Source organism: Serratia sp. Je.1.23.a, from assembly GCF_051129805.1.
Taxonomy (GTDB): Bacteria; Pseudomonadota; Gammaproteobacteria; order Enterobacterales; family Enterobacteriaceae; genus Serratia; species Serratia liquefaciens.
The window spans coordinates 1-56295 of sequence record NZ_JBCPSR010000011.1 but is presented as its reverse complement, the minus strand read 5'-3'; the positions used below and the strand labels follow the sequence as shown (position 1 = coordinate 56295).

Below are 56295 nucleotides of genomic sequence, written 5' to 3'. Positions count from 1 at the left end.
TTTTATCCGTCTGGATGGGGCGTTTGACAAGCTGGAGAAAATTCGTGAAACGCCGGTTGTGGTGCAGGGAAGGACGCTGAAGCTTTCCGATGTGGCAACGGTCGATCGCGGCTACGAAGATCCGGCGACCTTTATGGTGCGTAATCAGGGCGAACCTGCACTTCTGCTGGGTATCGTGATGCGTGAGGGCTGGAACGGTCTGGAGCTGGGTAAAGCGCTGGATAAGGAAGCCGCCAGTATCAATGCGGGCATGCCACTCGGCATGACATTCGCGAAAGTCACCGATCAGTCAGTTAACATCAGCTCCGCCGTAGACGAGTTCATGATCAAGTTTTTTGTGGCGCTGCTGGTCGTGATGGTGGTCTGCTTTCTCAGTATGGGCTGGCGCGTCGGTGTCGTGGTTGCCGCTGCGGTACCTTTAACATTGGCTGCCGTTTTTGTGGTGATGGAAGCCACGGGCAAGAATTTTGACCGAATAACCCTGGGATCGCTCATCCTGGCGCTGGGGCTACTGGTGGATGATGCCATCATTGCCATCGAAATGATGGTGGTGAAAATGGAGGAGGGATACGACCGAATAAAAGCCTCGGCGTATGCCTGGAGCCACACCGCTGCGCCTATGCTGGCCGGTACGCTGGTCACGGCCGTCGGCTTTATGCCCAACGGTTTTGCGCAATCCACAGCGGGTGAATATACCAGCAACATGTTCTGGATTGTGGGAATTGCCTTAATCGCCTCCTGGGTGGTGGCGGTGGTGTTTACGCCGTATCTCGGGGTGAAAATGCTGCCAGACATCAAAACGGTTGAAGGGGGGCACGATGCTATCTACAACACCCGCCGCTACAACCGTTTTCGTCAGTTGCTGACGCGGGTCATCGCGCGAAAATGGCTGGTCGCAGGTTCTGTCATCGCGGTATTTACCGTTGCCATTCTCGGCATGTCGCTGGTGAAAAAACAGTTTTTCCCGACGTCTGACCGGCCTGAGGTCCTCGTGGAAGTGCAGATGCCGTATGGCACTTCCATCGAACAAACCAGCGCCGCCGTGACGAAAATTGAGGACTGGCTGAAGCGCCAGAAAGAAGCAAAAATCGTGACCTCGTATATCGGACAAGGGTCACCCCGCTTTTATCTCGCCATGGCGCCGGAACTGCCCGATCCCTCTTTTGCGAAAATTGTTATCCTGACGGACAGTCAGGAATCCCGTGAAGCGCTCAAATTCCGTCTTCGCCAGGCTGCGGCTGACGAGCTGGCACCGGAGGCACGTGTTCGCGTGACCCAGCTGGTATTTGGCCCGTATTCACCCTATCCGGTTGCTTTTCGTGTGACAGGGCCGGATCCGACGGTATTACGGGACATTGCAGATAATGTGAAAACGCTGATGCAGGCCAGTCCGCTGATGAGAACGGTCAATACGGACTGGGGCTCACGCGTGCCGACACTGCATTTCACCCTGAATCAGGACCGCCTGCAGGCGGTGGGGCTGACGTCAAATGCAGTAGCCCAACAGCTTCAGTTTCTGCTTTCGGGCGTTCCGATCACCGCGGTGCGCGAAGATATCCGTTCGGTACAGGTCATGGGACGCGCTGCCGGCGATATCAGGCTTGATCCGGCGAAAATAGGGGATTTCACCCTGGTCGGCTCCGCAGGGCAGCGTATTCCGCTATCGCAGGTTGGCGAGGTCGAAGTACGTATGGAAGACCCGGTCCTGCGACGTCGTGACCGTACGCCAACCATTACCGTGCGGGGCGATATCGCCGAGTCCATGCAGCCGCCGGATGTCTCCACTGCGATTATGAAGCAGCTGCAGCCCATCATCACAACGCTTCCGGATGGATACCGTATTGAGGAGGCTGGCTCGATTGAGGAGTCGGGGAAAGCGACCCAAGCGATGATACCGTTATTCCCTATCATGATAGCCATTACACTGCTGATCATTATCCTTCAGGTGCGTTCAATGGCAGCGATGGTAATGGTGTTTATGACTGCACCTCTGGGACTGGTAGGCGTGGTGCCAACCTTGCTGCTCTTCAACCAGCCCTTTGGCATCAATGCGTTGGTTGGTCTGATTGCCCTGTCAGGGATTTTGATGCGTAACACGCTGATACTCATCGGGCAGATCCATCATAACGAGCAGGAAGGGCTTGAACCCTTTCATGCGGTCATTGAGGCAACGGTACAACGCTCCAGGCCTGTACTGCTCACGGCGATGGCCGCCATTCTGGCCTTTATCCCGTTAACACATTCGGTGTTCTGGGGAACCCTTGCCTACACCCTGATAGGCGGGACACTGGGGGGGACCATCATTACGCTGGTATTCCTGCCTGCCATGTATGCCATCTGGTTCCGGATAAAGAGCCCGGATTCAACCTCGTCAACGGAAAACCATTCCACTTCTGAAGGATTAAAAAATGTCTGAACATAAAGTCGTTCTGATTACCGGCGTTTCATCAGGCATTGGCAGGGCGGTAGCCCAGGCCTTTGAAGCCAGAGGTTGTCAGGTATTTGGTACCGCCAGGGATATCAACGCAGCTTCTCCATTGGTGCGGTGGAGGAACCCGAATGATGCGCGTGCACTGCTCCAGGCGCAGCAGAGTTCGGCGGAAGCCCTGGAAATCAAACGGCATGCCGATCCGCTGGTCGATTTTTGTGGCTATCTGACGGTGCTGGGCACCCCGGAAGGGATGATGATCGGTAATGCCAACATCACCCCGCCGAACCCACCCCGCTACCTGTACCACGCCTACCTGTCGTTTATGGCGGCACGGGGCTATCAGCATGTGATGAACCTGACGGCGTTCGGCCAGGCGGTGCCGCAAACGCTGAAAGAGTATGAGCACACGCTGCTGAAACGCCGCACCAAGCAGGGAATACAAACCAACCTGATATTGAGTGAAGAGTGCGAAGCGGACTGGCTGCCGAAGCGCGGGGCGGTGTGACGATAAACGGGTCGATCGGCCGGGCCGATCAATAGGCCTTTATTGATCTGCCGAACCCATTGGACGCTCAATCGCCACGCCGCCTATAGTGGCAGTGACCCGAATACACGCAGCAACACCAGGGCATCCTATCGGCCGCTGAACGGCCAATATCATAACGACAAGCGCTCCCCAAACCGGCTCAGGCCGGTTTTTTTGTGCCTGCGGTTCAGGCTGTTCACCCTGTTGGTGAACAGGGGTGTACACCGAGAAGGTAGCTATACACCCATCAATACATTGAAATAAAAGGATTAATTTAAAAGGTGTATAGGGTGAACAGTTTTCCTATAAATCTTTTTTTCTGAGCAAAATGGCAGATTGGCTCTATCATGTGGCAGAGCCAAAAAAGACTCTTTGATGGGATAACCGTTAAGATGGAAACGACCAAGAAAATAATTTTAGAAGGTTTAGGACGGCATGATTTAAGCGAACTACCCGGCCGTCCTTATGATTGTTCCTTCGAGTTGTTAGCAGCTAAACCAACAAGAAAGCGTTTAATCATGGTCGGGTTCAACGGCTCATCAGCAGATGGCGGTTTTACAAATGCTGAAGCAGTGATAAACGGTTTTAATTCACCTTGTTTCTCTAATGTTCAGGCAGGTACTGAAGGTGAATGGGGTATCAAACATTTGGCAAACCGCCTGCAATCCGTCCCTGAACAGCTAGGCTTTAGATGGCAAGATACTGTCTACACCAATGCGCTACTCATGTGTTCTAAGGATGCCCTGTCGCTCAAAAAAAGTGCTCAAGAGAGCGCAATTGGCAGCTTGGATCGGCTGATTGAAAAATCGATGGGTTTCTTTGAAAACATTACCGTCCCCCTATGTAAACCTGAACTAATTATTGCTTATAGTAACGGAATGAACTCTCACTCAGCAGCTCGCTTGTTATTAAAAACATTCGGCGATGTCGATGAACCCGAGTACATAAGCCGAAACAGCTACTACTCCACATTCGGCTTTACGGCACGGTTTAAGCAATTCGATGTGCCTGTGGTAGGTATCCGCCACATGTCGCGCTTCAAACCTGATGTGCAGCTCATCAAACAAGCATGGGAAAAAATGCGCTAACTGCTGATGCCGAATTCTAAAATCGCCCTCTAAATCGGTATCACTTTTCTGCATTGGTATACGCTTAGGTATATCCTACAAGCTTGAATTCGATTTTTATCAATGATTACAATAAATTAATCAAATCATTCAGACTCCCCCAGCCCCAAATAGGTCACCGGTGACCCCAGATAGATCCGGTGGCAATAACGAAAAAGCCCGCAATTCACGTTGCGGGCTTTTTTGTGTCTGTAGCGCACACTGGTCGTTAGTGATCCAGATAGAGATAATGCAGCCAGCTGGTCATGCGCAGCAGGACTTTGCGCATGATGGAAAGATGCTCAAAGTGCTCGGTGTAGACCGCAGCCTGTGCGGTAACGCCATCGGGCAATTTGTCCAGCGCGGGAACAGGGTCTAAATCGATCATCACGTAAACACCTTCCTGCTGAGCGCCAACGTTTAGCCCTTGCATAACACCACTGGCCTGATAGCTGCCGTCGGGGACTATCGGCAGCACCCGCGTGACCGAGCCGCCATAGATTTTCCCCGGCAAGCCGTTAAATACCACCTCGGCTTTATCGCCCTGGGTTAAACGCAGGATCGAGTTTTGACGGAATACCGCCACCACCTGCCGTTTTTGCTGCGGAATAAAAATCATCACCGGCTTGAACGGCAAGCGCACTGCGGTGGTGCCAGGCCGAGCCAGCACCTGGGTAACATAACCCTCGCTGGGTGCTCGAATGGTCGTTTGTTCCAAATTGTAGGTCGCTTCCGCAATCTGTGATTTCAGGCTGGCAATGCGGGCGTCCTCACCGTTGTAGTGGCCCGAAAGCCGCTCCTGCGCCTGCTGATGCTGAGCTTTGGCAGCCTGCAGCGCTGCAGATTGCGCTTGATACTGCTGCCGTGCATGACTGATGTCTTGTTCCGAGAAAGGGTTAACTGCCATTGCCGCGCCTTTGGCGTAACGCTGATAATCCTGGCGCGTGCGTTCATACTCGGCATAAACCCGCTGCACATTGGCCGAGGACTCATTTAGCGTAGCCTGTCGTGTTCTGACATCCGCCTGCGCGCTGGCAAGATCTGCCTGCAGCTTGTTCAGCCGGGCACGGTAGCGGGTATCATCCAGGCGAAACAGCACATCGCCCTTATGCAATAGCACATTGGTCTTATCCGTAACCTCGACAATCACTCCCGATACCTGGGGAACAATGGGCACCGAAACAGCGATTTTCTGCGCCCGGTAGGTATAAGGATGGTTGTAATTCATCCCCAGAATCAAAGCTCCTACGATAAAAATGCCGCCCAATACTGCGGTCGGCACGGTCCATTTATTGATGGGGATACGGAACAGTTTGAAAACGCCGTAGCTCAGCGCTACGTAGCTGAGAATAATTAAGAGATCCATACCCTTTCAACACCCTTTATTGGACGACGAGCTTTCATCTGCAACGGGCATCTGCATTCGCTGTAACTCGCTTTGTAACTGATGAATTCGCGCTTGCAGCACTTCAGGGTGTTCGGCCTTCTCGCTCATGCCCCATCCCCGCTCTGGCCGATATAACGTCGCCCAAATCCACAGCAGTGGCCAAATAGCATGCAGGGTAAACAGGCTGACCCAGCCTGCAACGTGAATGGCATCCTGATGGGGATGTTGCCGTTTTTTGGCCAGCAAATAAGGAATGTCGTGAATAATTATCACGCCGTAAAATAAAATCAAAAACACGGCGATCAATACGCCTAAAGCAAAATAATCTAGAAACATGCTACACCCTGGCTGGTCACGCTAAATAACGCATCGAGGCTTATGTTGTCTTATACTCTTTGATATCTTTGGCAATGATATCAATGGCATTTTTAACATCGTCTACGGTGAGTTTTGCCTTTTCATTATTCAAATTATTTCCGGACGCTTTGCGCACCACTTTGATAACCGGCTGATTAGTCGAAGCATCGATAAACTCGCCTTCCATATACACAGAGCTCTCCATGGTGCGGTGACCGGTTACGCTCTGTGTTGCCGCCACCAGCAGCGTGATTGGCAATACCTCATACACCTGAAGCCCTTTTTTATGGGTATCGATAGCCGTTATAGCCCCTCGGAAAATAAGCGTATTTTCACGTGGCACATCCTCCAAGATAAAATGGGATGCCATGGACTGCTTAAACTGCTGGTTAGTGTAGTTCAGGATATTATCAAGTGCGCGCTGGCTTACCATCTCAGTGGGTTTCGGACGCGGGAAATAGATCATCGGCTGATAAACCAAATATTTATATTTAGAATAGTCAACGTTAGTTTGCTTCCAATATAAAACGTCCTTACCGGAGGCCGATTTCCCCTGGGTAATATCATTGTAATTATTCAGGAACGTAGAATACTTTTCTTTTTCGGTGACCTTGGATGAACAAGCGGCCAGAATGAATACCAAGGGAAAAATGGCCGCACGTTTTTTTCTCATCATAACTTCCAATATTAATTTAATAAGCAATAAATAATTAATCGAAATAGTACCCGCTAGTGACTGATAAGTCATATGACAATACAGGCAAAAATGTATATCATTTTTGATATACAAAATCAGACTGGCGCGTAGAGTGAAATCAAAAGACTTCAAGATCGACGAACTCAGGATCGTTCGCTGCATTGCCGAAACGGCCAGCGTCAGCAAGGCCGCTCAGCGGCTAGACATGCCACAGTCAAATGTGTCGCGCACCCTGACGGCGCTGGAGCGCCGGCTTGGCCTGGAGATCTTCTTACGCACCCCGCGCAGCTTGTCGCTAACCGAGTTTGGCGAACAATTTTTACGCCGAGCCACTCAGCTTTTAGATGAGCATAACGATCTGCTCGATATATCAGGTACCTATAAACGCAGTCTGAATGGCATGGTGACGCTGGGCGCACCTATTGGTATCCATTCATTCCTGACCCGTTATCTGCTGCCGCCGCTGTTACGCGAATCGCCGGAGCTGATCGTCGATTTGGTTACCCGCAATCCGGATGAACGCGAGAAGAAGTACGGTGCGGTATTCGACAGTGACTGCGATCTGTTGATCAGTTTCTTCGAACCACAAAATGAAAGCCTGATCGCCAGGCCCTTGACCCGTTTTCGCGTCGGATTATTTGCCTCACCGGACTATATCGCGAACGCCCCTCTTGTCGAGCCAGAGGAGCTGACTGCGCATCGCTGCATTACCTTGCGGGTGCTGGGAGGGAGCCACAATACCTGGAGCTGTTATAGTTCTCAGGGCCAATTGATGCAGGTAGCAGTCACCGGCAGCAGCATATGCGACAATATTCTGCCGGCCATCGAGCTGGCAAAACAGGGGCTTGGCATCGTCTATGCCCCTTATTACTCCGTCGCTTCTGCGCTGGAATCGGGGTCACTGATGCCTTGCATTGAACGTGAGCGCTGTATCGATATGCAAGCCTTTCTTATTTATCGCCAGCGTGGGGTGTTACCCCACAGGGTTCAGGTGATGATGGAAAGCATCATGCATAATATGAAATTGCATGAGCAGCGCCTGATTTAGCGATAACGGCCACAAACACTAAAAGCAAAACCCCGCCGAAGCGAGGTGATGCTGTTCGTCTTTCCGAACCGTCGACAGTTACTCGTTTACCGGTCTTTCCCGATCGTCACTTCGCTCGCAACCTGGTCGCGTCGCCAGAGCAGACAGGCACGCATGCCCTGAAGGCGGCACAGGCTTACGAACATGTAGCTTAAAATCGGTATCCACCGCCCAGTAAAGCCTGGCTGGAGATATCTTTATCCACCATTGGGCTATCGGTGATTTCACCGCTCAGCTGCACGGCACGCACTGATGCCAAGGCATACCAATGTTCGTTAAACTGGTAGTTGGCGCTCAGCTCCACATAAGGGCTCCAGCTCTCTCCGGCCGAATACGTTGAGAAACCGCTGCTTTTTGCCTCCGCATGGCCAATGCCATAGTAGTAATCGTTCTGGTTACCGTTGTTGTAGACCGCGCCAATACCGGGAACAAGGCGTAGCTTGCCCGCCTTGATGGGATACAAAAAGGCCACGTCCCCTACCACACCGTTACTGTTATCAAGGGTATCACCAGCCAGCGAGGCGCGAATAACCCCCCATTTTTCTTTATGGGTGAAGGCCATCCCGGCCATTAATGTGCCATCGCGCTTATCCAGCTTTTTCATTTGGCTGTTATTGCTATCATCCGGATCAAAACCAAGGGGGGAATAATAGGTGATGATCGAAATCTGATCCTTTGGCATATTCAGCAGATAATATCCCGCCGCCAAAGAGTGAATATAAAAGTTCCCTTTCTCATAGTTTAACGTGGGCAACCCCTGGGTTTTAGCATCGGTATCAACATAACCATAATCATTCACCATCGCAGCTGCCCCTAAGGACCAGCTCGCTGCAACTGAAAAAGGCGAATAAATAAGGTAAGCAAAAATTAGCGAAAGAGAAATACTAAACTTACTCCACCTAATGCGAGGAGTTAGAAAATCTGAGCACGGTTTCATTATTATCATCCATAGTGGGAGCATCAAACGCCGTGCATACTACTCCACCAGGGTAATTGTCTGATAGCGGCTTAAGTGTCCAAAAATGCACACCAGGCAACAAATTGATTTTTAATCATATTCACCCTATTTTACCATTCACTGCCCGCCACCACCCACCAGACAGAGCCGCATAATTGCATAGCTACAAGGCATAATATAGTATGCGGAAAAATTCGACCCTGGCTTCACCGTAATAAATTTACGCCACTGGAACATGACATTATGGAAACAGACGTTCCCTTCACTCTTGGGAAAAGAAACTCAGCCACTTTATTTAATAAAGATGATAAGCCGATAGAGCATATATTGGCGATTAAGCATGCCTTAATGCCCTATGGTAAAAAATGTTCTTTTCCAGCGGGCAAAAAAATTCGCTTATTTCACAATGGCATTCGGCATTGGTTCTTGCTCCAGTCCGGTGAAATGTCCGCATGCCGCGACAGTGATGGTTTGAAAATAGCCAATTTTAGAGAACCCTCGCTCGCCGGTATCGCGGAAACCTTCTTCCCTAAAGAGTTGATCTTTTTCCTGGCCGAATCACCGGTTGAACTGGTGATGTACCAGGAAAGTGATGTACTGGAAACGCTGGCACGGGAAAACCTTTGGCAAAACTTAGTGCATATACAAGCCTATGTCATCCAAGTTCTGAGCATCCGCGACAGGTTATTGTCAGGCAACGATGCCTACGAGGTTGTCTGCAATCACTTGCTGATGCTAATGAATGAAAAAGAAGCCTTTCGCTTATCCACCACGGTTCCGCGCTATATTCAGCAACGAACGCAGCTCTCGCGCAGTGGCATCATGAAAATATTATCTGACCTGCGCAAGGGAGATTATATTACCGTCGAAAAAGGTATTTTGCTGGCGGTTAACCGGCTGCCAAAGCGTTATTAACTGGCTATCAGAGCCAGTTAATCCTCTTACAGATCCCGTGTATACACTCGCGAAGCCTCGCCCCAGGGATGGTAACCCAACCCATTAAAGGCAAACCCCTGTTTCTCGTAGTAGCCTTCCAGATCGGTACACAAATGCAACCGTGGGAAACCCAGCTGGCGAGCCTCATCCGCTACATGGTTAATCAACAACGTGCCGTAACCGCGGTTACGGTGGGCCTCTTCCACATACAGCGCGCACAGCCATGGATAGAGTTCACCGCGGCTAATGAAATCATTGGTGATTAATCCTGCGCACCCCAGGATCTGACTGTTATCCACCAGCAAATACCACTGCGGCAATGGATTAGCAGCACCGATGCAACGAGTGATGGCATCCTCATACATCATCAGCGTTTCTTCCGAAGCCCATTGCTGTTGGAAATAACCGATCGCTTGCTGTTTAAACTCGGGGGACTGACGCACCGAAATAATCTTCATATCTTTTCCTGAGGTGATTTTTCATTCTTTTTCTGGCGTAAAATTATGCGGTAACCCGTGGAGGTTAGCACGACCTTTATCATGGAAATCAGCAGGGTGGGCAGATAATATGGCAACGCTGCCCCTTAACCGGCAGCGATTTCACCAAAACAGGAGTCATTATGACGCAAAATATTTATGACAATCAGGCCTTCTTCGACGGCTATGCCCAGCTCAGCCGCTCGGTGAACGGGCTGGACGGCGCACCGGAATGGCCGACTATCCGCAGCATACTGCCGGATTTGCACGGCAAGCGCGTAGTCGATCTCGGGTGCGGCTACGGGTGGTTCTGCCGCAGCGCTCGTGAACAAGGTGCCGTAAGCGTACTGGGGTTGGACGTCTCAGAAAAAATGCTGGGTAAAGCGCAATCGATGACCCAGGATGCCGGCATTGAATACCGCCAGCAGGATCTGGAACAGCTTCAGTTGCCGCAGGCGTCTTTTGATATCGCCTACAGCTCACTGACGCTGCACTACATCGAAGATCTGGCGCGGTTGTTCGCCACGGTTTATCAGGCGCTGGCGGCTGGCGGGCAGTTTATCTTCACCGCTGAGCACCCCATTTATACCGCACCGCAGCATCAGGGATGGTGGGTCGATCAAAACGGGCAGAAGTCGTGGCCGGTTAACGGCTATCAGCAGGAAGGTCAGCGGATTTCAAATTGGTTGGCAGATGGGGTCATCAAGCAGCACCGCACGCTTGGCAGCTACGTAAACTTGCTGATCCGGCAAGGCTTCGTCATTAGCTATCTGAACGAATGGGGTCCTTCGGCTCAACAAATCGCAGAAAACCCGGCGCTGGACGAAGAAAAAGAGCGCCCAATGATATTTATTCTCGCCGCTCATAAACCTGCTTAATGCTTCTTTTCCGCAATAAATCCTGAACACATCCAATATTGGGGAGGCTGCCTCCCCCCAATGGCTTAGGGCGCGGTTGCAGGCATCGGCGCCGCTATCACGTTCTACTCGCCGATCGGCAAATAACCCTGCCACAGCGGTTGCGCCGCTTTACCCTGCGCATTGGCCTGCAAATGTACATGGTATCCCTGCAGTGACTGCAACAGCAGGCAATCGTCCACCTCAGCCAGATCATCCTTATGCTGCTTGAAGCTGCCGGTCAGTAGCGTCTGCTTGGCTTTTTCTTTGGCTTCATCCGCACTGTGCGCGACAAACAGGCCAAACTCGTGCAGCTCAGCCAACTCGTCACTGCGGTAACCGCCCACGTTAACGAAGAACAGCTTCTCCGGCCCGACGAACGGCTCAGTCTTCAGCGCCACGTCATAGCCATCCGCCCATTCAATACGCGCATAGCCATCAACATGCACCTTGTTCTTATCGCCAAACCATTTCTCGCGCAGCAAGGGATAAGCCTGTTCTGGCCGCTCCGCTGCAACGAATTGTACGTCGTGCAATTCGATATTGGCACCCGGTGCGGTGCCGCCCACATAGAACATCAATAATCCCGGCATTAGATTGCTATCCCCCTGTTTTAATAGTCGTTATGCAATATATTATATAGCGATTATTATGCAACCAGCGCTGCCACAAAGAGCGAGTTCGCTATTGGGGGGAAAGCTTATCAGCATGGATTACGCGCAAAGACCGCAGGTTCCGGCCAACGCAGTGATAGCAACTTTGGCATGTGCTGAGCAGCGGGACGTGGTTACGCCCCGCTAGATTTCAGGCGCGTATATCCTGATATTCTGGCGTGGTGTCGAATTCGTGTTTGGCGAACGGGCATAACGGAATGATTTTGCGGTTTTCCGCGCGCATTTTGGCGACCACCAGCGCCACCAACTTTTTACCTACCCCCTGGCCTTTTAGCACTTCGTCAACCCAGGTGTGATCAATGATGGTTAATTTATCGCCGCTGGGCACAAAAGATATCTCGGCAATCATCTTCCCCTGCTGATCGTTTATATAGAAACGCTTTTCATCTTCCAAAAATTTAAGATCCATAGAATTTATTCCTATAAAAAAGTGCGTAACTCTCGGTTGTCGCTACAACAAAGCCAATATTAGTCTACTCTTTAATCAGTAACACAACATAATTGTGACAGTGGCTGAGGAGTTCAAAATGGGTGAAAGCTCAAAAGACGGCGTTATTCTGCTATCCCGAATATTGTTGATGATCCTGTTTATCATATTTGGCTGGATGAAGCTGGTTGGCTTTGGTGCAACCGTCACGGCAATGGAAGGGTATGGTACGCCCATGCCTTATTTAGCGGCGATTATCGCCGTGGTGGTGGAGTTCTTTTTCGGCATTGCGCTTATTCTTGGGTTATTTACCCGCCCTATCGCGGTTATTTTTGCCCTTTACGTACTCGGCACCGCGTTTATCGGCCACCCATTCTGGAAAATGACCGGCATGGAAATGATGGGCAATGAAATAAACTTCTTCAAAAACATCAGCATTATTGGCGGGCTGTTGCTGCTGGCGGTCACCGGCGCCGGACGTTATTCGCTGGATTATAAATTCTTCAATAAATAACCCCCACCAGCCGGTGGCCCCGCTACCGGCTGGCCTTCTGTTGCCCGTTTATCGACTACGTTTGGCGTGACGTTCGAAGTTATCGGCTTTCGCCTGTGCAGATTTGCGCAACGTCACGTAACAGGCACCTTCACCACCATCGCGCGGCAATGCCCGACAAAAAGCCTGCACCTGCTCAAACTGGGCCAGCCACTTGGCGACATAGCTGCGGATCACGTTGGCGTGGCTTTCATCATCTCGCCCACGGCCGTGAACGATCAGCAGCGAACGCAGACTTTGCTTTTCCGCCTGCACAATAAAGCGGAACAGAGCTTGCCGACAGGCCTCCACCGGCTGTTTCAACAGGTTCAGACTGGCCTGTGGCGGGTAGCGGCCATGGCTCAGCTTGTCGAGCACGCCCTGTTGAATGCCCTCGCCTTTATATTCCAACGGTTGCTCACAGGGGATCAGTTCGAGAAAGCCGGTACTGAGAAAGTTTTCCTGCTGCAGCGCCTGCGCTTCACGGCGCGCGCGCTTATCCATGGTCTCCTGCGGCTTCAAGTACAACGTCTCGGGGCCGCGGGATAACGGAATGACATCCGCCATCGCCTGTTCAAAAAAATCTTTGTCTTGGTTGCTCATCTCAAAGCCACTCTTGGACACTAGGCCTTTCATGCCGGAATAAGCCTGATTGTAAGACCCACAGCTCCGGTTGCAAGCCGGGAATTTTCCGCAATCGTCGTCAACGGGTGAGGTTCTGTGCAGTTTTCGTTATACTGCAAAACCATTATTGAGTGCCGCAAAGGATCGATCCCATGAAAATGCGCGAGCTGGAAACCCAGTTTCAAAATGCCATGAGTGAGTTGCAGGCCAGCTTCGAAAAGCAGCACCGTGAATGGCAGCACAGCTATCAGGCCCTGCAGCAGTTGCTGGAAGAGGCTAAACAGCGCGAAGTCGCACTGCGTATGCAGAACGAACAGTTGGTACGCAAGCTGAGCACCGCCAGTTCAGTGCCGGAGCAGCACGCATTGGTGAAGCAAATTAAAATGCTGGGCGCCCATCTGGACGCACTGGCCAAAGATGCCGCCAGCTTCAACCACCACCTGCGCAATCAGCAGCGGGCAGCCGACAATTTCAGCGGCGAACAGCGTTGACACCGGGCGCTGTCCTGCAGCGCCTCCTGCCAAATACTGGCGTTCCGAGAGTGTAATAAATCATAAATGACCTGGATCATCATCGCTGCCCTGATCGTTGTATTTATTATTGGTTACCGCATTCTGACTTCCGATACCCGCAAAGCCATTGACTCTCTGGCCCACCTGTTGAAAGTGAAACCTATGCTGATTGAATCGATGATTCAGGAGATGGGTGGCCGCAACAGCCAGACCTTTATCCGCATGCTGAATAATGGTTACACCGAAGAGATGCACCAGGCGGCCTATTTGCTGTTTATCTATCTGACCTTTATCAAACAGGCAGACGACCACCAGATTGCCCTGTGGCGGGAAACCCTGCTGCGTGCCGGTCTGTCGCCAGAGTTACATGCCGAGCACACCGAAGCCGCGCTGTTTTATTTTGCCGATCTGGATATCGATGCTTTCGAGCTGGCACAGTTCCGCCGCGCCTACAACGAGCGTTTTAACCAGGAAGCCATTGCCAATTGGTGAAGATGTCCCCCGCAGGCGGGGGAGGCATTACAGAAACATGCTGTAGATATAGCGCGAAAGCGCGTCACGCGAGCTGAAACCGTGGGGAATGCCATAACGCGCACTCGGGGTATCGCTGCTTAAATCCAGGGGAAACTCAAGGTACTGATCGCTGGTGCGTATCGGCGAGGTCGGCGTGGCGAAATGCACGCTTTTCTCTTTCAGCGCCGGGTGGATCACCAACGCGGTTCTGCCCATCCGCGCTTCACGATTCACATACACGTAGTGCTCACCCTTGCGGTAACCATAGGCTTGATCGGTGACATAATCACGCTCAAACCCCGTATTCTCCAACACTCTAGCCACTTCATCCGGCCGTAAATACATCGATTTCTCCTCTCGTTCTGGACCGCTGAGCGACCTTACCGTAATCATGAGATGAAACAATAAATTTTTCGGTATGGATGTGGGTTTAGGAATATTCCTTAACTAGGTATTTTGCCGTTTTTGCAACAACAGGCGCAGCGTCAACATCACGCCCGGAAACACCCTCAGTACCGCAAAATTAAGAGATTGACGGCACGCCCGTACGGCTCATCAACAGCATTTAGCATAGCTCCGATCCAAACCCGGCAAGGGATAACAAAGTATTATTTAAAGCCGCTGTTGTTGCCTGCGCCATTCACTTGGGCTCACACCCTGAATGCGCAAGAATTCGCGGTTAAAATTCGATTTGGTAGTGAATCCGGCCTTTTGCATAATATCAGTCACCGGCTCATCACCGGCGAGCAACCACTGCGCCGCCTGACGAATACGCAGTTGATTCACATATTGCGACACATTCATTCCCGTATGCCGATTGATAGCCTGCGAAACCCGTCGCGCCGGCAAGCCCACCTTGCGCGCCAGCCGGGCCAGGTTCAGCTCAGGCTCCAGGTAGAAGTCATCTTGCCGCAGCCGTTGTTGCACCCGCTCAAACCACTCGGCCAGTTGATCCTCATCTTCCCCCCCGCTATCCGCCGTTTCCGATATGACCTCAACCGGGCTTTCCGCAGGTCGGCTGCGCGACAGCACCAGGCATAGGCTCAACGCCACCAACAGATTATCGATCGTTGCCAGCCAACCGGCGTGCCGCCCGTCAAACAGGGAAAAGTCGAGCGCAATCACCCCTTCGGCTACCGCCACCATGATCAGCAAGCCCCCCAAACCGCGCCACAGTCGATAGCTCAGCCAACTTTCCGCCAGCGCCACCTGCGGCAAAGCGTTTTCACCGCGCCGCAACGCATACAGCAATGCGGCTCCATACCCCAGATAACCCCCGACAATCATGGCATCCAGCAAAAAGGGCGCCGTCAGGCTGGCCAACAGCGTCAGGCACAGTGGCATCAGATGCCACAGTTCGCGCCGCCGCAAACGGCCCTGGGTACTCACCAAAAACGCGACATAAGCCAGTGAAGGGATCGCCATCGCGCCGAACGGTTGCAGCCCATTGAATTGCGTTATGCCGTAGCCATAACGGATACCCACCAGCAGGCTTTGCCACGCGCACAGCAACAACAATAGCTGAAAGACCCAGCGCCGCGCCGTTGGACGACCGAGGCGATACAGCAGCCCCAGGCACAGCATACCGAACAGAAATGTGAGAGGAATAAGCGGCATCATCAAGGTCTTGTTGTTTGCACACGGAATCAACAGTGTACTGTTAAAACAATCATTTAACGACCCGGATCGCGATCGAGGTCGCCGGATGGCGCCGCCAATGCCACCCTCTCAATCTCGATACCTTGAGGAGTGAAAATGAAAAGAACCTTGTTGTTGTTGATGCTGTGGTGCGGTGCTGCGAGCGCGTCCCCCTATCAGGTCGCCACCCACGATGAAACCTTTCAGGCCGGCTCGCGTTCGTTAGTCAGCCGAATTTACTACCCCACCACCGAAACGGCTAAACCGCAGCTCATCGGTGCAAACCCGGTCTTTACCGGCATTGAGAGTCAGCCGGACGCGCCGGCAGCAAGTGGGCATTTTCCGCTGATCGTGATCAGCCACGGCAGCGGCGGCAATAACGCCAGCCAGGCCTGGCTGGCGGCAGCGCTGACCCAACAAGGCGCGATCGTGGTGGCGGCCAACCACCCAGGCAGCACTACCGGTAACTCGGTTCCGGCTTTATCTGCCGAGCTGTGGTTACAAACCAGCGATATTTCCGCCTTGATTAGCGCCGTCACCACCGACCCTCGCTGGAAGCCGATGCTCAACCCTCAGGCGATTGGCGTTATCGGCCACTCCAAGGGCGGTTACAGCACCATTGCAGCTATCGGCGGTAAAATCCGGCTGAGCGATTTCATCGATGGCTGCCGACAAGCACCGCAGTCGCCCAACTGTCAGTTTTATACACAAGCCAACGTCGCACTGACCAAGCTTTCCGCCAGGGCATTTGACGCCGACTACACCGACCCGCGCATTCGCTTTGCGGTGGCTCTAGATCCCGGCATGGTGCCCTACCTGCTGCCGACCAGCCTGCGTCGGCTCAGCGCACCGTTACTGATCGTCGAGCCACAGCACTTTTTGCCCGACGGCCAGGAACCCGGGCTTGGCGGTGCCACGCTGGCGGCGGATAACGGAAAGCAACCTATTCATGCACTGAGGCTATCCAGCGGCAATCATTTCGATTTCCTGCCGGTTTGTCAGCCCAAAGGCCGGCAAATCCTGGCGAGTGAAGAAGATGATGGGGCGGTGCTTTGCGCCTCTTCCAGCGAACAACGCGAAGCCGTACACCGGCAAACGCTGGCCGCCATCATGGCATTTATTCATCCGTGGCTACCCGCGCCCGCAGGAAATTGATAAACGCCCTCACCTTTTCCGGTACGTGGCGGGTGTTGGGGTATAGCGCATAAATACTCTGCGCAGGAAACTGATGGTCCGTGAGTAGCGGACACAGCTTGCCCTCGGCGAGGGCAGGCCGCACCAGCCATTCGGGCAGCAGCGCCACCCCGGCGCCGTGCAAAGCAAACGCCAACAGCGCCGCGGCACTGTCGCCCATCAACGTGGCGGCATCTTCCACCTTGAACAGCACCGCCTGGCGCTCAGGGGTAATGACCTGCCAACTCAGCGGCGAACTGAGGCGACTGTGAGCAATCCACTGTGCCTGTGCCAGTTGGGCCAGAGACGCAATGGGATGGCGGGCCAGGTAGGCTGGCGAGGCGACCGGCACAATAGCAAAGCTGTCGAGCAATGCTGCCCGCAGGCTGGAATCCGCCAGTTGTCCCAGCCGGATGGCCACGTCGAAACGCTCTGAAATCAAATCGGCATGATAGGAAGAGGAAACGTGCTGAATGCGCAGGCGCGGATGCAATTGGGAAAATGCCGCCAGCGCCGGTACCACCACCTGAGCGCCGTATTCCGGCGTTGTCGTGATGCGCAATACGCCGCTCAGTCCATGGTGATCCCGACGTACGTCATCCAAGAGGTTTTCCGCATCCTGCAACAACCGCAGACAACGTTGATAAAAACGTTCGCCGGCGTCGGTCAGTGCCAGCCGTCGGGTGCTGCGCACCAGCAGCGACACCCCCAGTTCGCCCTCCAGCTGTTTGACATTGAAGCTGACCACCGCCTTGGTTTGCCCCAACGCCACCGCAGCAGCGGTGAAACTGCCGGCGTCCACCACGGCCACGAAGATAGCCAAACGCTGCAGGTTAAGCATGTTGTCGCCCCTTATTGTCAAAATAATTTTGACAGTGTAATCGCTCATAGCCGATTTATCCGCACTTTCCCGCCCGTTACACTGCTGGCCTTCAACCGGAGGCACCATGCCCTATCGCATCAAAGTCGCAATCGTCTACCTGCTCGGATTTTTTGTCGATCTGATCAACATGTTTATCGCCAACGTCGCTTACCCCTCAATCGGCCATGCGCTGCAGGCTTCGGTCGGTGAATTGGCCTGGGTCAGTAACGGCTACATTCTCGGCCTGACGCTGGTGATCCCGCTCAGCGCCTGGTTAGCGCAGCGCATTGGCGGACGGCGGGTGTTTTTGCTGTCGTTAACCTTGTTTATGCTGGCAACGGCGGCGGCAGGCTATGCCGATTCCATCGGCGAACTGGTTGGCTGGAGAGTGCTGCAGGGTATGGGCGGCGGGTTGCTGATCCCGATCGGCCAAACGCTGACCTACCAACTGTACCGTAGCCATGAGCGCGCGGGGCTTTCCGCCGCCATTATGCTGGTAGGCCTGCTGGCCCCGGCACTGTCACCGGCATTGGGGGGGCTTATTGTCGACCGGCTCGACTGGCGCTGGGTGTTCTTTGCCAACCTGCCGCTCGCCGCGCTGGCGCTGCTGTTGGCGGCACTCTGGCTGCGTCCTCAGGTACCCGATCCGCAACCTCGACCGCTCGAGATCAAGGGGTTGCTTAGCGCCTGTACGGCCCTGACGCTGATCTTACTGGGCCTCACCCGACTGGGGGAAAACGGGGGCCTTGCGCAAGGCGCGTTACTGTTGGCCGCAGGAGCGATCGCCTTGACCTATTTCCTGCGCCGTAGCCTGCGCATTACCCACCCTTTGCTGAACCTGCGCCTGGTTCAGGATCCGCTGTTGCGCACGTCGATGATGATTTATCAGTGCATCCCCGGCCTGTTTATCGGCGTCAGCCTGATCGCCATGCTGTATTTGCAAAATCAGTTGGGCATGCGTGCCGCGCAGGTCGGTAGCCTGATGCTGCCCTGGTCGCTGGCCTCGTTCCTGGCCATCACGTTGACCGGCAGAAAATTTAACCATTTTGGCCCGAAACCGCTGTTTATCTTCGGCTGTCTGCTGCAAGGGTTGGGCATTTTGGCGCTGTCGCAGATTGCGCACGCTGGGGATTACGGATTGCAGGTTGCGGCCTTCGCCCTGATGGGCTTTGGCGGCAGCCTGTGCAGCAGCACCGCGCAGAGCAGCGCATTTTTGCATATTGCCGATGAGCAATTGGCCGACGCCAGTGCGCTGTGGAATATCAACCGACAGCTCAGCTTCTGCCTGGGTGTCGCCCTGCTCAGCTTGTTACTCAACCTGCTGCTGGAACATTTTACCCCCGCCGTCGCCTACAAAAGTTGTTTTTACCTGGCCGCCGCCAGCACGCTGATCCCCATGCTGCTGTGCCTGCGCATCGTAAACCGCGCCATAGTGCGCGGTCTCAATACTCAACAGGAACACCAATGAACCAATATTTTACCGAAGTGATCGACGCACACGTCGCCATTGAAAACTGGCTGGAAAAAGGGGCCGGAGATGAACAGGGGCTGTTGGCGCGTTTTGATCCCGCCTTCAGCATGATCGCGCTGAACGGCAGCCGACTCGATTTTGCCGCACTGAGCGCGTTTTTCCGTGCGAATCGGGCCGCCAAACCGGGGTTGGCAATCAGCATAGAAGAGATGACGTTGGTGGCCGAATGGCCGACGGGGGCAGTGGTCAGCTATCGCGAGAAACAGAGGCTGCCTGGACAGGCGGCGACGCTGCGCAACTCCACCGTGGTGTTTGAACAAACCGAAACCGGGCTGGGCTGGCGGCACCTGCATGAAACGCCCATCGCGCAGTAATCAGAGAAAACCGTCGGCCAGAAACAGTTCCCAGGCCACGATCAGCCCACACAGGGTGACGGCGCTGAAAATCACTTCGAACAGATAGCGATTGATCATCATGAGCTAGCCCTCAAAAGAAGACACCCGGCCAAGCCGGGTGTCTCAATAACGTCGGGATGATGCGGCCCCCTCAGGCACCGCATTCCTCACTCAATTAAGCGGCTGGAGTTGCTGCTTTTTTGGTGGCTTTGTGGTGTTTTTTAGCGGCCTGAGCTTTCTGCACTGGCGCTTTTTTGTGGTGTTTTTTAGCAGCCTGGGCTTTTTGAGCTGGCGCTTTTTTGCTTACTTTGTGGTGAGTTTTAGCAGCCTGAGCTTTCTGTGCTGGGGCTTTTTTGCTTACTTTTTGGTGCTTTTTAGCGGCCTGAGCTTTTTGAGCTGGGGCTTTCTTGGTGGCTTTGTGGTGCTTTTTAGCCGCCTGGGCTTTCTGAGCTGGGGCTTTCTTGGTCGCTTTGTGGTGCGCTTTCTTATGATGAGTGGCTTTAGCAGGAGCCTTCTCAGCAGCAGCTGGCGCAGCGGTAGTGGTGGTTGCAGCCGGAGCAGCCGTTGCCGGAGCTGCAGCAGTATCAGCAGCGAAAGCAACAGAAGACAGACCCATGGTGGCAGCAACGATCAGGGCTAATACTTTTTTCATCTTTAATTCCTCAGAGTGTTTTTTCAGTAAGCCCCGTTGGGCCGTTGAAGCAGATACTAGAGGAATCGATGAGCCGCTTCCGTGAGTGATTGGTTTCGCCGAGTAACCAAATGTACAACACAGACAGGCATCGCCGGTGACGTTATCCCACCAGGTATTTTACCGTGATCGCCGGCACATTTTGAGAAATGGTCTACACTTAAGAGACATGTGTCAAAAACGGAGAGTCGAATGTTTAAGAAATCAGAAAAAGTAGAACGCGACATTGATCAGGACGTCACTCTTTTGGCTGATACATTGGATGAGGTGCTACGTGCATCCGGTGACAAAACCAAAGAGGAACTGAAAGAGCTGCACAGCAAAGCCAAAGGCGTGTTACGCGACGCCCGTGCTCGCTTCAATGGTTCCAGCAATCTGACACAGCACGCCCGCGATGCCGTCGAACAAGCCGACAGCTACGTGCGCGACAAACCTTGGCAGGGCGTAGGGATCGGGGCCGCGGTTGGCATCGTCCTCGGCGTTCTGCTGGCCCGGCGTTAACACCCCTTGCAGTCATAAAGATAAAACAACAGATGTGCGTCTGGCCCGTGGGAAACCGCGGGCCGTTTAATTTGTGGCTTCAAACAACTCGGCTAGCCTGGCCACTGCCCGCTCAGCCTCGCTCTGCTGGGTAAAGTTGGCAAACCCCATCAGCAGGCCATCTCCCGCCGCACTGGCTATGTGCCAATCCGAAAGTGCCTGTATCGACAACCCGCGTTGCCAGGCCTCTTGCGCGATCCTCCGATCCAAGCCTTTTGCCGTCAATCGTGCCAGTAATTGAATGCCCCCGGCCTGCGACGATACCGTCAAATACTCCCCCAGCTGTCGTGCAAGCGCCTGCGCCAGCCATTCACGGCGCTGGCGATAGAGGGGCCGCATACGTTTCAGATGGCGATAGAAATGCCCCTGATGGATAAAATCAGCCACGCTGGCCTGCATCAGTGGCGGGCAGCCGCAACCGCGTAACCGGCTGCTGCGTCCAAAAGCGTCCACCTGTTCAAGCGGCACGACCAAATAAGCCATACGCAGTGCCGGAAACAAGGTTTTACTGAAAGTCCCGGCGTACAGCACCCTGCCCTGACGATCGAGACTTTTCAACGGCGGCAGCGGCCGACCATGATAACGAACCTCGCTGTCGTAATCGTCTTCAAGGATCCATGCCCCCTGCTGCTGTGCCCACTCCAGTAAGGCCATGCGCCGCGCCAGGCTAAGCGAGACGCCCAGGGGACTCTGGTGGGTCGGCGTCAGCACCGCCATGCGTGCTCGACGTGCAGCGGCAACACCGACGGCGATATTCATCCCCTGCTCATCAACCGGCACGGCCACCGGCTGCATGCCGGCGGCGCGAAATAGCGGTAGGGTCACCGGATAGCCGGGGTCTTCCAGCCACACCTCGTCACCGGTCTTGAGTAAAGTGCCGATCACCAAATCCAGCAATGCCTGATAGCCGGCACAAATAAAAACCTGTTCCGGTCGACAATTGATACCACGCGAAAGCTGCAAATAATTCACGATCGCCGCGCGCAGCTCTGGCAACCCTTGAGTTGACGGATGAGCCATGGCCGCCAAAGGAGCAGTACGCAATTGGCGACCGACAATCCTCTGCCATAGTGCGCGCGGGAAAGCATCCAGCGCCGGCAGCCCCAATTGAAAAGGCTGCGTTGCCCCACTCGGATGCAATGGATTCGCCGCCACCGCCGGCAACACTTCCGTCGTCAATGCTGCGCGTACCGGCAGATTCTGCAGCTGCGACGAAACATAAGTGCCAGCCTGTCCCCGGCTTTGCAGAAAACCTTCGGCGATAAGTTGGCCGTAAGCGCTTTCCACCGTGGCCCGCGCCACGCCCAGATCGCTCGCCAGCCCACGCACCGAAGGCAGCCGACTGCCCGCCAGCAGGCTTCCTTGCGCAATGGCGTCTTTAATCCGCAGATAAATCTGCCGGTACAAAGGATCTGCGAGCTGAGCATCCAGCCGCAAAGAGGAGAGAAACTGACGCATCATGGCCTGGTTAAATAATCATTTTATGGCTCTATAGCATAGTCCATATCGCCATTAAAGTAGCCTCATTATTCTGCTGTTCGCTAACTGAGGTTGACCATGATTAAGCAACGTTTGAAATATTCCGAACTCTCTCCCGCCCCTTACAAAGGCATGGTGACCGCCCTGATGGCACTGGAGAAAGGCGCGCTGGACAAGGCGACAATTGAGCTGATGTTTATGCGCGTATCGCAGATTAACGGCTGTGCCTACTGCCTGGATATGCATGGTAAAGCACTGAGAGAAAGTGGCGTTGACAACGCCAAGCTGGATCAACTTGCGGGCTGGCGCGTGAGTCATGCGTTCAGCGACCGCGAGCGCGCGGCGCTTGAGTGGGCAGACTCCGTGACCCTGATCGCCGCAACTGGCGCACCGGACAGCGCGTTTGAAGCGCTGCAGACGCACTTTAGCGATGCGGAAATTGCCGATTTAACCTTCGCTATCAGCATCATGAACGCCTTTAACCGCCTGGCCATCAGCATGCGTCAATGACGAAACCGCACTTATCCCCCTCTCGCCCGAGAGGGGTTTCCCGCCAACAACCGCCAAAAAAATTTTTCCCTCTGCTTTTCCAGCCCTGATGCGGCCTCAACGTGAATCCTGCCAAAACACCATATATAGCGTGGTTGATAAATTAAATATCCACATATAGTATTTAACCCATCAACCGCAGGGAACATGTAGCGGTTGGTAACGCCGTCAGAAACGCCGTTCAATGCTCCGTTATCTGACCTGTCCGCCTTTCCTTCAGCCCAAAAGGTAAATGCGAATCATGAGTATTATTATTTACAGCAAACCGGACTGTGTCCAGTGCAACGCCACCTATCGCGCATTCGATAAACAAGGGATTGGTTATCAGGTGATCGACCTCACCCAGGATCAGCAGGCGCTGAACCATGTTAAATCCCTTGGCTATCAGCAAGTTCCGGTGATTATCGCCGGTGAAGATCACTGGTCTGGCTTCCGGCCGGACAAAATCGGCGCGCTGGCCCACGCCCTGGCGTCCTGAGGTTGCCCATGAACCCGCTGGTCTATTTCTCCAGCAGTTCGGAGAACACCCACAGGTTCGTTGAAAAACTGGGATTGCCAGCGGTACGTATCCCTATCGCCGGCGCCCGCAGCAAACTGCTGATGGATAAACCCTATATTTTGATCGTGCCCAGCTATGGCGGCGGTAGCGCCGTAGGAGCCGTGCCGATCCAGGTGATCCGCTTTCTCAACGATCCACAAAATCGCGCTTTCCTGCGCGGCGTTATCGCCGCCGGGAATACCAATTTCGGCGCAGCGTACGGCATTGCCGGCGACATCATCGCCAAAAAATGTCAGGTGCCTTTTCTTTACCGCTTTGAGCTGCTCGGCACCACACAAGACGTTGCAAACGTTCGACAGGGAGTAACCGCATTTTGGCAACGACAGAACTGACCCGGCCCGCCGCAAGCGCGCTGGATTACCATTCGCTCAACGCGATGCTCAATCTTTATGATGCCGAAGGCCGTATCCAGTTCGACAAGGATCGGTTAGCAGCGCGGCACTACTTCCTGCAGCACGTGAACCAAAACACCGTATTCTTCCATAACCTGGAGGAGAAGCTGCGCTATCTGGTGGAGGAAGGTTATTATGAACAGAGCGTGTTGGCGCAGTACGAGTTCGCCTTTATCAAACAGCTGTTCCAACAGGCCTATGCGAAAAAATTCCGCTTCGAGACCTTCCTCGGCGCCTTTAAGTATTACACCAGCTACACGCTGAAAACCTTCGACGGTAAGCGCTACCTGGAACGCTACGAAGACCGGGTATGCATGGTCGCCTTAACGCTGGCGGCAGGTGATACCGCGTTGGCACAAGATTTGGTGGAGGAGATGATCTCGGGCCGCTTCCAGCCGGCGACGCCCACTTTCCTCAACTGCGGTAAACAACAGCGCGGCGAACCGGTGTCCTGTTTTCTGTTACGCATCGAAGACAATATGGAGTCAATCGGTCGGGCGGTGAACTCTGCGCTGCAACTGTCAAAACGCGGCGGCGGCGTGGCGTTCTTACTGACCAATATTCGCGAGGTCGGTGCCCCGATCAAACGCATAGAGAACCAGTCTTCAGGGGTGATCCCTATCATGAAGATGCTTGAAGATGCCTTCTCTTATGCCAACCAACTGGGCGCGCGTCAGGGCGCCGGTGCGGTCTATCTCAACGCTCATCACCCGGATATTCTGCGTTTCCTCGACACCAAGCGTGAAAATGCCGACGAGAAAATCCGCATCAAGACGCTGTCGCTGGGGGTGGTGATCCCGGATATCACTTTCGAACTGGCGAAGAATAACGAAGAGATGTACCTGTTCTCGCCCTATGACGTCGAGCAAGTGTATGGCGTGCCGTTCTCGGAAATCAGCGTCAGCGAGAAGTACCGCGAAATGGTGGATGACAAGCGCATCCGCAAATCACGCATCAATGCGCGTGAATTCTTCCAGGTACTGGCGGAGATCCAGTTTGAATCCGGTTATCCGTACATGATGTTTGAAGATACGGTCAATCGTGAAAACCCGATCGCCGGGCGCATCAACATGAGCAACCTGTGCTCCGAGATTTTGCAGGTTAACCGCGCCAGCACCTATCACGATGACTTGAGCTACGACCAGGTAGGCAAGGATATTTCCTGCAACCTCGGTTCGCTCAACATCGCCAAAACCATGGATGCCCCCGACTTTGGCAAAGCGGTCGACACCGCGATCCGTGCGCTGACGGCGGTGGCGGACATGAGCGACATTCGCTCGGTGCCGTCGATTGCCGAAGGCAACCGCAGTTCGCATGCCATTGGCCTCGGCCAGATGAACCTGCACGGCTACCTGGCTCGCGAACGCATCTTCTACGGCTCAGAAGAAGGGATTGATTTCACCAACATCTATTTCTATACCGTCGCTTACCACGCCATTCGCGCCTCTAACCAGTTGGCCATCGAGCGCGGTAGCGCATTCGGCGGCTTCGAAGAGTCGACCTATGCTTCAGGTGAATACTTCAGCAAATACACCGAACGGGAATGGCAGCCGCAAACCGAACGGGTTCGCGCGCTGTTCGCCGACGCCAATATCGCCATCCCTGGCCGCGAAGAGTGGCTGGCGCTGCGCCAGTCGGTGATGATGCACGGCTTGTACAACCAGAACCTGCAGGCGGTACCACCCACCGGTTCCATCTCCTACATCAATAACTCGACCTCCAGCATCCATCCGATCGTGTCACGCATCGAGATCCGCAAAGAGGGAAAAATTGGTCGCGTCTATTATCCGGCGCCCTATATGACCAACGACAACCTGGAGTACTACCAGGATGCCTACGACATAGGGCCGGAAAAAATTATCGATACCTATGCCGCCGCCACTCAGCACGTCGATCAGGGGCTGTCGCTGACGCTGTTTTTCCGCGATACCGCCAGCACCCGCGACATCAACCGCGCGCAGATTTATGCCTGGCGTAAAGGCATCAAAACCATCTATTACATCCGCCTGCGCCAGATGGCGTTGGAAGGCACCGAGGTGCAGGGCTGCGTGTCCTGCGCACTGTGAGGCAATCTATGAATACCACTAAACCGGCGCAGTTGGTGCGCGCGATCAACTGGAACATCATCGAAGACGACAAGGATCTGGAGGTGTGGAACCGCCTGACCTCCAACTTCTGGCTGCCGGAGAAGGTGCCGCTGTCGAACGACATTCCGTCGTGGGCAACGTTGACGCCAAAAGAACAGCAGTTGACCATTCGGGTGTTCACCGGCCTGACGCTGCTGGACACTATTCAAAATACCGTGGGCGCACCGGCGCTGATCGAAGATGCGATTACGCCGCATGAGGAGGCGGTGTACTCCAACATCAGCTTTATGGAAGCGGTGCATGCTCGTTCGTACAGCTCAATTTTCTCTACGCTGTGCCAGACACCGGACGTCGACGATGCCTACCGCTGGAGCGAGGAAAACCGCGCGCTGCAGAAAAAAGCCAGCATCATTCTGGCCCACTACCGCAGCGACGATCCGCTGATGAAGAAGGTCGCCAGCGTATTCCTGGAGTCGTTCCTGTTCTATTCGGGCTTTTATCTACCGATGTACTGGTCGAGCCGCGCCAAGTTGACCAACACCGCCGATTTGATCCGTCTGATCATCCGCGATGAGGCGGTGCACGGTTATTACATCGGTTATAAATTCCAAAAAGGATTGGAGAAGGTCGACGCGGCGCGCCGCCAACAGGTGAAAAATTTCGCCTTCGATCTGATGCAGGATTTGTACGATAACGAGGTGCGTTACACCGAAGAGCTGTACGACGGTGTAGGCTGGACTGAGGACGTGAAAACCTTCCTGCACTATAACGCCAACAAGGCGTTGATGAATCTGGGATACGAAGCGCTGTTCCCGCCGTCGATGGCGCAGGTCAATCCGGCCATTCTGTCGGCGCTGTCGCCAAACGCCGACGAGAACCACGACTTCTTCTCCGGCTCAGGCTCGTCTTACGTGATTGGTAAAGCGGTCAACACTGAAGATGACGACTGGGATTTCTGAGTGAAATCGCGGGGCGAATCACTTTGCTCTAAATCATAACCGCTGAACGGGCGCAGGCTACCGCGCCCCTACAGTTTAGATATTTCCGGTACGCTGTCGGATGCGCTGCCAAATGGCCCGCTTTTCCTCGTCATCGGCACTCGACCAGGCGGCGATTTCCTCCAGCGTGCGCCAACAGCCCCGACACCACGCGTTTTCGGTGTCGATCTGGCAAACATTATTGCAGGGTGAACGCACGCCATCGTCAATCTGACTGCCGGTTTTTCTTCTTCTGCTGCGGCCTACCATAAGGCGCTTCCTCCGGTGGATTTCTCGCGACAGGATACCCGATCCTGCCGCGAGAGAAACCGCCCCGGTAAAATCAGATAATGCCGCCGTTGGCCCGCAGGGTTTGGCCGTTGATCCAGGCACCGTCTGCACCGGCCAGGAATGACACCGCCGCGGCGATATCCTGCGGCTGACCCAGACGCTCCAATGGAGCCATTTTCGCCAGCCGGTCGATCAGCTCCGGCGTTTTACCGTCCAGGAACAGCCCGGTGGCGGTCGGGCCCGGCGCGATAGCGTTGACGGTAATATTGCGCCCCCGCAGCTCTTTCGCCAGCACGCTGGTCAGCGCTTCGACGGCGGCCTTGCTGGCGGCATACATGCCGTAGCTCGGCTGCAGCAGCCCGACCACGCTAGATGAAAAGTTGATGATGCGCCCGTTGTCGCGCAGGCGTTTCGCCGCCTCTCGCAGCGTGTTGAAGGTCCCCTTCAGATTAATGTCGATCAGCCGATCGACATCGGCATCGCTCATTTCTGCGACCGGAGCCAGCGCAATCACCCCGGCGTTATTCACCAGGATATCCACGCCGCCGAAAGCCTGCTCGGCCCGGTCAAACAGCTGGGCAACGGCGGCGGCGTCGCTGACGTCCGCCCTGGCGCTCAGCGCCCGCCCCCCGCTTTGTTCAATTTTGCGCACCAGCTCATCGGCCAATGCCTGATTGCCTGAATAGTTGACGATCACGGTAAAACCGTCGGCAGCCAGGCGTTCGGCAATGGCCGCGCCTATACCGCGCGATGCGCCGGTGACAATGGCAACTTGCTGAGTCTTGGTGTTCATGCTCTCTATCCTCGTCGGCTATGCGCCGGCGACTTACCGGCGTGACAACATCATGCACCTTTCGCCCCGGCGAATAATCCCCTACTCTTCGTTATCACTATCCGAATTTAGCGAACAATAACCATGGACAGAATCGATGCCATGCGCTTGTTTACCCGCGTGGTGGAACAACGCAGCTTTACCCAGGCCGCACAGGATCTGAACCTGCCGCGATCGACGGTGACCGATGCCATCAAGCAACTGGAAGCCCGGCTGCAGGTGCGGTTGTTGCAACGCACTACCCGCCACGTCAGCCCAACGCTGGATGGCGAAGCTTACTATCAACGCTGCCTGACTATTCTGGCGGATATCGAAGATGCCGAGATGGCGTTTGCCGGTGCCAAACCGCGTGGGCTGCTGCGCATCGACGTGCACGGCACGTTGGCACGTCACTTTTTAATGCCGGAACTTCCCGAATTTTTGACGCAATATCCGGATATCGAACTTTTTATGAGCGAGGGCGATCGGCTGGTAGATCCGGTGCGGGAAGGTATCGACTGCGTGGTGCGGGTCGGCAAACTGAAAGACAGCGATATGGTGGCGCGTCGGTTAGGCGAGCTTGAAGAGGTCACCTGCGCCGCCTCGGACTACCTGCAACGTTTTGGCACACCCCATTCCATCAGCGAACTTGAAGGCCACCGCATGGTGGGCTTCCGTTCCTCGGCCAGCGGCACCCTGATGCCGCTGGAATTTACTGTGGCTGGCCAGACGCGGCAAGTGACATTGCCTTGCACGGTGTCGGTCAGCGCGGCGGAAAGCCTGGTTGCTGCGGCGCGCATGGGGCTGGGGATCATTCAGGTGCCGCGTTATCACCTGCGCGACAGCCTGGACAACGGCAGCTTGCTGCCCCTGCTGCCGCAATTCCCCTCCACTCCGATGCCGGTCTCCTTGCTCTACCCGCGCAACCGCCAACTTTCACCGCGGGTTCGGGTCTTCATCGACTGGTTCAGCAAAGTGTTCGCCACCCGTAACCGATAAACGCCTTACATGGCGCCATATTCTAGCGGCACCCAGTCATAACCTTCCCCCTGTTTATTCAGGTAACCCAGCCCGGGGAATGACAGATGCGGTCCGCCCACCAGCACACTGCGTTGAGCGCTATCACTAAACACCCGCAGCCGCTGGGCTACTGCCGCTTTGGCATCTTTATCAAAGCTTATCGCGACACGCGGATGGGCGAACTGCACCGCCGCCACGTGGATCAAATCCCCCAGCAGCAACAATTTTTTGCCCTGGCTTTCCACCAGATAAATGCTGTGGCCTGGCGTATGCCCATGGGCGGCAAACGCACTGATCCCCGGCGACAGCTCACCATCATTACTGAACGTTTTAAAATGTCCGGCGGCCTGATAAGGCTTGAGCGCGGCGATAACATTCTCGAACGAGACTTTCTCCTTCGGCGGCGCCTGTTTCAACCGACTCTCGCTAAGCCAAAAATCCGCATCCTGCTGCCCGGCACGCACCACTGCATTTGGAAAAGCAGCTTTACCGTTTTGCGTCAAACCGCCGAGATGATCCGGGTGCATATGCGTCAGGTAAATTTCATCCACCTGCTGTGGCTGATAACCGGCAGCCTTGAGGTTTACGACCAGTTTGCCCAACCCGTCCCCCAGCAGCGAACCCGCACCGGTATCAACCAGGATCAGCTTGCTGCCGGTATTGATCAGGTAGGCATTAACAGAGGTGACGACCGGCAGGCCCTGATGGTGCTCAGCCAGAGCGGTCTCTATCTGCTTTGGCGAACTGTTAAGCAGCAGTCTGTCAACCGGCAAGCGGAGTACGCCATCAGACAAGGCTGTGACTTCATAGCTGCCCAGCATGATGCGATAAAAACCCGGCGCGGGGGTTTTCACCTGCGGTGCGGCGGCCAGGGTTTGCAGCGACATAACGGCCAGCGCCGCCCCCAGCAGGTAACGTTTCCAGAACATGGTGACTCCTTGTTGTCGTTTGAGCGCTAAGTATTAACCCAAAGCGGAAATGACGCCTGCCGGAGGCAAAAAATGAATAAAAAAATCCCCGCGGGGGCGGGGAAAGGCAAAGAAACACTAAGGATTTTTTTGAGTTATACGAAGAATTTGGCCAGTACCAGCAAAGAGAGCGAGACATTGATCGCGCCGCCGATACGGGTAGCTATCTGCGCAAAAGGCATCAGCGACATACGGTTGCCGGCGGTGAGAATGGCAACATCGCCAGTGCCACCCTGCCCACTCTGGCAGCAGGAGACAATCGCCACATCGATCGGGTGCATGCCAATTTTCTTGCCGACGAAGAAGCCAGTCGCCACCAGTGCAGACACGGTGCTGACGATCACCACCAGATTTTGGAAGGTGAAGGCGTTAACCAGTTCCTGCCACGGAGTGATCGCTACGCCGACGGCGAACAGAATCGGGTAGGTGACCGCAGTACGGAAGAATTTATAGACCACCTGCGAACCTTCCTGAATGCGTGGGGACACGCCATGTGCCAGCTTCACCGCCACCGCGGCGAACAGCATGCCAACCGGTGCCGGCAGGCCAATCATGCGGTGCAGCAACATCCCTACCATGTACAGCAGGATGGCCAGCAGCGCACCGCAGGCAATGGTGCTGACATCCACCTTACCGCTGATTTTTTCCACCGCGCTCATCTCGCTTTCGCCCTGCTTGCTCGGCATCAGGCTGCCTTCGCCGGTCAGGTGCGGGTAACGTTTACCCAGTTGGTTAAGCAAGCCGGCCAGAACAATGGCGGTCAGGCTGCCAAGCATGACGATAGGCAGAATGCGCCCCAAGGCTACCCCCTGCTCCATATGCAGAATCGCCGCATACCCCATCGACAGCGGGATCGCGCCTTCACCGACGCCACCGGCCATGATCGGCAAAATCAGGAAGAAGAAGATTTGGAACGGCTCCAGCCCCAACGCCATGCCCACCGCCATTCCTACCAGCATGCCGACAACCTCACCGCACAGCATCGGCGCGAAAATGCGCAGAAAGCCCTGGATCAGCACCTGACGGTTCATGCTCATAATGCTGCCAACGATAATGCAGCAGATGTAGAGGTACAGAATATTGGTCGATTTATAGAATTTGGTGGTCGATTCCACCACCACGTCCGGCAGCAAGCCGTAATGCACCAACGCAGAAGGAATAAAGGTGGCACAGATCGCCGCGGCCCCCATTTTGCCGATCAGCGGCAGGCGTTTGCCAAACTCGCCGCAGGCAAAACCAAAGAACGCCAATGTGGCAACCATGACCACGATATCGCTCGGTAATTTCCCTTCCAGACAATCCAATAAAATAAGTACGCCGGCCAGAACAAAGAACGGCAACGGAATAATTCCTACTTTGTAATTGTCCAGTATATGCCACCATTTTTCCCGCAGCGGTATTTCAGCGGTTTTGTCTTTGGCGGCGAGGAAAGAATCATCTGTTGTGCTCATAATCTGGCCTCTTATTAGTTTGTTCAGCCATCATAGAGAAACGCACGGATTATCTGCTGTGATTTTGTTCAAAGTTAAAAAGGGTTTTTAATGGTGGTTATGGTTTCTATGGTGTTAATTAGGATTATGTGAAATCTGCCGTGGTTTTAATGGTGTTAACGTTATTTTTACTTTAAGAATTATCAGTTTTATTGCAGCTGCTGCATTAACCACCCCGACAAGAATAATCCCGTGGCTGCGATCACAAGTTGATCCGGCGCAATATTACATTAACGGCCACTCATGATAGGGTAAGCCTTCAGGATTTATCAGGGCGAACCCCGGTCATGCGTATAAAACTCTCGTTTCAAATCAAGCTATTCCTGTGCCTGGTTGCCTTCTCCTGCCTGCTGTTGACGTTTATTGGTGCTTACACCTACTACCAGCTCGATGCGCAACTGCACCGCGACCTCGGTGCACGAGCGCAGGTGCAGGCCCGAGAGATTGCCCTGATCCCTTCCCTGATCACCGCAGTGGAAAAAAAAGACCCGGTTAAAATTGCAGCGCTAATGAAGAAAATTCGCGCCAGCAGCGATGCCAGCTATATCGTTATCGGCGATAAGCAAACCCGGCATCTTTATCACTCTGAATATGCCAACCGTATCGGCACGCCGATGGTCGGCGGCGATAATAAAGAGGTTCTCGAAGGCAAAAGCATTATTTCCATTCGCAAAGGTGGCATCGGCATTTCATTGCGCAGTAAAGCGCCCATTTTGGACGAAAATAATAACGTCATCGGCATTGTTTCGGTGGGTTATCTCAAATCACATATCGACAATTTAAACTCCAGAACTCTGACGCAAATTCTTGGGTCGATAGTGCTTTTATTAATCGCGCTGTTCGTATTTTCGTGGCTGTTATCGAAGAATTTAAAACGCCAAATGTTCTGGCTGGAACCGAAAGAAATTGCCCTGTTGGTACGCCAACAGAAAGCGTTGCTGGAAGCTATCTATGAAGGGGTGATTGCCGTCGATCCTCAGTTGCGGATCATCACCATTAACCACGCGGCCCGCGAACTGCTGGATTTGCGTCAGCCCGCCGCCGCCCTGATGGGCAGAGAAATCGGTGAGGTGATCCAATCCCAGCCGGATTTCTTCGGCGCCTCACAGTTAGGGCATGACACCCATGACGAGGTCTGTCGCTTCAACCATGTCCGGGTTATCGCCAGCCGGGTACGCATCATGCAGGAAGAAGAGCTGCAGGGCTGGGTGATCAGCTTCCGCGACAAAAACGACATCAACACCCTGAGCAGCCAGCTTAGCCAGGTGAAGCGCTATGCCGACAACCTGCGCATCATGCGCCACGAACAGCTGAACTGGACCGCCACCCTCGCCGGCCTGCTGCATATGCAACGCTACGACGAGGCCATCCGCTATGTGGAGGCGCAATCGGAAGGTGCTCAGGAGATCCTCGACTTTATCTCACAGCGTTTCAGTTCGGCGGCATTATGCGGCCTGCTGCTGGGCAAATACTCCAGTGCGAAGGAAAAAGGCGTGGAGCTTCGCTTCGACCCGGCCTGCCAGCTGCGGCAGATCCCGGCGGCATTGAATGAAACCGAATTGATGTCGATCATCGGCAATTTGCTGGATAATGCGGTAGACGCTACGCTGCATTACGGCGCGCCCTATGAGGCGGTAGAACTTTATATCAGCGACAGCAGCAATGAACTGGTGATTGAAGTGGCCGATCGCGGCACCGGTATTGCCCCTGAGGTGCGCGATACGCTGTTCGAACAGGGCGTCACCACCAAAGATGACAAGGGTGACCACGGCATCGGCCTGCACCTGGTTGCCAGCCACGTGGCGCAGGCGCACGGCAGCATAGAAGTGTCGGACAACGATCCGCACGGCGCTATTTTTTCTTTGTTTATCCCTAAACAATCTTGAGCACCCGAATGATGCAACCAGAAGCACTGGACGTTTTGATCGTGGAAGATGAGCCACAGCTGGCGACGCTGCACGCGGAATTTATTGAGCAGAACTTTGCTCTGCGGGTGGTGGCTTATGCCGCCACGCTGGCCGAGGCCAGAGTCAAAGTCAATGCCCACCAGCCACGGCTGATCCTGCTGGACAATTTTTTGCCTGACGGCCAGGGCATTGAACTGATGGAAGAAGCGGCGGTGAAAAACCCCGGCTGTTCAGTGATTTTTATTACCGCCGCCAGCGACATGAATACCTGCAGCCAGGCGATCCGCAATGGCGCCTTCGATTACATCATTAAACCGGTCTCCTACAAGCGGCTGCGCAACTCACTGGAGCGCTTTATGCAGTTTGTGCAAACCCAGCGCACCTTCAAGGTAATCGACCAAAGCAACGTCGACGCGCTGTATAACCTGCAATCCAAGCAGTTCTCCAGCGAACCCAGCGCCAAAGGCATAGAAACCAACACGCTGGAGCTGGTGCAGGCGCTGTTTATCAAGCAACCGGAAGCCGCGCATGCGGTAGAAGACGTGGTCGAACAGGTCGGGATCAGCAAAACCACGGCCCGACGTTATCTGGAATACTGCGTCGCCACCCAGTTTGTGCGCGTCGAAATGATGTACGGCAATATTGGTCATCCGCGGCGTCTGTATCGCAAGGCATAAACTGCCATCTGGCTGTCATATTTAAGGGGTAATATAACTTCGGCGATATCCCCTCGATATCGGCACCTGTCGTTGAAAATTGATGAAATACTGATGACTTTTACCCGGCCTCTGGTCGGGTTTTTTATTGTCCGAAAACAGGCTTGGGCAGGCAAATAACAGCAATAATCAGAACGGATTATTCTTACTTAAAACCAACCGTTTATCGGAAATATCAGCCACTGATAATTGAGCACTCACCTCATTACCATAACTAATCGAAAACTTGATGTAAATCGTCAATATCCCATTCATAGGACATTGAGGGTTGTCTCAGATATTCACTGTGTTAGGGTATAGGGGACTATTATTTTCTATTGGGAAATTTTTATCGTTTGATAATTCATCAGAGGAAACAGCAAATTGCATGGCAATTAAACTCGAAGTAAAGAACCTGTATAAGATATTTGGCGAACATCCGGATCGCGCTTTCAAACTGATTGAAAAAGGCCTGACAAAAGACCAATTGCTTGAAAAAACCGGATTATCACTGGGCGTAAAAGACGCCTCTCTGGCCATTGAAGAAGGCGAGATATTTGTCATCATGGGGCTTTCCGGTTCTGGAAAATCTACCCTGGTACGCCTTCTCAATCGTCTGATAGAACCCACCCGCGGTCAGGTGCTGATTGATGGCGAGGATATATCTAAAATATCCGACAGCGCACTGCGCGCCGTACGCCGTAATAAGATCAGCATGGTGTTTCAATCATTCGCTTTAATGCCGCATATGAATGTATTGAATAACACCGCGTTCGGTATGGAATTGGCCGGCATTCCACCGCAGGAGCGCCAGGGAAAAGCCCTGGAAGCATTACGTCAGGTCGGGCTGGAGAATTATGCCTATTCTTATCCCGATGAACTTTCCGGCGGGATGCGTCAGCGCGTGGGATTAGCCCGTGCCATGGCGAATAATCCGGACATATTATTGATGGATGAAGCCTTCTCGGCGCTGGATCCATTAATCCGTACCGAGATGCAAGATGAACTGGTCAAATTACAGGCCCAGCATCAGCGCACCATCGTCTTTATTTCCCATGATTTGGATGAGGCAATGCGTATTGGCGATCGTATTGCCATTATGCAAGGCGGAGAGGTTATTCAGGTCGGTACGCCGGAGGAAATATTAAATAATCCGGCCAACGATTATGTCCGCACCTTCTTCCGTGGCGTCGATATCAGCCACGTTTTCAGCGCCAAGGATATAGCCCAGCGTCGTCCTGTCGCCCTTATTCGCAAAACCCCCGGTTTTGGTCCGCGTTCAGCACTGCAGCTGCTGCGCGATGAAGACCGCGATTATGGTTATGTTATTGAACGCGGGAAGAAATTTATCGGCGTGGTGTCGGTAGATTCACTCAAGCAGGCGCTGGCGGCCAACCAGACGTTGGATGACGCCCTGCTGGAAGCCCCTGCCCCGGTCCCGGCCGACATGCCGCTGAGCGAACTGATTTCATTGGTTGCCCTGGCGCCCTGTGCGGTCCCCGTGGTCTGCGAAGAAAATAACTATATCGGAATTATTTCCAAGGCCATGCTGTTGCAGGCCTTAGATAAAGAGGGCCCAGCGAATGAGTGACACTACACAGGATCCATGGGCGACTGCGCCTGCCGACCCCAGCGCCGCACCGGCGACTGACGCCGCAACCTCGTCAGCGCCCGCCGGCGATGCCTGGTCCAGCGCACCGCCACCGGAAACCCATGACGCCGCCAATCAGGCCGCTCAGGGTGCCGACTGGCTTAACAGCGCACCGGTCCAACAGGAACATTTCAGCCTGCTGGATCCGTTCCACAAAACCTGGGTGCCGTTTGACTCCTGGGTGACCCACGGTATCGACTGGCTGGTGTTGCACTTTCGCCCGCTGTTTCAGGGCATTCGCGTACCGGTCGATTTTATTCTCAGCGGCTTTCAGCAGCTGCTGCTCGGCATGCCTGCCCCGATCGCCATTCTGCTGTTCTCGCTGATTGCCTGGCAGCTCTCCAGCCTTGGTATGGGTGCTGCGACGCTGGTCTCGCTGATTGCCATTGGCGCGATTGGCGCCTGGTCGCAAGCCATGGTGACCCTGGCGCTGGTCCTGACCGCCCTGTTCTTCTGTATCGTCATCGGTCTGCCGCTCGGCATTTGGCTGGCGCGCAGCAAACATGCCGGCAAGGTGATCCGGCCACTGCTCGACGCCATGCAGACCACGCCGGCCTTCGTCTATCTGGTGCCGATCGTCATGCTGTTCGGTATCGGTAACGTGCCGGGGGTGGTGGTAACCATTATCTTTGCGCTGCCGCCGATCGTGCGACTGACCATTCTGGGCATTAACCAAGTGCCTGAGGATCTGATCGAAGCCGCCGAATCCTTTGGTGCCAGCCCGCGCCAACTGCTGTTTAAAGTGCAACTGCCACTGGCAATGCCAACCATTATGGCCGGCGTAAACCAAACGCTGATGTTGGCGCTGTCGATGGTGGTTATCGCCTCGATGATCGCCGTTGGCGGCCTGGGCCAGATGGTATTGCGCGGTATCGGTCGTCTGGATATGGGGCTGGCCGCCGTTGGCGGGGTCGGTATCGTGATCCTGGCGATTATTCTCGACCGCCTCACCCAATCGCTGGGGCGCGATCGCCGCAGCAAAGGCATCGGCCGTTGGTATGCTCACGGACCGATCGGGTTAGTCACCCGGCCCTTCATCAAAAAGCCTTAATCGCCCTGCCCCCGGCCAAACGTCGGGGGTACCGACAGCATTTATAAAAACGAAGGAACCACTATGCGCTCGACAGGAATTTGGGCTCTGGCCCTGACTTCATTGCTAAGCACACAGGCGTTCGCCGTCGAATTACCCGGCAAAGGCGTCACGGTAAAACCGTTGCAAAGCACCCTCGCCGAAGAAAGCTTCCAGACCGAATTGGTCAACCGCGCCCTGGTCAAGCTGGGCTATGACGTCCAGCCTACCGACGAGGTGGAATACAATATCGCCTACACCTCTATCGCTTCCGGCGACGCCACCTACATGGCGGTGAACTGGGATCCGCTGCAAACCGACATGTACCAAAGCGCCGGCGGCGACAAGAAATTCTATCGTCAGGGGGCCTATATCACCAATGCGGCCCAGGGTTATTTGATCGACAAGAAAACCGCCGATCAATACCACATCAGCGATATCTCCCAGTTAAAAGATCCCAAGCTGGCGAAGTTGTTCGATGCCGACGGCGACGGCAAGGCCGATCTGGCCGGCTGCGAACCGGGCTGGGTGTGCGGCAACGTCATTAACACCCATATCAAAGCCTATGGCCTGAGCGACACCGTCACTCAAAACCAGGGCAATTACTCCGCCATCATCGCCGACACCCTGACTCGCTACAAACAGGGTAAACCGGTGCTGTATTTCACCTGGACGCCGTACTGGGTGAGCGACGAACTGGCGCCGGGTCGTGATGTGGTTTGGTTAACCGTGCCGTTCTCCGCCAGCCCAGGTTCGTTGAAAGATAACGATACCGCCTTGCCGAACGGCAAAAATTACGGCTTTTCCGTCAACAACGAACATATCGTCGCCAACAAGCAATGGGCCGAGGCTAACCCGGCCGCCGCCAAACTGTTCGCCATCATGAAACTGCCGTTGGCGGACGTGAACGCGCAGAACCTGCGCATGCACAAAGGCGAGAACAGCGCCGCCGACATACAACGTCACGTAGACGGCTGGATCAAAGCGCATCAGGCCACTTTTGACGGCTGGATCACTACGGCTGCGGCAGCAGCGAAATAATCCCAGGGTGCCGGAAATCCCGGCTTCATAACATAAAAAGGTATTTCACTATGCGCACTACAGGAATCTGGGCGGTTGCCCTTACCACACTGATTAGCTCACAGGCGGTTTCCGCCGCCGACTTGCCCGGTAAAGGCGTCACCGTTCAACCGGTGCAAAGCACCATTTCAGAAGAGACCTTCCAGACGCTGCTGGTCAGCAAGGCGCTGGAAAAGCTGGGCTATGACGTTAAAGACACCCGGGAAGTGGACTACAACGTTGCCTACACCTCCATCGCCTCCGGCGACGCGACCTTCCTGGCGGTAAACTGGGATCCGCTGCATGCCGATCAATACAAGGCCGCAGGCGGTGACGCCAAATTTTACCGTGAAGGGGTTTACGTCAACGGGGCGGCACAGGGGTATCTGATCGACAAGAAAACCGCCGATAAATACCACATCACCAACGTTGAACAGTTGAAAGATCCCAATATTGCCAAGCTGTTCGATACCAATGGCGACGGCAAGGCCGACCTGACCGGCTGTACGCCAGGCTGGGGCTGCGAGGCGGCCATTAACCATCACATCAAAGCCTACGGCCTGGAGAAAACCGTCGAGCACAACCAGGGCAACTACGCGGCGATGATTGCCGATACCATTACTCGCTACAAAGAAGGTAAGCCGGTGCTGTACTACACCTGGACGCCGTACTGGGTGAGTGACGTGCTGGTGCCGGGCCGCGACGTTGTTTGGTTGCAGGTGCCGTTCTCCGCCATGCCGGGCGAGCAGAAAAACCTCGATACCAAGCTGCCTAACGGCGCCAACTATGGTTTCCCGGTCAACACCATGCGCATCGCCGCCAACAAGCAGTGGGCCGAAGCCAACCCGGCGGCCGCCAAGCTGTTTGCCATCATGAAGCTGCCGATTGCCGACGTGAATGCGCAGAACCTGCGGATGCATGAAGGCCAGGCCTCCGAAGCCGATATCCAAAACCATGTAAATGGCTGGATCAAGGCGCATCAGGCCACCTTCGACGGCTGGGTGAAAACCGCCGCGGAAGCCGCGAAGAAATAATTACCCTGGGCGCGGCAGCCTGTCGCGCCCTATTCGCTGATTTCAATCCCGCTAAACTGTAAAAAACGCTCGGCGGTCCGTGGCAGCGGCTGCGGCCAAACACAGTACACCTGACGCCGTGGACCATCTTCTATCGGAATCGACACCAGCGTGCTCAAGCGCTGCGCCGTCGAAATCGGCACAATGCCCGTCGCCAACCCACGGCGTACCAAATTCTCCAGCCATTCGATATGGTCAATCTCAAAACTGACGTGACGTTTGATGCCTGCCGCCTGAAACGCGCGGTCGGTCTGGCGCCGGGCACCGGTCCCGCTGTAAAAGTCCACCAGCGGCACTTCCGACAAGGTTTGCAAATTCACGCGTTCCCGACTGGCTAACGGGTGTTGTGGTGACACCAACGCCACCAGTGGCTCGTCGGTCAGTTGCCGATGGGACACCGGCAGCATATCGATATCCCCCGGCCAGAGGCCGACAAACGCCACATCGGTCTTTTGCTGACGAACGTCTTCCAACAACTCTTCACTCATGCCCACGTACAGCCGGATATTCACTGCGGGATAATGGCGGTGAAAGTTACCCAATTTTTCGGTCAGATCAATCGCGTTTATGGTGGAAATTGTGCCGATGGTCAGGGTACCGGAAACCGTGCCGCTGGCGGCGACAACCTCTTCCACCAGCATCTGTTTTGCCGCCAGCAGTCGCTGCGCCGGTTGAATAAATGCCTGCCCGGCGGTGGTCAACCTGACCCGGCGCGAAGTACGCTCAAACAATGCACAGCCCAGCTCCTCTTCCAATTTGGCGATCTGGTGGCTGAGCGCCGATTGCACCGTATGACAGCGCTGCGCCGCCCGGGTAAAACTCTGCTCTTCGGCAACCGCCAGCGCAAAACGAATCTGTTTCAGGTTCATTCATTTATCTCTAAATGAGATTAATCAGATGAAAATTATACATTGGTTTAACCCGCTGTCCTGCCCGATACTTGCACCACTTTTTCTTGTGATTGAAACCAATGAGCCAACAAAATTCACCTCCAGGTCTCAGCCCGGCACTGATTGTGCTGATCGCCATCGCCACCGGTTTGGCCGTCGCCAGTAACTACTACGCGCAGCCACTGCTGGAAACCATCGCCCAAAACTTTGGGCTATCGGTCAATCAGGCCGGTTTTATCGTCACCGCCGCCCAAATGGGCTACGCCGTAGGCCTGCTGCTGCTGGTGCCGCTCGGCGATATGTTTGAACGTCGTGGGCTGATCGTGTTTATGACGCTGCTGGCCGCCGGAGGCATGCTGATCACCGCCAGCTCCACCACGCTGCCGATGATGATCCTGGGGACGGCCCTCACCGGGTTGTTCTCGGTAGTGGCGCAAATTTTGGTGCCGTTGGCCGCTACGTTGGCACACCCGGAAAAACGCGGGAAAACCGTTGGCATCATTATGAGCGGCCTGCTGCTGGGCATTCTGTTGGCACGTACCGTAGCGGGTGCACTGGCTTCAATCGGCGGTTGGCGCACCATTTACTGGGTGGCCAGCGTGCTGATGATCCTGATGGCGTTGATCTTGTGGCGCGCGCTGCCACGTTACAAACAGCACTCCGGACTGAATTACCCTCAGTTGCTGAAGTCTATTTTCACCCTGTTTTGCGGTTCACCGCTGCTGCGAACCCGTGCAGTGCTCGGTGCGCTGTCTTTTGCCAACTTCAGCGTGCTCTGGACCTCAATGGCCTTCCTGTTGGCGGCCCCGCCTTTTGGTTATTCCGAAGGGGTCATCGGCCTGTTCGGGCTGGTAGGGGCCGCCGGAGCGTTGGCCGCCTCCCGTGCCGGGCATTTGGCGGATCAGGGCAAGGCGGGATTAACCACTACGGTAGGCCTGGTACTGCTGCTGCTGTCGTGGATACCTATCGCTTTCGCTAAACAATCGCTGTGGGCCCTGATCGTCGGCATTCTGATCCTCGATCTGGCCGTGCAGGCCGTACACGTTACCAACCAGAGCGTGATTTATCGCATTATGCCGGAAGCGCGCAATCGCCTGACGGCCGGCTACATGACCAGCTATTTTATCGGCGGCGCTCTGGGTTCGCTGCTGTCTGCCTCAGCCTATCAGCACGCGGGGTGGACAGGGGTCGCTGCAGCAGGGGGCATTTTGTGCCTGTTTAACCTGCTCACCTGGTGGTTGGGCAAGCGTCATGATCCCCAGGGACCGGCGGCCATCTGATTAGCAAGCGAATAGTCATAGCGGAAATTTATTAGCGGCGCAGGGTATAAACATTACTTACTCTCTGGTAATGTTCTGGGGATAAACTATTGGTTCCCTATATACCCTGCGATTCAAATACATTATGCAAAGCCAAGCTGCAGAAAGTATCAATCCCCCAGCCGTCAGTTCCACCTTCACCCACGGCATTGTCGACAGTTTACCGATCGTTATCGGCTATGTGCCGGTGGCTTTTGCGTTTGGCCTTAGCGCCGTTAAGCTGGGGTTCTCCCCGCTAGAGAGCATTTTCTTCTCCTGCATCATCTATGCGGGCGCCAGCCAGTTCGTGATCACCGCCTTGTTAAGCGCCGGTATGTCACTGTGGGTTTCCGCGCTGACCGTGATGGCAATGGATATACGGCACCTGTTGTATGGTCCTGCTTTGCGCCACCGCATCGTCTCGCGCATGTCGGCTGGCAAAACTGCGCTCTGGGCCTTTGGCCTGACTGATGAAGTGTTCGCCGCGGCCACCGCTAAATTGATGCGCAATAATCGCAGTTGGAGCGAGAACTGGATGATCGGCATCTCGCTATGCTCCTGGCTGTCTTGGGTCGCAGGCACCGCGCTGGGTGCCGTGTTCGGCAATGGGCCACTAGAGCAGTTCCCGGTGATTGAAGCCTCATTATCCTTTATGTTGCCGGCGCTGTTCCTCAGCTTCCTGCTGGCGGCATTCAAACGTCCGCAAAGCCTGACCATTGCCGCCGCGCTGGCCGGTGCGCTGCTTGGCGTAGTGCTGTTCTCTATCCCAGTGGCCATTTTGGCCGGCATCAGCGCCGGTTGTATCGCAGCCCTGTTCCAACCCACAGCAACGGAGTCCATTGATGAACACTGATGTGCTGGTGATCGGCCTGGTGGTCGGCTGTGCTAATTATCTGTTCCGCTACTTACCCTTGCGTTTGGCGCCTGCGCGGGCACAACCGGGAATCAAACGCGGTAAAACCGCACTGTTACTCGACAGCATCGGCATCGCCTCAATCTGCGCGTTGCTGGTGGTTTCTAGCACCCCGGTAGTGATGCGTGAACCGGACAAGCTGTGGCCCACTCTGGTCGGTTTCGCCGCGCTGGGCCTGTGTTTTTACCGAACCAAAAGCATCATTTTGTCGACGCTGATTGGCGCGGCATCCTTTGGCATTACATTAAAGTTATTTATGATTTTCAGTCAGGGTAACCTTTAATCTTAGGCAGCACGTCGCATTAACCCTTTTGCTTAAAGTGGGTTTATTGACAATCCGCTGACAAATGACACGAATTGCTAAATTAATCACCCTGCTGAACATTTACATTATTAATCACTATCGTTACTATCTCGGACGAAACTAATGAGGCCCAAAATTATGGAAAGCTCGTTTGCTCCCATTGAACAAATGCTTAATTTCCGCGCCAAGCGTCAGAAAGATTTCCCTTATCAGGAAATCCTGCTGACCCGCCTGTGCATGCACATGCAAAGCAAGCTGCTGGAAAATCGCAATAAAATGCTGAAAGCACAAGGGATTAACGAAACATTGTTTATGGCGCTGATTACCCTGGATGCGCAGGAAAGCCACAGCATTCAGCCTTCTGAGCTAAGCTCTGCCCTGGGCTCGTCACGGACCAATGCCACGCGCATTGCCGACGAACTTGAGAAACGCGGTTGGATTGAACGCCGTGAAAGCGACAACGATCGTCGCTGCCTGCACCTGCACATGACGCCGCAGGGAGAAGAGTTTCTCAATCAATTGCTGCCACCGCAGCACAAGTGTCTGCATTTCCTGTGGTCCACGCTGAACGATGATGAACAGCAACAGCTTGAAAAGCTGACGCGTAAGCTGTTGACGCGCCTGGACCAGATGGAAGTTACAGAACAGTTATCCCAATAATTTCTGTTCAGGTACATACATACTATGCGATCCCCATTTAACTGGAGATTCACCCCACTGTTCGCCGTATTACTGCTGGCCGGGTGTGCGTCTACCGATAATATTGCCCCGCAATCCACCCTGATGGATCCGCAGGCTCTGCAGCTTGCGCAGCCGAAGGTCAGCTCGTTGAACGTCAGCCCGCAGTGGTGGCGCGCGCTTAACGACCAGCAACTTGACGCGCTGATGACCCAGACGCTGCAAAGCTCCCCTTCGCTGCGACAGGCAGCGGCACGCGTACGCGAAGCACAAAGCGTAATGGGGGAAGCCAGCGCCGCCAACGGGCCGAATCTGGATCTCAACGCCAGCAGCAACCGCCAGAAAGTGCCGCAAAACGTGAACCTGGGGCTGGGGTATCCTCATCAACCGATCTACGAAACCTCCAACTCGCTGGGACTGAACCTGGCCTATGAATTCGACTGGTGGGGCAAATACCGCAACCAGGTCAACGCCGCCAAGGCACAGGTCGATGCGGCCCGCGCCGAGCAGGAACAGGCCGCGTTGACGCTGACCAGTTCGGTAGCCTCCGCCTATTACCAGTTACAAAGCAATTTCGCGCTGGAAAAGCTGTTGCAGCAGGAAGTGGACAACAACCAACGCCTGGCGGACTTGCGCCAACAGCAATACAAAGCCGGCATCACCGGCGTTGATATTCCGCAACAAACCCAGGCGCAAGCCGACGGCGCCAAGCAACAGATCCTGCAACTGCAATCGCAGATTGAACAGCTCAGACACCAACTGGCCGCATTGGCAGGCCAGGGCCCGAACGCCATGCAGCACCTGCGCCCGGTGGCCCTTCCCGCCAGCAATTTAATGGCGCCAAAAGGTGAACTGACCGCCGATCTGCTCGGTAAACGTCCGGATATCGCCGCACAGCGCCAGTTGGTGGAGTCCTATAACCAGCGCGTCAGCGCCGCCCGTAAAGAATTTTACCCCAGCCTGACCATTTCAGCCTTTGCCGGCCTGACCACCACCAACACCAGTGGGACCAGCCCGAATCTGTTTGAAGCGGCCAGCCAGGCCTGGAACGTGATGCCGGCAATTTCATTGCCGATCTTCCACGCCGGTGCGCTGCGCAGCAAGCTGGGTGAGGAGTCCGCGCTGTATGACCAAGCGGTGGAGTCCTATAACCAAACCATCCTGAATGCCGTGCAGGAAACCGCCGATGCCATCACCGTCCAACAAAGCACTGCGCAACAGCAGCTGCAGGCGGCATCTGCGTCCGAATCGATGCAACAGGTGTACCGCGTCGCTAACGCTCGATACCAGGCAGGGATTATCGGGCGCGACCAGTTGTTGACCAGCCAAACGCAGCTTTTGCAGCAGCAGCAGGCGGAACTGAATGCCAGCAGCAATTTGCTGCAGGCGAAGATAGGACTGATCCGTGCGCTGGGCGGTGGCTATCAGGCCCCGGCCGCTACGGGTTCAAAAGCATAATAAAATAGAGAGCTTGGAGAACACCATGAGCGCAAGCGCGGAGACTCAAAACCCGCAGCAACCGGCAGGTAAAAAGAAGCAGCGTAAATTTTGGCTGCTGCTGCTGACGGTTATTTTCATCGTTATTGGGGTGGCATATTTAGTCTATTGGTTCCTGGTGTTACGTCATCATCAGGAAACCGACGACGCCTATGTTTCCGGTAACCAGGTCCAGATCATGGCCCAGGTGAACGGCAGCGTTAACCGCGTCAACTTCGACAATACCGACTATGTGAAACAGGGTGACGTGTTAATTACCCTTGATCCGACCGATGCCGAACAGGCGCTGGAACGCGCCAAAACCGGCCTGGCCAATAGCGTGCGTCAGACCCACCAGCTGATCATCAACAGCAAGCAGTATCAGGCCAATATTGCCCTGCGCAAGTCTGACCTGAGCAAGGCTGAAAACGATCTGAAACGCCGCGTCGTGCTCGGCAGCGTTGACGCTATCGGCCGTGAAGAGCTGCAACATGCTCGCGATGCAGTCGACAGCGCCAAGGCGGCGTTGGAAGTGGCGGTGCAGCAATACAACGCTAACCAGGCGATGGTATTGAATACCCCGCTGGAGCAGCAGCCAGCCATTCAACAGGCCGCAGCGCAAATGCGTGACGCCTGGCTGGCATTGCAACGGACCAAAATCATCAGCCCGATCACCGGTTATGTCTCACGCCGCAGCGTACAGGTTGGCGCGCAAATCGCCGCCGGTTCCCCGCTGATGGCAGTGGTGCCAGCCGATCACATCTGGGTTGATGCCAACTTCAAAGAAACCCAAATCGCCAATATGCGTATCGGCCAGTCGGCTACCGTAGTCAGTGACATTTACGGTGATGACGTGGTGTACAACGGTAAAGTGGTCGGTATCGATATGGGTACCGGCAGCGCCTTCTCACTGCTGCCTGCGCAGAACGCCACCGGTAACTGGATCAAAGTGGTTCAGCGTCTGCCGGTACGTATAGAACTGGACGCCAAGCAAATCGCCGATCATCCGCTGCGTATCGGTCTGTCGACCCTGGTTAAAGTTGACACCACCAATCTGGACGGCCGCGTGCTGTCTGACGTGGTGCGCGACAAACCGCTGTACCAAAGCGACGCCCTGGCGTTGAACCTGGCACCGGTTAACCAAATGATCGCCGACGTGATCCATGCGAATGCCGGTTAAGCGCGCGGGAGGCTACCTTGGCACAGAAACCGCTTGAAGGCGCTCAGCTCGCCTGGATGACGGTCGCGCTTGCCCTGGCGACCTTTATGCAGGTGCTGGACTCCACCATTGCCAACGTGGCGATCCCAACGATTGCGGGTAACCTCGGGTCTTCCAACTCGCAGGGAACCTGGGTGATCACCTCGTTTGGCGTGGCGAACGCCATTTCCATCCCGATCACCGGCTGGTTGGCAAAGCGCATCGGTGAAGTGCGGTTGTTCCTTTGGTCCACCGCGCTGTTCGTACTCGCCTCCTGGCTGTGCGGCATTTCCAACAGTCTGGGCATGCTGATCTTCTTCCGCGTGATCCAGGGTGTGGTCGCGGGGCCGTTGATCCCGCTGTCGCAGAGTCTGTTGCTGAACAACTATCCGCCCGCCAAGCGAGCGATGGCCCTGGCACTATGGTCGATGACGGTGATCGTTGCGCCCATTTTCGGGCCTATCCTCGGCGGTTATATCAGTGACAACTATCACTGGGGCTGGATCTTCTTCATCAACATCCCGATCGGTGCCGTGGTGATCCTGGTGGCGATGTCAACGCTGAAAGGCAGGGAAACCAAAACCGAGATCAAACCGATCGATACCGTCGGTCTGGTGCTGCTGATCGTCGGTATAGGGTCGTTGCAGGTGATGCTCGATCAGGGCAAGGAGCTCGACTGGTTCAACTCGACCGAGATCATCGTTCTGACGGTGGTGGCGGTGGTGGCGCTGCTGTTCCTGATTGTCTGGGAACTGACGGACGACCATCCGGTGGTGGATTTGTCACTGTTCAAATCGCGCAACTTTACCGTCGGCTGCCTGTGTATCAGCCTGGCCTACATGCTGTACTTCGGCGCCATTGTGCTATTGCCGCAGTTGCTGCAGGAGGTTTATGGCTATACCGCCACCTGGGCAGGGCTGGCTTCGGCGCCCGTCGGGTTGATACCGGTATTGCTGTCGCCGATCATCGGCAAGTTCGGCAACCGGCTCGATATGAGACGATTGGTGACCTTCAGTTTCATTATGTATGCGGTGTGCTTCTACTGGCGCGCCTATACCTTTGAACCGGGAATGGACTTTGGCGCCTCGGCCTGGCCGCAGTTTATTCAGGGCTTCGCCATCGCCTGCTTCTTTATGCCATTGACCACCATTACGCTGTCCGGCCTGCCGCCGGAGCGCATGGCGGCGGCATCGAGCCTGTCGAACTTTACTCGAACACTGGCGGGGTCGATCGGGACATCGATCACCACGACCTTGTGGACCCAGCGAGAATCGCAGCATCACTCGCAGCTGACGGAGTTTGTGAATCCTTACAACCCGCAGTCGCAAGAGATGTACCGACAGTTGGAACAAATTGGCATGAGCAAGCAGCAGGCCTCGGCCTACATCGCCAACGAGATCACCGCGCAGGGGCTGATTATCTCCGCCAACGAGATTTTCTGGCTGTCGGCCGGGGTGTTCCTGATCCTGCTGGTGCTGGTCTGGGTGGCGAAACCGCCGTTCAGCTCCGGCGGTGGGGGCGGCGGCGCTCACTAAACCAGAGAAAGCAAAACGGGCGCCCAGAGGCGCCCGTTTTTTATTTATATCGTTGCAGCCAGGCGACGGATATTAAGCCTGGTTTTGACGCCACCAATCGGCCAGCAAAATGCCGGTCGCGACTGATACGTTCAGGCTTTCTACCTTGCCGGTACCGCCGATAGACACGTTCATATCACCCTGCTGCCAGGCGCTGTCGCTCAGGCCATCACGCTCCTGCCCCAACACCAGCACCATTTTGGCCGGCAGCTTAGCCTGTGCCAATGGGGTGCCTTTATGGCTAGATGTGGTCACGATGGCGTAACCGGCCTTGCGGAAAGTATCCAGCACCGACAGGAAGTCATCTGCGCTGATCGCCTTGATGTGTTCCGCGCCGCCTTCTGCGGTACGTACCGCCGCACCGGACTCCAGCAATGCCGGATCCTGCAACAGAACGCCATTCACGCCAAAGTGTGCGCAAGAACGGACGATAGCGCCCAGGTTGTGCGGGTTGCCCACCTCTTCCAATGCCAGCACGCAGTCTTTCGCCGGTGCTTCTTTCAGATAGGTTTGCGCATCCAGGCCCTGACGTTTTTTGATCAGGAAGCATACGCCGCCGTGGTGCTCGGTGCCGGACGCTTTGGCCAGCTCTTCTTCATCTACCACGTGGTAGGCTTTGCGGTTGGCTGCCATCCAGCGCAGCGCTTCACGAAAACGCGGCGTGACCGACTGCACGAACCAGGCGCGGACGATCGCGTCCGGACGGCTGGCAAACAGCGCCTGACAGGCGTTTTCACCGTACACGCGGGTTTCTTCCGCACGCTGGCGACGCAGTTGCTCTGGATCGATAAAGCTTTTGCCGCTGATGCCACCGTGATCGAACGCCGGCTCTTCTTCCGGACCACGAGAAACGGTTTTCCATGGCGAATCATAACCGCCACGGTCTTCAGTACGCGCTGGACGGCGAGGACGATCGCTTTCACTGCGGCGGGAATCAGAGCCAGAGCCACGGCGATCGTTGTTACCGCGCGGCTTGTCCTGACCGGTACGGCCCGAAGAGCGAGCACCGTCTGCCGGACGGCCTTTGCCGGCCGGACGCTTATTCTTGTTACGGTCGTCGCCGTTACTGTCGTCGTCACTGCGGACGTACATCACTTTAACTTTACCGTTCTTGCCACTAAATGAATCGTTCATTTTCTTCTCCACCAACGCGCAGGGCGCGAAGATTACCTGATGTTGGGGTGCTAAGCCACCTACTTGCGCTAAAAGCTAACAACTATCGTATTCATTGAACAAACCTCTTTGTTCATTGACGCGCTTTTAACGATAATAAGCAGCATTAAAGATACATCTCCGCAACCCGAATGCGGTATGTCGTGCTTTCCCAGTATCCGAGGTCATCATGAATACAGTTTGTCCCGCTTGTAATGCCACCAACCGCGTACCTGAAGATCGTGTGGCTGACGGCGCAAAATGCGGCCGTTGCGGCCATGCGCTTTTTGACGGTGAAGTGATCAATGCCACCGCCGCGACACTGGACGCGCTGCTGCAGGATGGCCTGCCGGTGGTGGTCGACTTTTGGGCACCGTGGTGTGGCCCTTGCGTCAGCTTTGCGCCGATCTTCGAAGACGTTGCCGAAGAGCGCGCCGGTAAAGTCCGCTTCGTAAAAGTGAATACCGAGGCTGAACCGGAACTGAGCGCCCGTTTCCGCATCCGCAGCATCCCGACCATTATGCTCTTCCGCGACGGAAAAATGGTCGACATGCTCAATGGCGCCATGCCGAAAACGCCGTTTGATAACTGGCTCAATGAACTAGTTTAACGCAGAAAGTCCAGGCGGTGTTGCCCATTGTGAATGACACCGCCGCATTTCAAACCGGCCCGAACGCTCCCGTCGGGCTTTTTTCTGCGTTACAATGGCGTTTTTTCCCCGGGATCTTTATGACCGACAACGCCGTACTTCGCCTGCGCCAGTTTCGCCTGGAACGATCAACCCGCCCTTTTCTGGCGCGTGGCAACCGCATTACGCGTTGTCAGGGGTGTCTGCTGCCACAAAAAAATTGCCTGTGTGACACTATCCAGCCGCAGCCGGCCGCCAGCCGTTTTTGCCTGATCATGTTTGGCGCAGAACCGCTCAAACCAAGCAATACCGGCAGATTGATCGCCGATATTCTGCCGGACACCCAGGCGTTTCTTTGGTCACGTACCGAGGTTGACCCTGGCCTGCTGGCGGCGATTAACGATCCCGAACGTCAGCCTTACGTGGTGTTTCCCGCATCTTATGCCGCCCCTGAACGACCGGTATTCAGCGAACTGCCCGTCGGTGGCAAACCGCCGCTGTTTATTATGCTCGACGGCACCTGGACCGAGGCGAGCAAGATGTTCCGCAAAAGCCCGTACCTCAATCAGTTTCCGGTGTTTTCGCTCAATGTTACCGCCGCCTCAAATTACCAACTGCGTGAAGCCAGCCGCACAGAGCAGCACTGCACCGCGGAAGTGGCGACAGCGCTGTTGCAACAGGCCGGTGATACCGCCGCGGCCGACGGCCTGGCTGAGCATTTTCGCTACTTCCGTCAACAGTATCTGGCAGGGAAACCTACTCGCCCGGAGGCACCGGTCACAGCAAAGCCGTTGTAAAACGCCTAGAATCAAGTCGGTAACGTTGCCTATAGCCAATAGCATTCGAAAGACAGGTAGGCGGCAACTGAACGCATCCCAGGGAGCTTAGTTAACTAAGTGGCCAGGGTGAGAGAGGGCAGCCAACACCCCTGTCTTTTGAAGGATAACGGATATAAAGGAGCCGTGCATGAGCCAGCGAGGGTTAGAAGCGCTTTTACGTCCTAAATCGATTGCTGTTCTCGGCGCTTCACAGCAGCCTGGCCGCGCCGGCAACCTGATGATGAGCAACCTGCTGGCCGGCGGCTTCAACGGGCCGGTCATGCCCGTCACGCCGCGTTATAAGGCGGTATGCGGAGTCATGGCCTACCCGGACGTCGCCAGCCTGCCGCTCAGCCCCGATCTGGCCATACTGTGTACCCATGCGCATCGCAATCTGGCCTTGATTGAGGATTTGGGCAAACGCGGCTGCAAAACGGCCATTGTGCTCTCCTCGCCGCCAGAACAGTTCGCCGAGCTGAAAGCCTGCGCGCAGCGTTATTCGATGCGCCTGCTGGGGCCGAACAGCCTGGGCCTGCTGGCCCCCTGGCAAGGCATCAACGCCAGTTTCTCGCCGGTACCGATCCTGAAGGGCAAGCTGGCGTTTATTTCCCAGTCCGCCGCGGTGGCCAATACCATTCTCGACTGGGCACAGCAACGCGAAGTCGGCTTTTCCTATTTTATCGCGCTGGGCGACAGCCTGGATATTGACGTCGACGACCTGCTGGATTTTCTGGCACGCGACAGTAAAACCAGCGCCATCCTGCTGTATCTGGAAAACATCAGCGATGCGCGCCGCTTTTTATCTGCCTCGCGCAGTGCTTCGCGCAACAAACCCATTCTGGTGGTCAAAAGCGGACGCAGTCAGCAGGCCCAGCTGTTGCTAAACAGTCAGCAGGGGCTGGATGCCGCTTACGATGCCGCAATCCAACGCGCCGGTTTACTGCGCGTACAGGATACCCACGAGCTGTTCTCGGCAGTGGAAACGCTGAGCCATATGCATCCGCTGCGCGGAGAGCGGTTGATGATCGTCAGCAACGGTGCGGCACCGGCGGCAATGGCGTTGGATGAACTGTTGGGGCGCAACGGCAAGCTGGCGCCGCTGGGAGACGAGATCCTGGCGCAGTTGGGTGACGCCTTGCCCGACTTTATACGCGCCGGCAACCCGATTGACCTGCGAGACGATGCAACACCGCAGCGCTATCTGGCGGCGGTCAAGACCCTGCTCGACAGCCACGACTACGACGCTTTATTGCTGATCCACGCACCTAGCGCGGCAGCCCCAGGCACCCTGACCGCCGAACGTATTATCGAGGCCGTGCGTCAGCACCCGCGTGGCAAACGCGTGACTTTGCTGACCAACTGGTGCGGCGAATACTCTTCGCAAGAAGCCCGCCGGTTATTTACCGAAGCCGGTATTCCCACCTACCGAACGCCGGAAGGTGCAGTAACCGCATTTATGCATATGGTGGAATATCGCCGTAATCAGAAACAGCTTAAAGAAACCCCGGCGCTTCCGGTCGGTCTGACGGCCAACACCGCCGACGCTCACCGATTGATTCAGCAGGCGCTGGCGGAAGGCGCAACGCAGCTCGATACCCACGAGGTACAGTCGATTCTAAAGGCCTATGACCTGACGACGCTGCCTACCTGGATTGCCGAAGACAGCGCCGAAGCCGTGCATATTGCCGAGCAAATCGGCTATCCGGTGGCCCTGAAGCTGCGCTCCCCCGATATTCCGCACAAGTCTGAAGTTCAGGGCGTAATGCTCTATTTGCGCACCGCTACCGAGGTACAACGCGCCGCTGAGGCAATTCTCGACCGCGTTAAACGTACCTATCCACAAGCGCGCATTCACGGCCTGTTGGTTCAGAGCATGGCCAACCGCGCCGGAGCGCAGGAGCTTCGTATCGCGGTGGAGCAAGATGCCATTTTCGGCCCGCTGATCATGCTGGGTGAAGGCGGTATCGAATGGCGCCAGGAAAATCAGGTCGCCGTAGCGCTGCCGCCGCTGAATATGGCGCTGGCGCGTTATCTGGTATTGCAGGCGGTGAAAGGCGGAAAAATTCGCGGCCGCAGCGCTTTACGACCGCTGGATATCCCTGGACTGAGCCGCTTGCTGGTGCAGGTGTCCAATCTGATCCTCGACTGCCCGGAAATTACCCGTCTGGATATCCATCCGGTTCTGGCCTCTGGCAGCGAATTCACCCTGCTCGACGTTTCCATGCAGCTTGCTCCGTTCGAAGGTGATCCGCAGGCACGGCTGGCGATCCGTCCTTACCCTCATGAGCTGGAAGAAACCATCGGATTGAAAGACGGCTCGCAATGCCTGTTCAGGCCAATCCTGCCGGAAGATGAACCCGCGCTGAAACACTTTATCGATCGCGTGACCAAGGAAGATCTCTACTATCGCTACTTCAGTGAGATCAACGAGTTTACCCATGACGATTTGGCTAACATGACGCAGATCGACTACGATCGGGAGATGGCTTTTGTCGCGGTGCGAGATGACCAAATCATTGGCGTAACACGTGCTCTCTCCGACCCGGATAATACCGACGCGGAATTTGCCGTGTTGGTGCGTTCAGATTTGAAAGGGCTCGGTTTGGGGCGCCAACTGTTGGAAAAAATGATTGCCTATGCCCGCGCCCACGGGTTGGCTCGCCTGACCGGCATCACCATGCCTAATAACCGCGGAATGATAGCGCTGGCGCAACGGCTGGGCTTTGGCATCGATGTGCAGCTTGAGGACGGTATCGTCAATTTGACCCTGCCGCTGCAGGCGGAAGAAGCGCAGTGACCTGTGTCGCAATGCGCTACGTATCCACCACTTAACGCCAAAACATACGCACAATCGGGACAACTAGTGGTATTATCGCCCGATTATTCGATTTACTGTTTTCCCGTATTTGGCGTTCCGGCCATCTAATCATGAGAGAAGAAGCGCACTGTGATGTTGTCAAAATTTAAACGTAGCAAACATCAACAACACCTTGCACAACTGCCCAAACTCCCCCAGACGGTAGCTGATGTACGTACTTTGTACACACCGTCTGATTACCGTGCCACGCTGCTGGAATTGATCGCTAACGCCACCCAACGCATTTATCTGGTCGCTCTGTATCTGGAGCATGACGACGCCGGACGCGATATTCTCAACGCGCTTTATCAAGCCAAGCAGCGGTGCCCGGCGCTGGAGATTTGCATTCTGGTCGACTGGCATCGTGCCCAGCGTGGGCGCATCGGCGCCGCGGCCGCCAATACCAACGCCGATTGGTATTGCTCAATGGCAGACCAGCACCCAGAGCTTGCCGTGCCAATCTACGGCGTGCCGGTGAATACCCGCGAAGCCCTGGGCGTGTTGCACCTGAAAGGTTTTGTGATCGACGATACCGTGGTTTACAGCGGTGCCAGCATCAATGACGTTTACCTGCATCAGCATGAGAAATACCGCTACGATCGTTACCAGTTGATCACCAATGGCGAATTGGCCAATACCATGATCGATTACATCAAGCAGCACCTGCTGACCGCCGGTGCCGTGCAACGTTTGGATCGTGACGATCGTCCCAAGAGCCCGGAGATCAAAAACGAAACTCGCCTATTTCGTTTCGGTCTGCGCCGAGCCGGTTATCAGTTTCGCAACCAGGCGGGCAACGATGAGCTGGCGGTAACGCCGCTGGTTGGGCTGGGTAAGCAAAGCGTGTTGAATAAAACCATTCACCATCTTATGTCCTGTGCCGATCAGAAACTGACGCTGTGCACCCCTTACTTCAACCTGCCGGCTCTGCTGGTGCGCAATATCATCTATCTGCTGCGCCAGGGCAAACAGGTGGAAATCATTGTGGGCGACAAAACCGCCAATGATTTCTATATTCCGGAAGATCAGCCGTTCAAGATTATCGGCGCCCTGCCTTATCTGTACGAAATCAACCTGCGGCGTTTCCTCAGCCGCCTGCAGCGCTATGTCGATACCGGCCAACTGATTGTTCGCCTGTGGAAAGACGGCGATAACAGCTACCACCTGAAAGGCATGTGGGTGGATGACGAATGGCAGTTGATTACCGGTAATAACCTCAATCCGCGCGCATGGCGACTGGATCTGGAGAATGCCATTCTGATCCACGATCCCAAGCAGGAGATGCGTGAGCAACGGCATAAAGAGCTGGAGTGCATCCGCACTCATACCACCGTGGTGGGGAACTACCTGGAACTGCAAAGCATCCAGCAGTACCCGATCAAAGTACGCAAGCTGATCCGCCGTCTGCGCCGTATCCGTATTGACCGGTTGATTAGCCGTATACTGTAATCCCGCTATAATTTAGCTATCGCAGACCCCGGCCTATGCCGGGGTTTTTATGTGTCATGACAACAGGATGTTTTCATTATGCGCCCACTCCGCTGCCTGGCCGTGCTCCCCTTTCTATTGCTCACCAGCGGCTGTACCCACCTGGCAAATGACAGCTGGACCGGGAAAGACAAGGCACAACACTTTGTCGCCTCTGCGGCTTTCGCTGCTGCCGGTGCGGCTTATGGCGATCATCAAAACTGGAATGAGGCACGCAGCCGCAGCTTTGGCCTGATGTTTTCAATCGGGCTCGGCGCCGCCAAAGAACTGTATGACAGTCGCGAAGGCGGCACCGGCTGGAGTTGGAAAGATTTTGCCTGGGATGTCGCGGGAGCAGCGACCGGCTATAGCCTTTACCACGCAACCCGCTGATTCACAGCTGGATCTCTTTCCCTTTGCGGTGCAAGCGAAGAGAAACGATCAGCGCCAGCAGACACATGCCGGAAACATACCAGAAGAAGGCATTTTCGAAGCCAAACGACTTCAGCGACAGTGCAACATATTCCGCCGAGCCGCCAAACATCGCATTAGCCACCGCATAAGACAGACCAACGCCTAACGCACGCACCTCCGGCGGGAACATTTCAGCCTTCAGCAGCCCGCTGATCGAGGTATAGAAACTGACGATAAATAACGCCAGCACAATCAGACCGAAGGCCGCATAAGGGTTGCTGACATTTTTCAGCGTCAGCAAGATAGGTACGGTCAGCAAGGTCGCCAACGAGGCAAAAATCAGCATTGAACTGCGGCGACCGATCTTGTCTGACAATGCCCCGACCAAGGGCTGCAGCAGCATGTAGATAAAGAGTGCAGCGGTCATAATGCCGCTGGCCAGCTTGGCGTCCATCCCGGAAGTATTGACCAAGTACTTTTGCATATAGGTCGTGAAAGTATAAAAACTCAGCGAACCACCGGCGGTAAAGCCCAACACCATCAGGAAGGCTTTACGATTTTTCCACAGCCCCTTCAGTGAACCCGCATCTTTATGGTTACGGGTTTTGGCATCGGAGGTTTCATTCAGCGACCGACGCAGATATAACGCCACTACCGCCAATACCGCGCCAATCGCAAAGGGAATACGCCAGCCCCAAGCTTTTAATTCCTCTGCGGAGAGGATTTGCTGCAGAGCCACCAGAACCAGCAACGCCAACAGTTGGCCGCCAATCAGCGTGACGTACTGGAAAGAAGCATAGAAACCACGTCGCCCTTTTATTGCCACCTCGCTCATATAGGTGGCGCTGGTACCGTACTCACCGCCGACCGACAGGCCCTGGAACAGACGCGCAACCAACAGTAGCACCGGAGCCCAACTGCCGATCGACTCATAGGTCGGTAAACAGGCGATCACCAGCGATCCAGCACACATCATGCAAACAGAGATCAGCATCGAGTTTTTGCGACCATGCTTATCGGCAATATAACCGAACAACCAGCCGCCGATCGGGCGCATGAAGAAACCGGCGGCGAACACGCCGGCAGTTTGCAGCAATTGGGTGGTGCTGTTACCGGCGGGGAAAAATGAAGCGGCAAAGTAGATAGAACAGAAGGAATAGACGTAAAAATCAAACCACTCCACCAGGTTACCCGATGAAGCGCCAACAATAGCGAAAATGCGTTTCTTTTTGTCCTGCACTGCCGGATCGACGGTATTTCCATCCTCAATGGCCGAGGTTGTTTCTGTCATTTTCTATTCTCCGAGCCAGATAAACCGTGAAGTCGGCGTCCTGCCGTTTAAATGTAACTCAATTGTTAATATTGAGTTAACAATTAAAACAAATAGCGGGCGAAGAATATAGCGTGATTTTTGTGATGCGCATTGAAGACTGGCGTGAAAATTGGGCGAAATAACAGCAAATATTTATATAGCGGACATAGCAAAAAGGCCATCCTTGCGGATGGCCTCTTGGCTTAATTGATGCCTGGCAGTGTCCTACTCTCGCATGGGGAGACCCCACACTACCATCGGCGCTACGGCGTTTCACTTCTGAGTTCGGCATGGGGTCAGGTGGGACCACCGCGCTATTGCCGCCAGGCA

56 protein-coding genes, 1 rRNA gene and 2 pseudogenes (1 of these 59 only partly in view) are annotated in these 56295 nt (G+C 55.0%); 38 read left to right on the top strand and 21 right to left on the bottom strand.

From position 1 onward, the window contains the following. From AAZT04_RS24980 to AAZT04_RS24965, 4 genes and pseudogenes are all read left to right on the top strand, one after another. Positions 1-2416, top strand: partial view of an efflux RND transporter permease subunit gene (locus AAZT04_RS24980; RefSeq protein ID WP_434682175.1) — the 3' portion only. It extends 695 nt beyond the left edge of the window; the window shows 2416 of its 3111 coding nt (coding positions 696-3111); its start codon lies beyond the left edge, outside the window; its stop codon occupies positions 2414-2416. Beyond that, positions 2409-2543: pseudogene (locus AAZT04_RS24975) on the top strand (SDR family NAD(P)-dependent oxidoreductase); the annotation flags it as partial. The gene AAZT04_RS24980 and the pseudogene AAZT04_RS24975, both read left to right, overlap by 8 nt. Next, a pseudogene (locus AAZT04_RS24970) lies at positions 2544-2936 on the top strand (winged helix-turn-helix domain-containing protein); the annotation flags it as partial. A gap of 413 nt (positions 2937-3349) precedes the next feature. After that, on the top strand, positions 3350-4045 hold the full coding sequence (locus AAZT04_RS24965) for a hypothetical protein (RefSeq protein WP_065424726.1): 696 nt from the start codon (positions 3350-3352) through the stop codon (positions 4043-4045). 247 nt (positions 4046-4292) lie between these two features. Here AAZT04_RS24965 and AAZT04_RS24960 read toward each other — a convergent pair whose 3' ends face one another. Genes AAZT04_RS24960 through AAZT04_RS24950 form a run of 3 tightly spaced genes read right to left on the bottom strand, consistent with a single transcriptional unit; the run spans position 4293 to position 6480 of the window. After that, positions 4293-5429, bottom strand: a complete 1137-nt coding sequence (locus tag AAZT04_RS24960) for an HlyD family secretion protein (RefSeq protein ID WP_020828275.1) — start codon at positions 5427-5429, stop codon at positions 4293-4295. Positions 5430-5435: 6 nt separating this feature from the next. Further along, on the bottom strand, positions 5436-5786 hold the full coding sequence (locus AAZT04_RS24955; RefSeq protein ID WP_046372809.1) for a DUF3302 domain-containing protein: 351 nt from the start codon (positions 5784-5786) through the stop codon (positions 5436-5438). A gap of 40 nt (positions 5787-5826) precedes the next feature. Continuing rightward, entirely contained in the window at positions 5827-6480 is a 654-nt protein-coding gene (locus AAZT04_RS24950; protein WP_262033283.1) for a DUF3313 domain-containing protein, read from the bottom strand. 136 nt (positions 6481-6616) lie between these two features. Here AAZT04_RS24950 and AAZT04_RS24945 point away from each other — a divergent pair, with 136 nt between their 5' ends. Further along, positions 6617-7552, top strand: coding sequence for a LysR family transcriptional regulator (locus tag AAZT04_RS24945; RefSeq protein WP_434682170.1), 936 nt, complete (start codon positions 6617-6619; stop codon positions 7550-7552). Positions 7553-7742: 190 nt separating this feature from the next. On the opposite strand, the gene AAZT04_RS24940 is transcribed toward AAZT04_RS24945, so the two are convergent. Continuing rightward, positions 7743-8528 (bottom strand): MipA/OmpV family protein, encoded by a 786-nt coding sequence (locus tag AAZT04_RS24940; protein WP_434682167.1) that lies wholly within the window; start codon positions 8526-8528, stop codon positions 7743-7745. Between the two features lie 264 nt (positions 8529-8792). Here AAZT04_RS24940 and AAZT04_RS24935 point away from each other — a divergent pair, with 264 nt between their 5' ends. Continuing rightward, positions 8793-9464 carry a winged helix-turn-helix transcriptional regulator gene (locus tag AAZT04_RS24935; protein WP_116691896.1) on the top strand — a complete coding sequence of 224 codons (672 nt, stop codon included), beginning with the start codon at positions 8793-8795 and terminating at the stop codon, positions 9462-9464. A 26-nt stretch (positions 9465-9490) separates the two neighbouring features. Here AAZT04_RS24935 and AAZT04_RS24930 read toward each other — a convergent pair whose 3' ends face one another. Then, the gene (locus AAZT04_RS24930) at positions 9491-9943 is read right to left on the bottom strand and encodes a GNAT family N-acetyltransferase (protein WP_115058172.1); all 453 of its coding nucleotides are present in this window, start codon (positions 9941-9943) and stop codon (positions 9491-9493) included. A gap of 161 nt (positions 9944-10104) precedes the next feature. Between AAZT04_RS24930 and AAZT04_RS24925 the strand changes: the two genes are divergently transcribed. Continuing rightward, positions 10105-10839, top strand: a complete 735-nt coding sequence (locus AAZT04_RS24925; protein ID WP_020828282.1) for a class I SAM-dependent methyltransferase — start codon at positions 10105-10107, stop codon at positions 10837-10839. A 104-nt stretch (positions 10840-10943) separates the two neighbouring features. On the opposite strand, the gene AAZT04_RS24920 is transcribed toward AAZT04_RS24925, so the two are convergent. Both AAZT04_RS24920 and AAZT04_RS24915 read right to left on the bottom strand, forming a co-directional pair. Further along, positions 10944-11450, bottom strand: a complete 507-nt coding sequence (locus AAZT04_RS24920; RefSeq protein ID WP_129941730.1) for a DUF1543 domain-containing protein — start codon at positions 11448-11450, stop codon at positions 10944-10946. A gap of 211 nt (positions 11451-11661) precedes the next feature. After that, entirely contained in the window at positions 11662-11940 is a 279-nt protein-coding gene (locus AAZT04_RS24915; protein ID WP_020828284.1) for a GNAT family N-acetyltransferase, read from the bottom strand. 118 nt (positions 11941-12058) lie between these two features. Between AAZT04_RS24915 and AAZT04_RS24910 the strand changes: the two genes are divergently transcribed. After that, entirely contained in the window at positions 12059-12472 is a 414-nt protein-coding gene (locus AAZT04_RS24910) for a DoxX family protein (RefSeq protein ID WP_020828285.1), read from the top strand. Positions 12473-12520: 48 nt separating this feature from the next. On the opposite strand, the gene smrA is transcribed toward AAZT04_RS24910, so the two are convergent. Continuing rightward, a complete protein-coding gene (gene smrA / locus AAZT04_RS24905) occupies positions 12521-13093 on the bottom strand; it encodes a DNA endonuclease SmrA (protein WP_041415633.1) in 573 nt (190 codons plus the stop codon). Positions 13094-13266: 173 nt separating this feature from the next. Here smrA and AAZT04_RS24900 point away from each other — a divergent pair, with 173 nt between their 5' ends. Next, entirely contained in the window at positions 13267-13605 is a 339-nt protein-coding gene (locus tag AAZT04_RS24900; protein ID WP_020828287.1) for an MbeD/MobD family mobilization/exclusion protein, read from the top strand. A gap of 66 nt (positions 13606-13671) precedes the next feature. After that, positions 13672-14118, top strand: a complete 447-nt coding sequence (locus tag AAZT04_RS24895; protein WP_116691894.1) for a DUF1198 family protein — start codon at positions 13672-13674, stop codon at positions 14116-14118. A 27-nt stretch (positions 14119-14145) separates the two neighbouring features. Here AAZT04_RS24895 and AAZT04_RS24890 read toward each other — a convergent pair whose 3' ends face one another. After that, complete coding sequence (locus AAZT04_RS24890; protein ID WP_020828289.1) at positions 14146-14484, bottom strand: DUF2002 family protein; 339 nt, start codon at positions 14482-14484, stop codon at positions 14146-14148. A gap of 267 nt (positions 14485-14751) precedes the next feature. Further along, positions 14752-15756 (bottom strand): helix-turn-helix domain-containing protein, encoded by a 1005-nt coding sequence (locus AAZT04_RS24885; RefSeq protein ID WP_116691893.1) that lies wholly within the window; start codon positions 15754-15756, stop codon positions 14752-14754. 138 nt (positions 15757-15894) lie between these two features. Here AAZT04_RS24885 and AAZT04_RS24880 point away from each other — a divergent pair, with 138 nt between their 5' ends. Beyond that, complete coding sequence (locus AAZT04_RS24880; RefSeq protein ID WP_434682159.1) at positions 15895-16932, top strand: alpha/beta hydrolase family protein; 1038 nt, start codon at positions 15895-15897, stop codon at positions 16930-16932. Here AAZT04_RS24880 and AAZT04_RS24875 read toward each other — a convergent pair. Next, complete coding sequence (locus AAZT04_RS24875) at positions 16895-17791, bottom strand: LysR family transcriptional regulator (RefSeq protein WP_434682156.1); 897 nt, start codon at positions 17789-17791, stop codon at positions 16895-16897. The two genes, AAZT04_RS24880 and AAZT04_RS24875, sit on opposite strands and share 38 nt — an antisense overlap. Positions 17792-17897: 106 nt before the next feature. On the opposite strand from AAZT04_RS24875, the gene AAZT04_RS24870 reads away from it, so the two are divergent. Beyond that, positions 17898-19280 (top strand): MFS transporter, encoded by a 1383-nt coding sequence (locus AAZT04_RS24870; RefSeq protein WP_262033287.1) that lies wholly within the window; start codon positions 17898-17900, stop codon positions 19278-19280. After that, entirely contained in the window at positions 19277-19657 is a 381-nt protein-coding gene (locus tag AAZT04_RS24865) for a DUF4440 domain-containing protein (RefSeq protein ID WP_201896071.1), read from the top strand. The genes AAZT04_RS24870 and AAZT04_RS24865 overlap by 4 nt, the downstream gene beginning before the upstream one ends. Positions 19658-19853: 196 nt before the next feature. Here AAZT04_RS24865 and asr read toward each other — a convergent pair whose 3' ends face one another. Beyond that, positions 19854-20330: an acid resistance repetitive basic protein Asr gene (gene asr / locus AAZT04_RS24860; RefSeq protein ID WP_048761059.1), complete on the bottom strand. Its 477-nt coding sequence runs from the start codon at positions 20328-20330 to the stop codon at positions 19854-19856. A gap of 231 nt (positions 20331-20561) precedes the next feature. On the opposite strand from asr, the gene AAZT04_RS24855 reads away from it, so the two are divergent. Continuing rightward, positions 20562-20870 (top strand): DUF883 family protein, encoded by a 309-nt coding sequence (locus AAZT04_RS24855; RefSeq protein WP_020828296.1) that lies wholly within the window; start codon positions 20562-20564, stop codon positions 20868-20870. 66 nt (positions 20871-20936) lie between these two features. Here AAZT04_RS24855 and AAZT04_RS24850 read toward each other — a convergent pair whose 3' ends face one another. After that, entirely contained in the window at positions 20937-22370 is a 1434-nt protein-coding gene (locus tag AAZT04_RS24850; protein WP_261101997.1) for a PLP-dependent aminotransferase family protein, read from the bottom strand. 96 nt (positions 22371-22466) lie between these two features. On the opposite strand from AAZT04_RS24850, the gene AAZT04_RS24845 reads away from it, so the two are divergent. From AAZT04_RS24845 to nrdF, 5 genes are all read left to right on the top strand, one after another. After that, on the top strand, positions 22467-22898 hold the full coding sequence (locus tag AAZT04_RS24845) for a carboxymuconolactone decarboxylase family protein (RefSeq protein ID WP_116691886.1): 432 nt from the start codon (positions 22467-22469) through the stop codon (positions 22896-22898). Positions 22899-23178: 280 nt separating this feature from the next. Then, positions 23179-23415 carry a glutaredoxin-like protein NrdH gene (gene nrdH, locus AAZT04_RS24840; protein ID WP_020828299.1) on the top strand — a complete coding sequence of 79 codons (237 nt, stop codon included), beginning with the start codon at positions 23179-23181 and terminating at the stop codon, positions 23413-23415. Between the two features lie 8 nt (positions 23416-23423). After that, positions 23424-23828 (top strand): class Ib ribonucleoside-diphosphate reductase assembly flavoprotein NrdI, encoded by a 405-nt coding sequence (gene nrdI, locus AAZT04_RS24835; protein ID WP_116691885.1) that lies wholly within the window; start codon positions 23424-23426, stop codon positions 23826-23828. Continuing rightward, positions 23810-25954: a class 1b ribonucleoside-diphosphate reductase subunit alpha gene (gene nrdE / locus AAZT04_RS24830; RefSeq protein WP_434682148.1), complete on the top strand. Its 2145-nt coding sequence runs from the start codon at positions 23810-23812 to the stop codon at positions 25952-25954. The genes nrdI and nrdE overlap by 19 nt, the downstream gene beginning before the upstream one ends. A gap of 8 nt (positions 25955-25962) precedes the next feature. Next, on the top strand, positions 25963-26934 hold the full coding sequence (gene nrdF / locus AAZT04_RS24825) for a class 1b ribonucleoside-diphosphate reductase subunit beta (protein ID WP_044554507.1): 972 nt from the start codon (positions 25963-25965) through the stop codon (positions 26932-26934). A gap of 75 nt (positions 26935-27009) precedes the next feature. On the opposite strand, the gene AAZT04_RS24820 is transcribed toward nrdF, so the two are convergent. Together AAZT04_RS24820 and AAZT04_RS24815 are read right to left on the bottom strand one after the other, a co-directional pair. Next, positions 27010-27222 carry a DUF1289 domain-containing protein gene (locus tag AAZT04_RS24820; RefSeq protein ID WP_020828303.1) on the bottom strand — a complete coding sequence of 71 codons (213 nt, stop codon included), beginning with the start codon at positions 27220-27222 and terminating at the stop codon, positions 27010-27012. A 73-nt stretch (positions 27223-27295) separates the two neighbouring features. Continuing rightward, the gene (locus tag AAZT04_RS24815) at positions 27296-28036 is read right to left on the bottom strand and encodes an SDR family oxidoreductase (protein ID WP_115058164.1); all 741 of its coding nucleotides are present in this window, start codon (positions 28034-28036) and stop codon (positions 27296-27298) included. 123 nt (positions 28037-28159) lie between these two features. On the opposite strand from AAZT04_RS24815, the gene AAZT04_RS24810 reads away from it, so the two are divergent. After that, positions 28160-29053 carry a LysR family transcriptional regulator gene (locus tag AAZT04_RS24810; RefSeq protein WP_401527070.1) on the top strand — a complete coding sequence of 298 codons (894 nt, stop codon included), beginning with the start codon at positions 28160-28162 and terminating at the stop codon, positions 29051-29053. A 5-nt stretch (positions 29054-29058) separates the two neighbouring features. Here the strand turns inward: AAZT04_RS24810 and AAZT04_RS24805 are convergent, their stop codons facing one another. Together AAZT04_RS24805 and AAZT04_RS24800 are read right to left on the bottom strand one after the other, a co-directional pair. After that, positions 29059-30003, bottom strand: a complete 945-nt coding sequence (locus AAZT04_RS24805; protein WP_401527073.1) for an MBL fold metallo-hydrolase — start codon at positions 30001-30003, stop codon at positions 29059-29061. A 134-nt stretch (positions 30004-30137) separates the two neighbouring features. Next, the gene (locus AAZT04_RS24800) at positions 30138-31493 is read right to left on the bottom strand and encodes a 2-hydroxycarboxylate transporter family protein (protein WP_142814528.1); all 1356 of its coding nucleotides are present in this window, start codon (positions 31491-31493) and stop codon (positions 30138-30140) included. Between the two features lie 326 nt (positions 31494-31819). On the opposite strand from AAZT04_RS24800, the gene AAZT04_RS24795 reads away from it, so the two are divergent. The 6 genes from AAZT04_RS24795 to proX (AAZT04_RS24770) all read left to right on the top strand — a co-directional run bounded on the left by AAZT04_RS24795 (position 31820) and on the right by proX (AAZT04_RS24770) (position 38947). Further along, a complete protein-coding gene (locus AAZT04_RS24795) occupies positions 31820-33418 on the top strand; it encodes an ATP-binding protein (protein ID WP_020828308.1) in 1599 nt (532 codons plus the stop codon). Between the two features lie 11 nt (positions 33419-33429). After that, positions 33430-34116 (top strand): response regulator, encoded by a 687-nt coding sequence (locus AAZT04_RS24790; protein WP_041415640.1) that lies wholly within the window; start codon positions 33430-33432, stop codon positions 34114-34116. 406 nt (positions 34117-34522) lie between these two features. Next, the gene (gene proV / locus AAZT04_RS24785; RefSeq protein WP_434682193.1) at positions 34523-35725 is read left to right on the top strand and encodes a glycine betaine/L-proline ABC transporter ATP-binding protein ProV; all 1203 of its coding nucleotides are present in this window, start codon (positions 34523-34525) and stop codon (positions 35723-35725) included. Further along, positions 35718-36836: a glycine betaine/L-proline ABC transporter permease ProW gene (gene proW, locus AAZT04_RS24780; protein ID WP_046372791.1), complete on the top strand. Its 1119-nt coding sequence runs from the start codon at positions 35718-35720 to the stop codon at positions 36834-36836. The genes proV and proW overlap by 8 nt, the downstream gene beginning before the upstream one ends. Before the next feature lie 63 nt (positions 36837-36899). After that, positions 36900-37895, top strand: a complete 996-nt coding sequence (gene proX, locus AAZT04_RS24775; protein ID WP_020828312.1) for a glycine betaine/L-proline ABC transporter substrate-binding protein ProX — start codon at positions 36900-36902, stop codon at positions 37893-37895. A gap of 50 nt (positions 37896-37945) precedes the next feature. After that, entirely contained in the window at positions 37946-38947 is a 1002-nt protein-coding gene (gene proX / locus AAZT04_RS24770) for a glycine betaine/L-proline ABC transporter substrate-binding protein ProX (RefSeq protein WP_020828313.1), read from the top strand. Positions 38948-38976: 29 nt separating this feature from the next. Here proX (AAZT04_RS24770) and AAZT04_RS24765 read toward each other — a convergent pair whose 3' ends face one another. Continuing rightward, the gene (locus AAZT04_RS24765; protein WP_020828314.1) at positions 38977-39855 is read right to left on the bottom strand and encodes a LysR family transcriptional regulator; all 879 of its coding nucleotides are present in this window, start codon (positions 39853-39855) and stop codon (positions 38977-38979) included. Between the two features lie 101 nt (positions 39856-39956). Here AAZT04_RS24765 and AAZT04_RS24760 point away from each other — a divergent pair, with 101 nt between their 5' ends. From AAZT04_RS24760 to emrB, 7 genes are all read left to right on the top strand, one after another. Next, entirely contained in the window at positions 39957-41156 is a 1200-nt protein-coding gene (locus tag AAZT04_RS24760) for an MFS transporter (protein ID WP_048761032.1), read from the top strand. 124 nt (positions 41157-41280) lie between these two features. Next, entirely contained in the window at positions 41281-42027 is a 747-nt protein-coding gene (locus tag AAZT04_RS24755; protein ID WP_020828316.1) for an AzlC family ABC transporter permease, read from the top strand. Further along, positions 42017-42370, top strand: coding sequence for an L-valine transporter subunit YgaH (gene ygaH / locus AAZT04_RS24750; RefSeq protein ID WP_020828317.1), 354 nt, complete (start codon positions 42017-42019; stop codon positions 42368-42370). Before AAZT04_RS24755 ends, ygaH begins: the two co-directional genes overlap by 11 nt. Positions 42371-42529: 159 nt before the next feature. Next, positions 42530-43051, top strand: coding sequence for a transcriptional repressor MprA (gene mprA, locus AAZT04_RS24745; protein WP_020828318.1), 522 nt, complete (start codon positions 42530-42532; stop codon positions 43049-43051). Between the two features lie 24 nt (positions 43052-43075). Further along, a complete protein-coding gene (locus AAZT04_RS24740; RefSeq protein ID WP_434682136.1) occupies positions 43076-44527 on the top strand; it encodes an efflux transporter outer membrane subunit in 1452 nt (483 codons plus the stop codon). 25 nt (positions 44528-44552) lie between these two features. After that, on the top strand, positions 44553-45725 hold the full coding sequence (gene emrA, locus AAZT04_RS24735; protein ID WP_046372788.1) for a multidrug efflux MFS transporter periplasmic adaptor subunit EmrA: 1173 nt from the start codon (positions 44553-44555) through the stop codon (positions 45723-45725). Between the two features lie 17 nt (positions 45726-45742). After that, positions 45743-47278 carry a multidrug efflux MFS transporter permease subunit EmrB gene (gene emrB, locus AAZT04_RS24730; RefSeq protein WP_020828321.1) on the top strand — a complete coding sequence of 512 codons (1536 nt, stop codon included), beginning with the start codon at positions 45743-45745 and terminating at the stop codon, positions 47276-47278. 72 nt (positions 47279-47350) lie between these two features. Here the strand turns inward: emrB and AAZT04_RS24725 are convergent, their stop codons facing one another. After that, positions 47351-48451, bottom strand: coding sequence for a tRNA/rRNA methyltransferase (locus tag AAZT04_RS24725; protein ID WP_020828322.1), 1101 nt, complete (start codon positions 48449-48451; stop codon positions 47351-47353). A gap of 208 nt (positions 48452-48659) precedes the next feature. Between AAZT04_RS24725 and trxC the strand changes: the two genes are divergently transcribed. The 5 genes from trxC to AAZT04_RS24700 all read left to right on the top strand — a co-directional run bounded on the left by trxC (position 48660) and on the right by AAZT04_RS24700 (position 54632). Beyond that, positions 48660-49079 carry a thioredoxin TrxC gene (trxC, locus tag AAZT04_RS24720; protein ID WP_041414882.1) on the top strand — a complete coding sequence of 140 codons (420 nt, stop codon included), beginning with the start codon at positions 48660-48662 and terminating at the stop codon, positions 49077-49079. 119 nt (positions 49080-49198) lie between these two features. Beyond that, complete coding sequence (locus tag AAZT04_RS24715; protein WP_041415643.1) at positions 49199-49894, top strand: tRNA-uridine aminocarboxypropyltransferase; 696 nt, start codon at positions 49199-49201, stop codon at positions 49892-49894. Between the two features lie 169 nt (positions 49895-50063). Continuing rightward, positions 50064-52712, top strand: coding sequence for a bifunctional acetate--CoA ligase family protein/GNAT family N-acetyltransferase (locus AAZT04_RS24710; protein ID WP_122080066.1), 2649 nt, complete (start codon positions 50064-50066; stop codon positions 52710-52712). Positions 52713-52865: 153 nt separating this feature from the next. Next, positions 52866-54221 (top strand): CDP-diacylglycerol--serine O-phosphatidyltransferase, encoded by a 1356-nt coding sequence (gene pssA, locus AAZT04_RS24705; protein WP_020828326.1) that lies wholly within the window; start codon positions 52866-52868, stop codon positions 54219-54221. A gap of 78 nt (positions 54222-54299) precedes the next feature. Continuing rightward, positions 54300-54632 (top strand): YfiM family lipoprotein, encoded by a 333-nt coding sequence (locus tag AAZT04_RS24700; RefSeq protein WP_020828327.1) that lies wholly within the window; start codon positions 54300-54302, stop codon positions 54630-54632. Between the two features lies 1 nt (position 54633). Here AAZT04_RS24700 and AAZT04_RS24695 read toward each other — a convergent pair whose 3' ends face one another. Together AAZT04_RS24695 and rrf are read right to left on the bottom strand one after the other, a co-directional pair. Continuing rightward, complete coding sequence (locus AAZT04_RS24695; protein WP_020828328.1) at positions 54634-55944, bottom strand: MFS family transporter; 1311 nt, start codon at positions 55942-55944, stop codon at positions 54634-54636. Between the two features lie 233 nt (positions 55945-56177). Continuing rightward, positions 56178-56293 (bottom strand): 5S ribosomal RNA (gene rrf / locus AAZT04_RS24690). Positions 56294-56295: the final 2 nt, after the last annotated feature.

Bases quoted from the DNA above. Each gene is read 5' to 3' on its own strand.
- AAZT04_RS24895 (WP_116691894.1), top strand. From the start codon at position 13,672: ATGACCTGGATCATCATCGCTGCCCTGATCGTTGTATTTATTATTGGT.
- AAZT04_RS24800 (WP_142814528.1), bottom strand. From the start codon at position 31,493: ATGAGCACAACAGATGATTCTTTCCTCGCCGCCAAAGACAAAACCGCT.
- AAZT04_RS24950 (WP_262033283.1), bottom strand. From the start codon at position 6,480: ATGAGAAAAAAACGTGCGGCCATTTTTCCCTTGGTATTCATTCTGGCC.
- AAZT04_RS24725 (WP_020828322.1), bottom strand. From the start codon at position 48,451: ATGAACGATTCATTTAGTGGCAAGAACGGTAAAGTTAAAGTGATGTAC.
- AAZT04_RS24900 (WP_020828287.1), top strand. From the start codon at position 13,267: ATGAAAATGCGCGAGCTGGAAACCCAGTTTCAAAATGCCATGAGTGAG.
- AAZT04_RS24855 (WP_020828296.1), top strand. From the start codon at position 20,562: ATGTTTAAGAAATCAGAAAAAGTAGAACGCGACATTGATCAGGACGTC.
- emrA (WP_046372788.1), top strand. From the start codon at position 44,553: ATGAGCGCAAGCGCGGAGACTCAAAACCCGCAGCAACCGGCAGGTAAA.
- AAZT04_RS24790 (WP_041415640.1), top strand. From the start codon at position 33,430: ATGCAACCAGAAGCACTGGACGTTTTGATCGTGGAAGATGAGCCACAG.
- trxC (WP_041414882.1), top strand. From the start codon at position 48,660: ATGAATACAGTTTGTCCCGCTTGTAATGCCACCAACCGCGTACCTGAA.
- AAZT04_RS24700 (WP_020828327.1), top strand. From the start codon at position 54,300: ATGCGCCCACTCCGCTGCCTGGCCGTGCTCCCCTTTCTATTGCTCACC.
- AAZT04_RS24715 (WP_041415643.1), top strand. From the start codon at position 49,199: ATGACCGACAACGCCGTACTTCGCCTGCGCCAGTTTCGCCTGGAACGA.
- AAZT04_RS24870 (WP_262033287.1), top strand. From the start codon at position 17,898: ATGCCCTATCGCATCAAAGTCGCAATCGTCTACCTGCTCGGATTTTTT.
- AAZT04_RS24755 (WP_020828316.1), top strand. From the start codon at position 41,281: ATGCAAAGCCAAGCTGCAGAAAGTATCAATCCCCCAGCCGTCAGTTCC.
- pssA (WP_020828326.1), top strand. From the start codon at position 52,866: ATGTTGTCAAAATTTAAACGTAGCAAACATCAACAACACCTTGCACAA.
- AAZT04_RS24880 (WP_434682159.1), top strand. From the start codon at position 15,895: ATGAAAAGAACCTTGTTGTTGTTGATGCTGTGGTGCGGTGCTGCGAGC.
- AAZT04_RS24865 (WP_201896071.1), top strand. From the start codon at position 19,277: ATGAACCAATATTTTACCGAAGTGATCGACGCACACGTCGCCATTGAA.
- nrdF (WP_044554507.1), top strand. From the start codon at position 25,963: ATGAATACCACTAAACCGGCGCAGTTGGTGCGCGCGATCAACTGGAAC.
- AAZT04_RS24960 (WP_020828275.1), bottom strand. From the start codon at position 5,429: ATGGATCTCTTAATTATTCTCAGCTACGTAGCGCTGAGCTACGGCGTT.
- AAZT04_RS24925 (WP_020828282.1), top strand. From the start codon at position 10,105: ATGACGCAAAATATTTATGACAATCAGGCCTTCTTCGACGGCTATGCC.
- proX (WP_020828312.1), top strand. From the start codon at position 36,900: ATGCGCTCGACAGGAATTTGGGCTCTGGCCCTGACTTCATTGCTAAGC.
- AAZT04_RS24810 (WP_401527070.1), top strand. From the start codon at position 28,160: ATGGACAGAATCGATGCCATGCGCTTGTTTACCCGCGTGGTGGAACAA.
- AAZT04_RS24915 (WP_020828284.1), bottom strand. From the start codon at position 11,940: ATGGATCTTAAATTTTTGGAAGATGAAAAGCGTTTCTATATAAACGAT.
- AAZT04_RS24910 (WP_020828285.1), top strand. From the start codon at position 12,059: ATGGGTGAAAGCTCAAAAGACGGCGTTATTCTGCTATCCCGAATATTG.
- AAZT04_RS24740 (WP_434682136.1), top strand. From the start codon at position 43,076: ATGCGATCCCCATTTAACTGGAGATTCACCCCACTGTTCGCCGTATTA.
- AAZT04_RS24710 (WP_122080066.1), top strand. From the start codon at position 50,064: ATGAGCCAGCGAGGGTTAGAAGCGCTTTTACGTCCTAAATCGATTGCT.
- AAZT04_RS24930 (WP_115058172.1), bottom strand. From the start codon at position 9,943: ATGAAGATTATTTCGGTGCGTCAGTCCCCCGAGTTTAAACAGCAAGCG.
- asr (WP_048761059.1), bottom strand. From the start codon at position 20,330: ATGAAAAAAGTATTAGCCCTGATCGTTGCTGCCACCATGGGTCTGTCT.
- AAZT04_RS24765 (WP_020828314.1), bottom strand. From the start codon at position 39,855: ATGAACCTGAAACAGATTCGTTTTGCGCTGGCGGTTGCCGAAGAGCAG.
- AAZT04_RS24940 (WP_434682167.1), bottom strand. From the start codon at position 8,528: ATGAAACCGTGCTCAGATTTTCTAACTCCTCGCATTAGGTGGAGTAAG.
- AAZT04_RS24875 (WP_434682156.1), bottom strand. From the start codon at position 17,791: ATGCTTAACCTGCAGCGTTTGGCTATCTTCGTGGCCGTGGTGGACGCC.
- AAZT04_RS24845 (WP_116691886.1), top strand. From the start codon at position 22,467: ATGATTAAGCAACGTTTGAAATATTCCGAACTCTCTCCCGCCCCTTAC.
- AAZT04_RS24885 (WP_116691893.1), bottom strand. From the start codon at position 15,756: ATGCCGCTTATTCCTCTCACATTTCTGTTCGGTATGCTGTGCCTGGGG.
- ygaH (WP_020828317.1), top strand. From the start codon at position 42,017: ATGAACACTGATGTGCTGGTGATCGGCCTGGTGGTCGGCTGTGCTAAT.
- AAZT04_RS24820 (WP_020828303.1), bottom strand. From the start codon at position 27,222: ATGGTAGGCCGCAGCAGAAGAAGAAAAACCGGCAGTCAGATTGACGAT.
- AAZT04_RS24965 (WP_065424726.1), top strand. From the start codon at position 3,350: ATGGAAACGACCAAGAAAATAATTTTAGAAGGTTTAGGACGGCATGAT.
- AAZT04_RS24920 (WP_129941730.1), bottom strand. From the start codon at position 11,450: ATGCCGGGATTATTGATGTTCTATGTGGGCGGCACCGCACCGGGTGCC.
- AAZT04_RS24850 (WP_261101997.1), bottom strand. From the start codon at position 22,370: ATGATGCGTCAGTTTCTCTCCTCTTTGCGGCTGGATGCTCAGCTCGCA.
- AAZT04_RS24935 (WP_116691896.1), top strand. From the start codon at position 8,793: ATGGAAACAGACGTTCCCTTCACTCTTGGGAAAAGAAACTCAGCCACT.
- AAZT04_RS24890 (WP_020828289.1), bottom strand. From the start codon at position 14,484: ATGTATTTACGGCCGGATGAAGTGGCTAGAGTGTTGGAGAATACGGGG.
- AAZT04_RS24805 (WP_401527073.1), bottom strand. From the start codon at position 30,003: ATGTTCTGGAAACGTTACCTGCTGGGGGCGGCGCTGGCCGTTATGTCG.
- proX (WP_020828313.1), top strand. From the start codon at position 37,946: ATGCGCACTACAGGAATCTGGGCGGTTGCCCTTACCACACTGATTAGC.
- AAZT04_RS24695 (WP_020828328.1), bottom strand. From the start codon at position 55,944: ATGACAGAAACAACCTCGGCCATTGAGGATGGAAATACCGTCGATCCG.
- AAZT04_RS24815 (WP_115058164.1), bottom strand. From the start codon at position 28,036: ATGAACACCAAGACTCAGCAAGTTGCCATTGTCACCGGCGCATCGCGC.
- smrA (WP_041415633.1), bottom strand. From the start codon at position 13,093: ATGAGCAACCAAGACAAAGATTTTTTTGAACAGGCGATGGCGGATGTC.
- nrdH (WP_020828299.1), top strand. From the start codon at position 23,179: ATGAGTATTATTATTTACAGCAAACCGGACTGTGTCCAGTGCAACGCC.
- AAZT04_RS24795 (WP_020828308.1), top strand. From the start codon at position 31,820: ATGCGTATAAAACTCTCGTTTCAAATCAAGCTATTCCTGTGCCTGGTT.
- nrdI (WP_116691885.1), top strand. From the start codon at position 23,424: ATGAACCCGCTGGTCTATTTCTCCAGCAGTTCGGAGAACACCCACAGG.
- proW (WP_046372791.1), top strand. From the start codon at position 35,718: ATGAGTGACACTACACAGGATCCATGGGCGACTGCGCCTGCCGACCCC.
- proV (WP_434682193.1), top strand. From the start codon at position 34,523: ATGGCAATTAAACTCGAAGTAAAGAACCTGTATAAGATATTTGGCGAA.
- AAZT04_RS24760 (WP_048761032.1), top strand. From the start codon at position 39,957: ATGAGCCAACAAAATTCACCTCCAGGTCTCAGCCCGGCACTGATTGTG.
- AAZT04_RS24955 (WP_046372809.1), bottom strand. From the start codon at position 5,786: ATGTTTCTAGATTATTTTGCTTTAGGCGTATTGATCGCCGTGTTTTTG.
- mprA (WP_020828318.1), top strand. From the start codon at position 42,530: ATGGAAAGCTCGTTTGCTCCCATTGAACAAATGCTTAATTTCCGCGCC.